Source organism: Allobacillus salarius, assembly GCF_007559425.1.
Classification (GTDB): domain Bacteria; phylum Bacillota; class Bacilli; order Bacillales; family Alkalibacillaceae; genus Allobacillus; species Allobacillus salarius.
The window spans coordinates 1-44140 of sequence record NZ_VMHE01000020.1; the positions used below are offsets into that span (position 1 = coordinate 1).

Below are 44140 nucleotides of genomic sequence, written 5' to 3' on the forward strand. Positions count from 1 at the left end.
GCTTCTCGACGACATTTCCTATGCAACCACTACACTTTTGTGTAACGAGAGTGCTTCTCGATGACATTTCCTATGCAGTTACAACACTTTTGCGTAACGAGAGCGCTTCTCGATGACATTTCCTATGCATCCACTACACTTTTGCGTTACGAGAGCGCTTCTCGATGACATTTATTCTAACCAAAGATGTACTTTATCTATTTCAATCCTATTCTCACGAATTGAACTATAATCGCTTCCCAAATAACAAAATACTATTTCTATTCCCGAAATATTATTTATTCGGAATACTTTTTTTGCTACAATAGAAATGTGTTTAGAAAATTTAGAAGTTTCGGAGGGAAGTTTATGTCCTATTCACAGGTTTGGGATTTGGATGTCTTTTTTGAAGGGGGAAGTGATTCGCCTCAATTAAGAACTCATTTGGATGAAACGAAAATAAAGGTCGATCAATTCGCCGGTAAGTTACGAACGTTTGAAACACCTGCAACTCAGAGTGCTGCTGGCTCAGTCGCTCAATTGCTTGAGGAAGGTTCATCGATTCAATTGCAAATTGGCCAGGCGAGTGGATTTATCAGTTGTTTGGAAGCACAAGATATGAATGATACGAAAGCGAACACGCTTCGTAGTGAAGTCACTCAAATTGTCGCTACCTTCCGTTCAGCTTTTAATTCGTTGGAACAAAAACTAGCGAACACTGAGCAAACCGTTTGGGATCAACTCATTCAGGACGAGCAGTTGTCTGATTTTCGGTTTGTTTTGGAAGAGTGGCGAGCAAAAGCGAAGGACCAACTTTCCGAAGAGGAAGAGTCGCTCATCTCTGCTCTATCTGTTGACGGGTACCACGCTTGGGGCCAGATGTACAATACAATTGTTGGACAAATGACTATTCGCGTGACGGTTGACGGGGAAGAAAAAGAGCTTTCTGTCGGACAGGCAAACAACCTGTTATCTCATGAGGATTCGTCTGTGCGAAAAGAGGTCTATGAAAAATTAGAAGAAGCATGGAAAAGTAAAGAAGCACTATTCGCACGTACGCTCAACCATTTAGCTGGTTTCCGGTTGAATGTCTATCAAAAACGTGGTTGGGAAAACGTATTGAAAGAGCCACTTGATTATAACCGGATGCAGCAGGAAACACTCGACGCGATGTGGGGTGCCATTACGAAACATAAAGCTACGTTCGTTAAATTTCTTGAACGTAAAGCTCAATTAATGGGCAAAGAGCAGCTCGATTGGTATGATTTGAATGCTTCAACACAAGACAATAACCAAAAGCTTTCTTATGATGAAGGTGCTGACTTTATTTTAAAGCATTTTCAAACCTTCAGCCCGAAAATGGCCGACTTTGCGAAGATGGCTTTTGAAGACCGGTGGATCGAAGCTGAGGACCGTTCAGGTAAACGACCAGGTGGATTTTGTACAGGTCTGCCACTTAGTAACCAATCGCGTATCTTTATGACTTATAGTGGTTCGATGTCGAATGTGGCGACACTCGCACACGAACTTGGACACGCTTATCATAGTTACGTCCTCCGTGATGTCCATCCGTTAAATCGTCGTTACGCCATGAACGTCGCGGAAACTGCATCAACGTTTGCGGAAATGATTGTCGCGGATGCTTCTGTGAAAGAAGCTCAATCAGAAGAGAATAAAATTGCTTTATTGGAAGATAAAATTCAACGGAGTGTCGCTTTCTTCATGAATATCCATTCCCGCTTTCTATTTGAAACTCGTTTTTATGAAGAGCGAAAAAATGGCTTCGTTACGGCCGATCGTCTGAACGCTTTAACAGATGAAGCTCAACGTGAAGCTTATGTCGATACGATTGCAACGACGAGTCCAAGTTATTGGTCCAATAAGCTTCATTTCCATATTACCGGCGTGCCGTTTTATAACTTCCCTTACACGTTCGGTTATCTCTTCTCGCTTGCGATTTATGCGAAAGCATTGGAAGAAGGAACGGATTACGAAGACCAGTACATTGCATTGCTTCAAGATACAGCACGGATGACGACAGAAGATTTGGCTAAAAAACATTTAGACGCAGACATTACGAAAGAATCTTTCTGGGAAAAAGGCATTGAATTATGTGAAAGAGATGTAGAAGAATATTTGCGAATGACTGAATAAAAAATAATCCTAGTTGGACCTATGATCCGACTAGGATTATTTATAAATTGATTTTCTTTTCATAATATCTAAAAGGATATGGCTCTCCTTCTTGGTATTTTTCGATGACAAATTGATAGTTTGCTCGGTTAAATAACCTTAAAGCCGCTTCATTGATTGCATTTGTATCGGCGCATATATAATGGATGCCCTTCTCTTTACCCAATTCCTCTGTAAAATGAAAAAAGGACTGAGCGATGCTTTTCCCTTGATAGTCCGGATCAACCGCCAGCCGCTTCATGCATAAATATGGTTCCTTATATGTCCAAGGAATCTCAGCATATTCTTCATGTCCTTCTGTACTGATGCAGACGGCACCTGCAATCGTTCCATCTATTTCATATACGTATAACTGCCTGTTATGTATGTCATCTTCATAAAATGACTCGGGATATGTGCCATTCCATTGTGGGTTTCCCTCATCATTCATTTTTCTCTTTGAACGCTCAGCTACAGCTTTAATCCGTTCTAAATCTTCTGCCTTCGCTTGTCGAATCATATCTACCTCACCCCTCATTTCTTTATCCATTTAAAGGGTTAACTGTCCATACGTCAAGAGTTTTATTAAAAAAATCCTTAAGAAAAACAGTCCACGCTAACTTGGGATGAACTGTTTTAAATTTAAATGTAGGATTATTTTTTACTCCTCTGTCAATTCCAATTTCCCTAAACCATAGGCTGCAATCAACCCACCAATTAAGCAAATCACACTGACGATGTTTCGCATCGTATCCGATTCAAATCCGGGGTAAATCACGACCAATGCACCAATGACCAAGCCTATGATCAACGCATACATATGGAAATAGAATCGATTAAACAACGCACGAATGATTCTACTCATGATCAATAAGCCAAGCACAATCCCTAAACCTAATGGGATTAACGCTTCAATCACGAGATTTTCGATCGAATGAGTAAAGGTGGTGTACATACCAATGAGCAACAATAAGAACGAGCCACTAATTCCAGGGAGAATCATTGCTGAACTCGCTAACCATCCGGATAGAAATAACATGAGATAATCCATGCCTTCAAACTCTGTCATCGGGGTAATTGAGTCATCGCCACGGAAAACGGCCATCGAACCTACAAAAATCGCTGCTAGTAATAGGGTCAAATAATGTGAGCCTTGAAACTGACGATTCCCATCTGCCTGACGCCATAAAAATGGAATTACACCCGCAATCAATCCTAGAAAAGCAAATTGCAACTGATGCGGATAGTTATTAAATAACCAGTTAATAATTCCACTGAAAAAATAGACAGCAACTAACACACCAACGCCTAAAGGTGCTAAGAATGCCAAATGTTTTTTCCATTCACGCGTGAATATGCCATTAATGCCTTCAATCAGGCGTTGATAAATCCCTAAAACAACAGCAATCGTGCCTCCGCTCACACCTGGAACGATATCACTCGCTCCCATAAGCGCACCACGATATAGATTTTTCCATTCAATCATATGTAAATCCCCATTTCTCTTCTTCATACACTTTCAATATTATACTAGATAAGACTAGCATATGCCCATGTTTTTTAAAAATGTCCTAAGAGAATTTGGGGTACATTTGATTTTGGATGACGAATAATTTCAGGGGTTGTATGATAAACATTTTCCAATAAATCGGAGTCAATGATTTCTTCATTACTCCCTGAGCGAACGACTTTACCTTCACTCATTAAAATCAGCTCTTCACAAAATTGAGAAGCTAAGTTTAAGTCATGCATGACCATGATTACCGTTAAATTATCTTTTTGCTGCCATTCTTTAACTAACTTTAGTATGTTCAATTGATGACCAATATCCAAGAATGTCGTTGGTTCATCCAATAACAGTAATTCCGGTTGCTGCACCATCGCCTTGGCAATTGCAACGCGCTGTCTTTCTCCTCCACTCAGCGTATCGAGAAATTGATCTTTTAAATCGGTCAGTGAAGTGAACGCCAATACATCCTCGACTAATTGATAATCTTTTTTGCTCTCTCTTTGGAAAAAACCCAAATGCGGATATCTTCCGAGCAAGACAGCATCAAACACTTTAATAGGGTAGGCTGCTAACCCTTCTTGTGTCAAAACAGCAATTCGTTGCGCTAATTTTTTCACATTCCATTGTTGAACATCTTTATTATGAAAAGTAATGCTCCCACTCGTTGGCTTTTCATAAGCAGAAATCAGTTTCATCAAGGTCGACTTGCCTGCACCATTTGGACCGATTAGTCCAATCGAACTGCCTTTTGGCACATTAAAAGACACGTTATCCAGCAAACTTTTTCCTTCTATTTTCTTAGTCACTTGATGGATGGATAACATGATGTTCATCATCCTTTTTTGTTAAGTTAAGATCCGTTAAAGACTGTTGCTTAATTTAAAAATCAGCCGTCAGGTGCTAAATGTTCAAAGGAAGCGTCTGAACGTTCAAATGATGATGCTAACCGTTCAAAAAGGCGTTCTAATCGTTCAATCGAGGCCTCTGAACGTGCAAAGCACAACGCTGAACGTCCAAAGAAGCATTCTAACCGTTCATAGATTCACGCTAACCGCTCAAACAGACATTTTTCCAGCTAGATCTCTAGAAAAAACCACGACGCGCTCTTCGCAATAAGTAAGCGAAAAATGGTGCACCTAAGAACGCTGTAATGATGCCCAATGGTAGCTCTCTCGGTGCCATGATCGTCCGAGCAAAGGCGTCAGCTCCGACGAGAAAAATGGCTCCACCAATCACACTCAATGGAATGATCATGCGGTAGTCTGCCCCGAAAATCAAACGGATAATATGCGGAATGACTAAACCGACAAACCCAATCGCTCCTGATACAGATACGGCAGCCCCAGTAATTAATGAAGCTAAAACTAACATAATAATTCGTGACCGCTGTACAGAAACACCGCTATGATGCGCCACTTCTTCTCCCAAGCCAAACATATTTAAATCTCTCGAGAAAAAATAAGCAATGATGACAGCAATTGAAATGACTGGGAAGACGATTTGATTATAGCTCCAGTCCGTTAACGATAAACTTCCCATCATCCAAAAAACAATTGTCTGCAACTGCTCATTCGATAACGCCATGATTAAAGATAAACAAGCGCCTAAAAAAGCTTGAATAACAACACCAGATAAAATCAACGTCTCTACCCGCATTTTCCGTTCCACAGTTGCTAAGTAATAGACAATCATTAGAGATGCAAGTCCGGCTAAAAATGCAACGAATGGTAAGGTGAACTTCCCTAACCAAGCGATTTGCCAACCGAAAACCATCACCAATGCAGCTCCAAATGAAGCACCGGACGAGACACCTAAAATAAACGGGTCGGCAAGGGGATTGCGCAATACACCTTGATAGATTGCTCCAGCCAGTGATAATGCCGCTCCCACCAGCGCCCCTAAAATGACTCTTGGAAGCCGGATATCCCAAATAATTGTTTCTGTCGATTCCTTCCAATCAACTGTTATCCAGTTTTGAAGGAATGGTATTTTCGATAGAACGACTTTCCAAACAACGATAAAATCAATACTTGCTGCGCCCAACGTAATGGATAGGCTCATTACGATCAGTAAAAGGATCGATAATAGAATTGACCAAAAAGCAACCTTCCCAAACGAATGGGTCAATGTTGGACGTTTCATTGGTTACTCCATTAAATCGGGATAAAGAATGTTTACTAATTGTTCAAGCCCTTCGACCAATCGTGGACCAGGACGTGATAGAAGATCATTATCGATATTATGAACTGCTTCATTTTGAATCGCTGTTACGTCTTTCCAGCTATCACGCGCCAATACTTGCTCTTCGACATCTTCCATATAGTAGCCGTACGTCGTGATAATGACATCCGGATTCGATTCAATAACCACTTCTTCACTTACTTGTGGCCAGCCTTCTTCCCCAGCCATAATATTTTTACCACCTGCAATTTGTAGCAGCTCATTCATGAATGTACCTTCTGCAGCTGTGAATAATTCTTGATCAATTTCAAACCAGACGGATTTCTTTTCATCTTCAGATAGCTCCGCCGTCTTCTCTTCAATTTCTTCTATTTTATTTTGCATATTTTCAACAATCTCAGTTGCTTTCTCTTCTGTTCCAACAGCTTGACCAGCTAAACGTAAGTCTTCATAAGTTTCTTCTAACGTCTGTGCACCAAGCACGACAACTTTCAAACCTTTATCCCGTAATGCTTGAATGTCCTCTCCGTTATTTAAGTCTGCCACAACTAAATCTGGTTCTAGTTCGACAATTTTCTCAATATTTAAGTTCATATCACCGACTTTTTCAATATCGGTTACCTCTTCTGGGTAGTTGGACCATTCATCGACTCCAACGACTTTATCGCCACCACCAACTGCGTAAACAATTTCCGTTGCACTTGGAATGACTGTTACTACTCGCTCTGGCTCTTCTTCAATGGTCACTTCTTCGCCTGATTTATCGGTTAAAGTTACAGATTCGGAATCTCCATCTTCTTCCGCTGTTTCCTCACTTGTTTCATTTTCTTCTACTCCTGAATCTTCTTCACTTGACGTGTCGTCTCCACCTTGGCATGCCGCTAATGCAATCACAAATGCCATGACTAGCAAGATTAAAAGCTTTTTCCAACTTCCCATCTTCATGTTATACTTCCTTTCTCATATGTAATGGTATACTTTCGCACAAAAAAGCTCTGAATCCTTTGTCATTAGGAGCCAGAGCATACATAACAGTAACGATGCGCAGGCTATCCTTTGACCCGAAGGATTGAAGCCAAACAAATAGGCAGGTCTCCTGGCTTAGAGTCATTGCATTCCATCCCTTCCCATTTTTGAAAACAGTGGCTCGATGGTTTGCTTCTCATTACAGTGGCGGGACCGCGTCGGATTTACACCGATCTTCCCTATTATGTGAGCTGTAATACTCACACCTACTCGTTTCGATTATACGATTGTATAATCATCATAAGTCGAGCGATTATTTTCGTCAAGATATTCTCTAACCTTTTATCAATATTCAAAAAAGTATGGTAATATATAGTTAATTGGGAAAAAGCAAGGTGAAGAAATATGGATATTGGTGCCATCATACAATACTATCGTACAAAAAAAGGTTACACCCAAAAGCAGATGGCGGATGGAATTTGTTCAGTTTCTTATCTTAGCAAGATTGAAAATGAAATGATTAAACCAAAAGAAGATGTCGCTAGATTGTTATTTGACCGATTGGATATCAGCTACGATGACATCACTCATAGTAATAACAAACAAATTGTCCGAAAAGTTTTCAAACTCTATAAACGGATAAAAGAAAAAGATTACGAGGCTGCGAGAGAATCGATTGAAGAATTAAACCGCATTCTCACACCATTTCATGCACCGAAAGCATTGAGCATCTTTCAATTGGTCCATTTTTATTTCATCATTCAAACAAGGGAAAATGACAAAGTTGAACAAATGTACCGAGAAGTCATTCGTTTAGAGGATCGGTTTAAAGACGAAAATTTATATCTTTTCCACAAAGTTATTGGACTTTATTTCAATTACAAAGCACAACCAAACAAAGCACTCAGTCACTTTGAAACAGCTAAAACCATGTCAGTACAGTTATCGATCAACGATACAGAAATCTATTATTTATTAGCTCTATCCCTAACTAGAATCCGTAAACCTGCCCAATCAAATTATTATTGCCAGATTGCTAAGGATCAATTTGAGGCGGACTTCTTATATACCAATGTAACGGATTGTTATATTTTATTTGGTGTTAATTATATGTTATTAGAGGCTTATGAGGTTTCTGAAAAATACTTTTTACAAGTTTTGAATTCGAAGCCTATGGGAGATTCACCCGACATCCAGCGACGTGTGAAACATAACTTAGCAATCCTTTATTTTTATATGGAAGAATATGACCGCTCCATTTCTTATATGGAAGAGTTAAATGAATATGATTATAACTTGTATGACAAGATTCAATCGTATTATATGCAAGCGAAAATCCATTATTTAAACAACAAAAACGAACAAGCGATTGAGTTTCTTGAAATTGGCGAGAAAGCTCTTAGAGAAGTGAAATACTTAAAATATCAGTACCAATTTTATGTTTTAAGACACCAAATCTACGAAAAAACAACAGACCCTGATTTTTTGAAAAAAGCTAAAAATGTGTTATTGCCTTATTTTAAAAACTCAGGCGAGAAAAAGACAGTGAAAGAACTCTCTTTAATGCTAGGAAATCAATCCTATGATACTGGCGATTATAAGCAAGCAGCTAATTTTTATAAATTTTTGATTGATCAATTTAACCAAGTAAAGGATGAGGTGTAATGAGTAACAGGGTAACTGTACAGTATGAAGGAAAAGTAGCAAAAATCACGTTGAATCGACCTGACAAGATGAACTCGATGAACCAAGAAATGCTTGAAGAGATGGCTGAAAAGATGGAAGAAGTCAGTCAGAGCGAAGCACAAATCGTTGTCTTATCTGGAGAAGGTCGTGCTTTTTCAGCGGGCGGCGACATTAATATGATGCTTGAGAATGATGATCCGAATGAATTCAAAAAGATTATGGACACAATTGAAAAGGCAGTCAAATCCTTTTATAGCATGCCGAAAATCACTATTTCCAAGCTGAATGGTGCAACAGCAGGCCTTGGGTTAAGCTTGGCATTGGCCGCTGACTATGTTATTGCTCAAAAAGAAGCCAAAATTGCTATGAATTTTATTGGCATAGGATTAATTCCTGATGGCGGCGGTCACTTTTTCATGGAACAGCGACTTGGCACGCATTTAGCTAAACAGATGATTTGGGAAGGTAAAATGATGCAAGCTGAAGAAGCAGCAAAATTAGGCCTTGTCGACTTTGCAACGGAAAACGTAGAAGAAGCAACACAGAAATATGTAGGAAAACTTCAACATGCACCATTACGTGCCATGATTCAAACAAAAACGATTTATCATAAAGAAAATCTTAAAAAACTTGAGTCTTATTTTGCAGGTGAAGCTGAAGGTCAAGTTGCCATGCGGCAAACAAAAGATCACCAAGAAGGGATTAAAGCATTTATGGAGAAACGAAAGCCAGAATTTCGCGGTGAGTAGTTCATTGATGTTATCTGAGGTAAAGCGTCACGATTAAGAACTCTAATTCTTAATGTGACGCTTTTTTGATTGGGCAAAAACATTTATCTGGTGCCATGATTGGCTATTGTTAAAGATGTTCGGCTCTTAAACGCTCCATGTTTGTATCCAAGTATGATTCTCAAATACGGAAAGATACTTGGATTCTTTTGTTCCGTCGTTGAAAACGCCTGTCGAGGACGGAAGAAAGCATTTTCCTTCTCCTTCCGTTGTTGAGAGCACTTATCGAACACGAAAGAAAGCATTTTCGTTTACCCTTCACGGCTTAAAAGTGATTTTCGAACAATGATTGTTACATTTGTTCCATACATGCATAATCCTCGCGTTCCCCTCTCATAATAATGAGCGAGATTAATGGAGGTGATGAAAATGGCGAGAGTTGCTGTAGAAGATACATTGACTAACGTAAAGCAAGCATTACAGAAGGACGGACACGAAGTTGTGAGTCTCGAATCCGATCAGTCACAGAATTGTGATTGCTACTGCATTTCTGGACAAGATCAAAATGTCATGGGAATGAGTGATACAACTACACAGGCAACTGTTATTAACTGTGACGGTAAAAATGCCAATGAAGTTGTCCAAGAAGTGAATGAATTATTTCGTACTTAACAAAAAATCAGTTCCTTAAACATAAAAAAGCCAGTCCAGCCGACTGGCTTTTTTATTGATTAAATTGACGATTGTTTGATCAAAATTTAATAAAATTCATTTCCAAAGTTATTGCCTTCTCTAGCTTCCACACTCATTTTCATATAAAGATTAAAAATACGAAGCATTTCTTTGAGACGACTGATTACATCTTCATTGATTAATTCATTTGTTGAAGAAAAGTGCTCGCTATGTGCATAAACGTAATTCGGCGTTATCAATGAACGAAAATAACTTAAAATGGGCTTCAATTGATTTTCAATTACCAAGTGATGCTGAAAAGTTCCTCCATTTGCTATAACTGAAACAGGCTTGTATCGCATCGTCTTCGGTGAAATTAAATCCAACAAATTTTTAAAAGATCCAGGGATTGACCCTTGGAAAATAGACGTCGCAATAATATAGCCATCTGCAGCTTCCATTTTAGCGATGGCTTCTTGTGTATCTTCATTATAACTTTCCTTTGAGCGCCCATCTGCAAGCTCAAGAGTTAATTGGTCCAATGATAGTTGATTTACTTCATACGAATAACTTCCTTCGTTTAAGTATTGTTCAATCTCTCTTAATAGAACTTTTGGTTTCTCGCCAGTTACCGTTCCATTGATTAGCAATATATTCAAAGAACAAACTCCTCTCTATCCTAACTTCCGATTAATTCTAATTCGTTTTCTATCACACTATCTCTCATATGAAAACGATTTTTATTGAAATAGTTAACGCTTTGACTTATAAACATTGATTGAGTTGGAAATGATAGGATTACGCACATGCAATCCTATCTATCTACAAAATATTCATATCTATCTTATCAGATTTCAGACTATTATGTTTCATTACATGCTTTGTTAAGAGATTGTTTTCATTCTGTGGTTATTCTGAAACTAGGCTGTAGTCATTGTCTGATAGAATCCTACTTGTGATTAAAGAATCAGTGGATGGCATTTGCGTGCAAGGTAGAATCCTTGGCCTAAGAAGCCAACCATTAAAATATTCGGAGGGATTTTCATGCATCAATCTATTAAAAGAAACATCGGATTGATTGGTCTCATCTTAATCTGTTTGACGATGTTAACGGTTGCTGTTGTATCTGGTCAAAGCGATGTTGCAGATCAGAAATCTAGCGCACAAACTGAAACGACTGATAATCAACAAACGGTCGGCCAATTGACAACTGCGCAACTAAACTTGGGTGAAAAGGCAGATATTCGAATGAACCAAGCAGCAATGAAAGAAGCTGTAAAAAAACAACCGACCTCTATAAAGAAAGAGCCAGTACAAGAAACAACAAATAAACAGACGGCACAATCGAATCAGAAGAAATCAAAAGGTAAAATTGTCCAAGCAAGCCAACAACAATCAAGCAATCAAACACTCTATGTTACTGCAACTGCTTATACAGCCTATTGTGATGGATGTAGTGGTGTCACAAGAACTGGGATTGACTTACGCGCAAATCCGAATCAAAAAGTAATTGCCGTTGATCCAAACGTGATCCCTCTCGGATCAAAAGTATGGGTCGAAGGATACGGAACTGCTATTGCGGGTGATACGGGCTCAGCGATTAAAGGCAATCGGATTGACTTATTTATCCCTTCTCATGATGAAGCAGTGCGATATGGTGTCCGTGAAGTAAAAATAGAAATCATTAAATAACTTATTCTTGTTCCACGCCAATTGTTTATTACAATTGGTTTCTTTTTTTGTTTCGATCAACTTCCTCAAGGGAATGGAATAAAAATTGCCATACACAAAAAATTAAACGGCAATAAGGAGGCATCACACATGTTTTCTTTCTTAAAAAGTAGAGATGAACAGACAATCGCTTTAGGAATAGAAGGTAAAGTAAGCGAAGAAGACGCCGAAAGACTTAACAAGTACGTTGAAGAAAATTTCGGCGATGACGAGCCATTTAATATCGTCGCATATATGGATGAAGTGGAAAGTACATCTCTTAAAGGAGCTCTTGAAGGTTTGAAGTTTGACACAAAGCGTTGGGACCAACTGAAACGCTTTGCGATGATCAGTGATAAAAGCTGGGTAAAAGCTGTTTCAAATATCGGCACAATATTCCCTGGTGTCGCAACGAAACATTTTCAAAAAGATGAAGTCGATGCTGCTTGGGGTTGGATTATGGAAGACAAATAGTTCAAAAATAAGGAAGAGGTTGTTTGATAGAACCTCTTCCTTTTTTAATGGGAAAAACGAAGCGGCCATAATAATGCCCTTTTTTGATAAGTATAAAAACAATACGGTTCCTCGAGAATTGATCCACCAGGCAATTGGGGTAGCATGCCGTTTCGTTGAATTGTTACATTGGCATCAGCCACTTTCCAAGGTCGATGATGAATAGGTCCTTCTATAATCCGGTCTCCGAAAGTAGAATACAAATGGTATCGGTTCACTAGCCATTCCGTCAGGCCACCTTCTCGTACGGAATGAGTCTTTTTGGATGGGCTACATTGCGCAACAAATGAGCGTTGACGGTTCATGATTCTTTCACTTTGAAAATTATACATACGATCTTTCGGCCTTCTTTCTATAGACATTTTTGCCAAATAATAAGGTAGCGACAAAAAACGCGCACCTAATACTGTTATAGGATGGTCAGCTTCCAAGCTGAAGAAATAGACACCTGGTTTACCGTTACGGATGACATATGTCCGAACATTTAGTTCCAGGAAATTATTTAATCCTTTCAAAGAATGATCCCTCAATGTAAAATCAGTAATGCTAAATGGCAAAACGGTTATCCATGCTTGCCCATCATACGTATCCAACTGTAAGCCATTCGGAATGAGTGTCCGAATAGCTTCAAGATCCACAGGATAATTGATAAATAAAAGATCCTTCCATAATTGACTCGCTAGCCAAGGGCTGTCTGGCAAAGACGAATTGCGGTGAGCAGTCTGTTTTAACATTTCTTCATACATTGACGTCACCCTTTTGATTGTCAAAAATTATATACAAATAGACTGCCCACTTTAAGTAGCGGACAGTCTTATTTGAATTATTTTCTTAAGATTCATTTGATTTTGCTTCTAATTCAACGTCGACATTCCCTCTTGTCGCTTTGGAATATGGACATACTTGATGTGCTTCTTTCATTAACTCTTCTGCCTCGTCCTGAGCGACACCATTGAATTCAGAAACTAATTTAACAGCAATTTTAAAACCACCTTCTCCTTCTTGTAAGAAAGTTACTTCTGCTGTTGTGGTCGTATCGATTTTTTTATTCTTTTGCTTGGCGACTAAATTTAACGCACCATCATAGCAAGCCGAATAAGCTGCCGCAAAAAGTTGTTCAGGGTTTGTACCTGTTTCATTTGAATTTTCCGTCGGCATGACAATGTTTAAATCAATGACACCGTCTTCAGATTTTACGTGACCAGCTCTTCCACCTTTTGCGGTTGCTTTTGTTGTAAACAATTCGTTACTCATCATCAACACTCCTTTTAGGTTGGATTATTGGTTTCTCTGAACTGTTCCCTTTTGCTGTTTAATTCAACCATAAATGAACTTTCAATATACTTCAAATAAAATGTCAGAAATCTTACGTATGAACTCGGTTAAATTCTTGTAAGTTGGGAAAATATACATATAGCTCTTCTATATCAAGAATAGAGGAGAAATAATATTATAGGAGGATTTCATGTCAGACCAATCCAGCCGTAAGAAACATGAGATGAATAAAGAAAGGCTGACAAACCGACAAGGTCATCCAGTAACGCAAAACCAAAATATTCGAACTGTCGGTAATCGCGGCCCAGGAACATTGGAAAACTATGATTACATCGAGAAGATCAGTCATTTTGATCGTGAGCGAGTCCCTGAACGTGTCGTACATGGAAGAGGCGCCGGCGCACACGGTTATTTCGAGACGTATGGAAAAATCGGCGATGAACCTTCATCAAAGTATACGAGGGCAAAACTTTTCCAAGAGAAAGGCAAACGAACCCCTGTGTTTGTTCGTTTTTCAACTGTCATTCATGGTACACATTCACCAGAGACATTACGGGACCCACGTGGCTTTGCAGTGAAGTTTTATACAGAAGACGGAAATTGGGACTTAGTTGGCAATAACATAAAAATCTTTTTCATCCGCGATGCAATGAAGTTCCCAGATATGATTCATGCATTCAAACCAGATCCAGTGACAAATATTCAAGACCCTGAACGTTTTTTTGATTTCTGTGCAAGTTCTCCAGAATCTTTTCATATGGTTACATTCATTTATTCCCCGTGGGGAATCCCTGCAAATTATCGTCAAATGCAAGGTTCTGGCGTGAACACGTACAAAATGGTAAACGATGAAGGTGAAGCTGTATTGGTGAAATACCACTGGGAACCGAAACAAGGTATTAAAAACTTGACGCAAAAAGAAGCCGAAGGAATTCAAGGACAAAACTTTAATCATGCGACACAAGATTTATATGAAGCCATTGAAGAAGGAAATTATCCAGAATGGGAACTATATGTTCAGATCATGGCGGACGGAGAGCATCCGGAACTCGACTTTGATCCACTGGATGATACAAAACTGTGGCCAGAAGATCAATTTCCTTGGCTTCCGGTCGGGAAAATGGTGCTAGACAGAAATCCGGATGATTACTTTGCAGAGGTTGAACAATCTGCTTTCGGTACTGGTGTATTGGTTGATGGACTTGATTTTTCAGACGATAAAATGCTTCAAGGACGCACATTCTCCTATTCCGATACTCAACGTCATCGGATAGGGGCGAATTATTTACAGTTACCAATCAACCGGGCAAATAAAGAAGTGAATACGAACCAAGAAGGCGGTAATATGCGTTATGAAGTTGATCGTCATTCAAGTAAAAACCCGGCTATCAATTATGAGCCATCCATTTTAGGTGGCTATGAAGAAGCTGAACCGTATGGTAAAGATCACGAGCCATATGTTGAAGGTAATTTAACACGCGAATCCATTGAACGAACAAGTAATACTAAGCAAGCAGGAGAGACATTCAGACAGTTTGAGGAATGGGAAAAAGCAGAATTGATTTCCAATCTCGTCAATGACTTATCAGTATGCGATCAACGAATCCAAGATCGATGGATGGAACTCGCAGAAGAAGCTGATGATGAATATGGACGACGATTACGTGAAGGGCTTGAAAAAGCGAAAAATGGAATGGACGACTCAAGTAGAGGCCCTCTAGGAAATACATCATCATCAGAGGCAACCGAAAAAGCCGAACGTGAAGGACATGACGCAGACCCTTATTAAAAGAAAAGATCTCCAGCCTTTTAAAAGCTGGAGATCTTGTTTCGTTTATGCGTAAACACACAAAAAAGATGCACGCCCGTAAGCGTGCATCTTGTATAGTCATTATTGAGCAACAACGTTAGCTGCTTGTGGTCCGCGATCGCCTTCAACGATTTCGAACTCTACTGTTTGACCTTCTTCTAAAGTTTTGAAACCTTCAGCTTGGATTGCTGAGAAGTGTACGAATACATCGTCGCCATCTTCGCGCTCGATGAAGCCAAAACCTTTTTCTGAGTTAAACCATTTTACTGTACCTGTCATATGAATGACCTCCTTTAAAATACTACAAAACAATTGGATCTTGTTACTTTGACTTCCTAAAGAGAGGCCACCCAAGTAAACAATGAATCGAATCATTTCGTACAATTACTACTTTAACTCGATTCCAAAAAAAAAGCAAGTGAAAAGAAATATATTACAATTTAATTTCAATTACTGTTAAAGCTTGTATATTGTTTAAACCGTGTGCTAAAATTCAGGTCGTACCTAATTTAATTCACTCAAAAGGAAGGGTTATTCTATATGAAAAAATTATTTCTCATCAGCGTATTGTTACTTTTATCGATTGTAGCGGTTGCATGCGGTGGTGATGATGGGGATAGCGAGAATGGCGAAAAGGCCAATGAAAACGAGAATACGGAACAAAATGAAGGTGCTGAAGGCGAGAACGCTGAAGGCCAACAAGAAGTTGAAGAAGTGAAAGCAGAAGATTTCCCTGATGTCGTTGCAACAGTTAACGGAGAAGAAATCACGAATGAACAACTTGCACTAAACGTAAATGCAATTCAGCAACAATATCAAATGTACGGTATGAATGTCGAAGAAAATAAAGATGGCATTCAACAAACGGCGTTAGACCAGTTAATCAATACAGAAGTCATCGAGCAATCCGCAAAGGAAAACGGCATTGAAGCATCTGAAGAAGAGGTTAAAAGTAATTACGATGAACTCGTTTCCCAGTTGAAAGAACAGTATGAAACAGATGATGTCAAAGAAGTTTTTGAAGAAAATGACGTTACAGAAGAAGAAATCAAAAATGACATTAAAAGAAACATTGTGATCAATAAATTCATGGAAGAAAACATTGAAGATGCTGAAGTGACAGAGGAAGAGCTGCAAGAAGCTTATGATAATTACAAGAAACAAGCTAAAGAAATGGACCAAGAAGCAGAAGACTTTGAAGCTATGAAGCCTAAATTAGAACAACAGCTTCAGTCACAGAAAGCTCAAGAGCAGGAACAAAAGTACATTGACGAGCTACGTGAACAACAAGAGATTGAAATATTAATCTAATGTAATCAAAAGCATGGAGTGTCTTACACTTCATGCTTTTATCGTTTACATATTAAAAAATCTGCATGCTATTTTGATTAGCAGTGCAGATTTTTTATGGATTATAATTCATTTTCAGCCAACACAAGTTCCTTCGGTTCAACAAACCATTCATTCCTTTCCTGGATTATCGGGATATATAAACCTCCCTCGTTGACTAACCGGTCTATTCCTTCGTCGTAAATATATTTGTACTCCACTAAGTGGGCTTGAACATTAAGCTCATTCAACACATCCGGATGGAATACACCACCTTCATTCATCATCCGATCAATTCCTTCATCATACTGATATTGTCTATCCAAAAACATATGGACCCCTCCTATTTTTTGAAGAGTAAAATGTCGTTACAAAGCTTGTTGGATATAGAGCGGAATACCTTCCCTCTCTAGTTCTATTATATCATGGAACTCCTCCATATTTATCATTGTTTATCAATATTGTGTGAATATTTACACTTGGAAAACAGTTACAATTTGTGTTTCTTGATTTACATCAAGGAAATGAGCGCCAAACGTTGATACGATCATATTGAAGGTAGAAGTGAGGAGGGTATCCGATGATATGGACAATGTATCAAACAGTGCTTTGGTTGCATATTGTCATAGCAATCTTATGGGTCGGAGGGGTTATGTTTGTCGGGTGGGCAGTCTATCCCGCTTCCAACAAGTTAGATCGGGCCCAACAACGTACGTTTTTAACTGCTTTGATGAAACATACGCATTGGTTATTTATCATTGAAGGAATCGGTGTCATTTTCACAGGCATTCTACTCGGTACCGTCCTCGGCCCAATTGACCAATGGAGTGATTTATATACAACGATGTATGGGCGTAAATTCATTGCTGCCTTCTTCTTAGCGGTTTTTGTATTACTTTGGGGGTCTTTGATTGGGTTCCGAAAAACAATGAATGTTTTAGAAGATAATACGATATGGAACTTAGCCAAGAAAGATATGTGCACTCCATTGAACCGCGCTTTTCGATTCACTGCATTGGTCGCGGGTGTTGAAGTCATCGGTTTTCTAGGTATCATCGCGTTGATGCTTCAAATCTAGTAATGTGGGTTATATAAACGATAAGGCATGTTAGAGAGGATGATGCAGATGAGTGTAGCGATTAAACATCCGGCCGAGCTATATCATTACCGACATTCTTGGTTTCATCTTTTTCGGCCACTAACGTTTACCGGAACGATTGCTCCTGCCTCTGCAGGAGCTGTTTTGTCGATACAACATCATACTTTTCAGGTAGAAATTTTCATTTTGTTCCTATTTGCCATATTACTCGTTCAGGGTTCGATTAACATGCTGAACGACTATTATGATTTCAAGCGAGGTCAGGATCAGGAGAAATGGATTCAACCTATTGAAGACTCCGGGATCATTCACGGACCGAGCCACGCTTCTTTACCGAAAGTTGCAGCATTGATGCTGGCGATCGCCTCATTGATTGGACTTTGGCTTGCAATACTGACAACTTTTTGGATCATTTTGGTAGGAGTCGCAGGAATTATGGCAGGCTGGCTATATTCTGGTGGTCCCCGCCCATTATCTTCAATGGCACTTGGTGAAGTGACGGCATTTATTTTTATGGGCCCAGCCCCTCTGTTCGTCTCTTTATGGATTCAAGGCGAGCACCTTGGTTTTCACGCTTTTTTAATCGCTCTGCCTTTCGCCTGGATGATTTCCACGATGATTCTGACAAATAATATTCGTGATATTCAAAAAGACACCAATCACCGTATGACGATCCCCATTTTACTTGGAAAAAGAAATGCGGTTAAGTTACTTACGGTTATCCTCATGTTAGGCTATCTAACCATGTTTTTATTAGTCTTGGGGGATTACCTCCCATTGACGGTTGTTTTATCCATTTTAGCGATACCATTCGCAATCAGACTTGTGACATCTTACCGAAAGGATGCCACAAGAGCTGAAGAGTTAGCTGGTATGAAACATGCCGCCGTGCATCATTGGGCATTTAGCCTATTGTTTATCGCTGGATTCTTAATTGGAATTACGTTTCTATAACCATTCTTCCTTTTTGACTCATCGACATGACGTTGATGAGTTTTATTTTTGATAAATATTTAGATCAACAACAACCCATCCATATCGATAATTTCAATATTCGTTCTTGAAAGTTGCTTAACCAATCCACGGTCCTCTAAATCCGCCAGGCGTCGACTAATCGTTTCCGGTGAGGTTCCTAAGTAAGATGCTAGGTCATGACGGCTCATTGGCAGTTTGATGGTTTCACTTCCACTTTTATTCGCTAAATCGGCTAGGTATAATGCGATTCTGGTTTCCACTCTTTCAGTTGCGAAGTTTGTTGTTTGCGATTCTGATTCTTCCAGTCGTTTAGAGAACTCTGTCAACATTTTTAGCGATATGGTTGGATACTTCGTTAAGAAACTTTGCAGATCTTCCTTTTTGATCATACAGATATTCGTTTTTTCCATCGCCTCAGCGTAGTCATGGTGCGTCGATTCGTTGAATAATGCATATTCCCCTGTAAAGTCACCTGGGTATAGAACTGTTAAAATCTGTTCTTTCCCAGACTCAGCCAACCGATAGATCTTTACCTTACCTTGGTGAATGATATACAACGTATCCGACCAGTCCCCAGCTCCAAAGATTATCTCTCCTTTCTTGAATGAAACGTGTCGGACCACATTCATTATCTCATTCATCTGCTCATGTCCAAGATGGTTGAAGATCGGCACTTGAGAAACACAGGCTTTCCGTGACCCGCTTGGATGGCATGTATGTCCTGTGCCTTGTTCTTGTGTATGTTCCTCTGTCATTTTCATCCCCCATTCTTGAGTGGATCTGTTGATTCTATCATCGGTGAAAATCTCAATAGCGTCAATTCATTCACTCTGTTGTGACGGCTTACTGGATTCTGGCATGTCCCAGGAGAGATTCGAACGCCCGATCTACAGCTTAGAAGGCTGTTGGTCTATCCTACTGAACTGCTGGACGGAAACGATATGCGCCCAATTCGGTGAAATATGAAACCGATCTATGTCGATATAAATCCTAATTGAAAATATTTGATACCACTCACTGAATATATGCGGCCATGAATGATTTTTTTGAGCCAAACTTAGAAAAATATGTGCCAAAGAACTTACGATAAAGAAAAAACCAATGCGGAGGCATTGGTTTCCGAATAAAAGGGAGTGTTTAGATGATTAAGCGTGTGCAGGTACTGTTTTGATCTTTTTCTCTGATGGTTCACGGTTGAATCGAATCAACCGCATACCATTCAAGATGACGACCAGGATGCTTGCCTCGTGGATGAACATGCCTGATGCTAAGTGAATGCTTCCTGCTAGCACTCCGAGTAGTAATAAGAATACTGTTCCGACAGCAAAAGCCATGTTTTGTTTCATGTTCCGAACCGTCACTTTCGCTAATGCGTAAGCATGGGAGAATTGCTTTAATTTATCAGCCATCAAGACAACATCAGCTGTTTCCATGGAGACATCTGTTCCGCCTTCGCCCATCGCCAAGCCAATATCCGCTTTTGCAATGGATGGCGCATCATTGATTCCATCACCGATCATCGCGACTTTATGTCCTTCGTTTTGTAGTTTTTCTACGAATTTCACTTTATCTACTGGCAATTGTTCCGCATGATATCCATCCAAGCCAAGTTGATCCGCCACTCGCTTCGCTGTGTGCGCATTATCACCAGTAAGCATGATCATCTGCTTGATTCCGTGTTCACGAAGTTCTTTCAAAGCGTCAATGGCATCTTCACGGATTTGGTCAGCAATTGAAATGATGGCTACTAATTGACCGTTTTTTGCTGCGAAAATTGCTGTGTTGCCTTTCTTTTCTTGCTCGATTGCATAGTTATTGACTTCATCTGTTAGTTTGACGCCATCCATTTCCATTAACATACGGTTGCCAATACTGAATTGGTGGCCAGCAACGCGGTTTCTGAGGCCATTTCCTTTTACGACTTCAGCGTATTCATAATCATTTTGTAATGATAACCCTTTTGCTCTTGCATGTTTGACAATCGTTTTTCCTAAGTGATGCTCAGAAGCCATCTCTGCTTGCGCAATCATTTGTAGCAAGTCGTTAGGATTGTCATCGCTGATAACATGAAAATCAGTCACTTCCGGCTTTCCTCTTGTTAACGTTCCTGTTTTATCAAAGACAATGGTATCAATTTTCGATAACCGGTCCATCACGTCGCCGCCTTTGATCAAGACGCCACGCTTAGCCCCATTCCCTATACCCGCCACGTTTGACACAGGTGCACCGATAACTAACGCGCCAGGACAAGCAATAACTAAAAAGATAATGGCTAAATGAAGATCTCTCGTTATTAAATAAACGAGAACCGATAATACAACGACAGATGGGGTGTAAATATTCGCGAACTTATCCAAAAAACGCTGTGTTTTTGATTTGGATTCTTGCGCTTCTTCCACTAACTCAATAATTTTTGCGAATGTCGTGTCTTCTCCAACTTTTTCAGCCACCATTTCGATATAACCTGAATCAATGATTGACCCGCTGAAAACGTCATCATCGTTTGTTTTTCCTACTGGAACAGACTCACCTGTAATGGCTGCTTCATTAATCGTTGCTTCACCGGTTAAAATTTTTCCATCGACTGGAATTTTTCCACCTGAGCGAACGACGACTCTCTCTCCTTCTTCAACTTCATCTACCGATACGGACACCCAATCTCCATTCCTGAAAACAGATGCTTCATCAGGTGCCAATTCCGTCAATTCTCTTAATGATGCTCTTGTTTTATTGAGTGTACGCGCTTCAAGATATGCTCCAAATAAGAATAGAAATGTGACCGCTGCCGATTCAACATATTCTCCTATAAACAACGCAGCTGTTACTGCAATAGTCACCAACAACTCGATGCTAAAAGCCTTCATTCGCAATGCTTGGAACGCTTTAATGGCAATCGGAACGCCCGCAACAATTGTCGCGACAATCAAGGCACCTTGCTTGACCGCTACAATTCCTATCCAATGAGCAATGAAAGCAATAATCAGTAATGCTCCTGCCGTAAACGTCAGTTGATTTGTCTGCCTTTGTATCCAACGAACCATCCTAAACACTCCCTCTCTTTTTTACCTGACTGTTGCATCAATTTGTTGTATCCAATGTTCTACCGTGTCCGAATCGATCTTTTCCTCATCATACCGGCATAAAACCTTGCCGAGCTGGTGAAATACCTTTCCAAGTTCAATACCTTCTTTTTCAAGAATCATTGATTCCATCTCACTTGCACATCCCGGGCAAGTGAGTGGGTCAATGGTGAGGAGTATCTTTTTCAATGTGTTCTCCTCCAATCAAGAAGCTGACAATACTGGGTAACCAAGCTTCGTGACCGTATTTTCAAGTTGATCCTTATTCACTTTTGCTTCATCGTATTGGACCTTGACTTTACTTGAGTTAAAGAGAACCTTCACTTCATCCACACCATCCATTTTTCCTAAGTTGCTTTCAATTTTTTTTATGCAAGATGGACATGTTAACGTTTCTAACTGAAATTTAGTTGTTTTCATCTTCATCTCTCCTTTGTTTTTTGGTTCATCTTAAGTATAGAAGGGATTGTGGTTCTATTCCTTGACCTATATCAAGATATACAAATTTTGTGGAAATCTTTCTGAATAGTGGTCAACCGTTTCATAAAACCTGCACAAAAGAACATTGGACGGCTGGTGATATGCTACCTTTTCGCGTAAATATGCACCCAGATTAAAAATATATGGTCCCTAACAATTAAATTGAACACAAAAAAACACCCAATCAAGTAGATCAGGTGTTTAACCGATTATGTAGATTATTCTTCAGTGTCCTCGTTCGGTATGGAAATACAGCCTCGTTCATCGTAACTCATAGCTTCACGCACAAGCTGATTCCCTTTCGGTAGTGCGACTTCTTTTTCACAGTATTGAACGATGTCACCAAAGTACTTTTCTTTTCCATATATGTAATAGACATCGGGATCATCGACGAAGCTGACAAAAACATGCGCTTTATAATAGTCTTCGCTCGTATCATAATTCGGACGGACAACTTTTGAATCTGCAATCTCATCCTCTGAAAGACCAACCGATTCTAAATGATCGATTGTTGCCGCTTCCAATCGATTGTCAAAAATGGGCAAGCCATTATTGACATAATAAATATAGAAAAAAGGTGATATTACTAACATCAAGAGTGCCGTATAGAATAATGTAAACATAGCATGTTTCCAGCTAATTTTACGTAAATACTTTCTCATCACCGTTCCCCTCCCCTTTTTATTTTACAGAAAATTTATAAGAATACAATAACAAAAAAGGGATTTAGTCCTATGAAAACAAAAAAATGATGACAGCATGCCATCATCATTTTTCTGCTAGTGAGAGTTGTATTTAATTTTCGGCAAGTGATTTAATTCGTGTTTCAATTTCATCGCGAACATTACGAAATTCACGTAATATTTCTTCTTCCGTTCCCACTGCTTTCGCTGGGTCTGGCAAATCCCAATGTGTTGTTTGTACATTTGCTGGGATTGTTGGACAACGGTCCTTTGCATCCCCGCAGAGCGTTATGACAAGGTCCGAACGATTTAAAATTTCTTTATCAATTATGGAAGAGGATTGATTCGTAATATCAATTCCTTTTTCGTTCATCATTTGAATTGCTTTTGGGTTCAATCCGTGGGCCTCCACTCCTGCGCTATAAACATCCCACGTCTCTCCTAAAATTTCTTTTCCAAATCCTTCTGCCATTTGGCTGCGGCAAGAATTTCCGGTGCAAAGAAAATAAACAATTTTTTTATCCATTAGACTCACTCCTTAAAATAATATCAATGAAAGGTACAGTCCAAATAACGTAATCACCAACACAGGAACCGTTAACATAATACCCACTTTAAAGTAATAGCCCCAGGAAATATGAATTCCTTTTTTGGATAGGACGTGCAACCATAATAGAGTTGCTAGTGAACCAATCGGCGTTATTTTCGGACCGAGATCACTACCGATTACGTTTGCATAAATCAGTGCCTCTTTCGCAATTCCGGTTGCATTCGTATCCGCAATCGCCAACGCATCAATCATCACGGTCGGCATATTATTCATCACAGAGGACAAGATTGCAGCGATGAATCCCATGGCCATCGTCGCAGCAAGTAATCCGCCATCGACGGTGTAATTAATAATCTCTGCCAGCAAATCAGTCAGGCCGACGTTTCGCAAGCCGAAGACGACGACATACATGCCGATTGAGAAAAATACAATATCCCACGGTGCACCTGTAATCACTTCTTTTGCAGAAACAGCTGGACTTCGTCTACCAATGATAAAAAAGATAATAGCGGTAACTCCAGCTACGACAGACACGGGAATAGCGATAAATTCACTGGCAAAATAGCCAATTAATAAAACACTTAGAACAATCCATGACAATCGGAACATCGTATGATCCTTTATCGCCTCACTCGGTTTCCGTAACGCTGTCACATCATAATTTCCAGGAATGGATTTACGGAAAAATAAATACAACACAACCATGCTTGCGACTAACGAGAACATGTTAGGCAAAATCATTCGAAGCATATATTCGATAAAGCCAATCGAAAAAAAGTCTGCTGATACAATGTTGACAAGGTTGCTTACAACGAATGGCAAAGATGTCGTGTCCGCGATGAACCCACTCGCCATAATGAACGGCAAAATCATAGCTTCTTTGAAGTTCAAAGCGCGAACCATCGACAAAACAATTGGCGTCAGAATTAATGCAGCACCATCATTCGCGAATAACGCCGCAACACCTGCACCGAGTAATGTAACGTAAAAAAACATTTTTACGCCATTTCCTTTAGCCAGCCGCGCCATATGTAAAGCGGCCCATTCAAAAAATCCTATTTCATCGAGAATTAATGATATGAGAATAATGGCGACAAAAGCAAGTGTGGCATTCCAGACAAGCTCTGTGACGGTAACAACATCATCAAACGTAACGACACCAAATAATAAGGCAATGATTGCACCCGCACAAGCAGACCAACCAATTCCTAGGTTTTTTGGCTGCCAAATAACAAAAAGTAATGTTAGTAAAAAGATTGCAATGGCGATTGTTGTTTCCACGTTGTCATACTCCTTTTTCTGCTAGATTTCTTCCCAAGTAAATGTTACTTCACCCTCTATATTGACCCCATGAAAAAAGAACAGCAATTCTCCTGTTTCAGCTGCCTCATAAGAAATGGATTCATTTTCTTCAATGGCCAATTCACCCATGTCATGAACTTCTGGCGAGACACGAAGTCCATGCTGTGCATCATTTTTTACCTTCCAATCAATCGTAATTTCATATTCTTGTCCTTCTTCTACTGGAATCCACACAGGCTCTTCTCCATTGAAATTATCGAATTCAGCATGATATGTATTCGCTTCATACGTACTTGAAAATCCCGATTTGATCGCCGGGTTTGTGAAAACGATAAAAAGAATTGCTATTAATGATGGAATTCCAATCATCAAGATCTTTTTCACATTCATACGAAAAACTTTTAAAAACAAATAAAATACGATGAACCCTAACACAGTATAAATACTTGAATAAATCACCACAAAGAAATACCATGAAAAGGAATCAAACAACACAGTAATAAACAGTACAGCCCATATGACAATTCCGGCTAATGTATAGGCGGAAACATAAGACCAAGTAGATGTTTCATTTATTTTTCGGAAAATCCAATCGATCAAGAAAGATACACCTATTAAATAGAATGTAAAGACGATCCAATGTAAAGGGTTGGATAAATAGTCATTCGCAGCTTGTAAACTCATATCAGAAAATAATAAATTTGCGATATATGTAAATAGGAAAGCTGCTAATGCTATCGAAAGCCTAGATAAGATGTTAAAGGTCATTTTCTTTCCTCCAATCTTCTCTATCTTACAATAAGAATAGATGTAATAAAATATTCAAAGCATACTTCTTACTTTTTGGTGTTTTTCATACTATAATTTTGTTGTACCTATAGGAGACTAATTATGACAAAACGAACTGAAAATTTCGCTATAATCGGATGGATTATCTCTTTAATCGCAACACTGGGATCACTTTATTTTTCGGAAGTTCGACAGTACCCACCTTGTGAGCTATGTTGGGTCCAACGAATTTTTATGTATCCCCTTGTACTCATACTGTTGATTGGAACGATATTAAAAGACAAAAAAGTATTCATTTATTCTATCGTTTTTTCTAGTATCGGTCTGTCCATCTCGATTTATCACTATGGGATACAAAAGTTAGAGTTTCTACAATCAACTGCACCGAGCTGTGGACAAGTTTCTTGTATCGGCAGCTATATTGACTGGCTCGGCTTTATTTCCATACCGTTTCTAGCCGGAATCGCATTTGTACTCATATTAGTCATCAGCATCCTTGGCTTGAAACAAACAAAAGGAGTGTAACCATGAAAAAAATTCTAATTTTCGGTAGTTTAGTGATCATCTTATTTATTGGGATCGTCTTACTAACGAATATGGCAACATCTGAGAAAGTCGAAGGAAACCCTTATGGAAAAGATTCCTTACATCCAGAAACGGTTAAATTATTGGATAATGAGCATTATCAAAATGTTATTACTCCAAATGAATTAGAAGAAGACTTATCTTCTGGTGAAACGATGACTGTCTATTTCTTCAGTCCGACCTGTGAGCACTGTAGGGAAGCAACTCCAAGATTGTCCCCATTAGCAAAAGACAAAGGTGTTGAATTAAAGAAGTTCAACCTTTTAGAATTTGAAGATGGTTGGAGTGAGTATAACATCGAAGCAACACCAACATTAGTTTACTATGAAAATGGCGAAGAAGTGCACCGAATCATGGGTGCAGCGCCAACAGATAAATATGAGGAATTTTTAGAGGAATATTCATTGAGCAATAAATAGAATTTAAATTTGGTTGAGTAAACATTTGCACTGACTTCGGTCGGTGCTTTTTTGTGAGTAATTATTAATGTTGAAGCTCTGCTTTTTAATGTTGAAGAAGCTCAAATTAATGTAGATGCTTTGCTTTTACATGCTGAAAAATTCCTTTATGTCATCCTCCAAATGTAAAAAAGCTGTTCGATTTAAGTAATTCATAACGAAAATCGAACAGCTTTCCTTTATTCAACTTCTTTCATTTCTGTTTGCGTCTGGAAGCGGATCTACTTCATGCTTATAATTATATCCTTTTGAAATAGCCTTTAATGTAACTGCCAACACGGCAATGAAAATAACTAATCCGATCGCCATTGTATAGATGATTGTCATTTGGTTACCCCCTATTGCTTCTTCACTTCAATCAAATATTACACCAATTGCTCAATGCGTTTAAATTCCAGCTCATTAAACTTTTCAATGATCCGCTCTCTATTCGGTTGAAATACCGCATCTACCAAATCACAGAACGCTTCCGTTTCACAGTTAATTTCAGCCAGTTGACGTGATAAGTGCACCATGTCCAAATCCGTTTCAAATTTCGTTCGCTGGGCTTTTGTCAATGAATCTAAGTTTTCTAAAATAGCCTCTAATGACCCGTGTGTATGCAATAACTTTAATGCTGTTTTTTCGCCAATTCCTCTAACTCCAGGATAGTTATCACTTGAATCTCCCATCATTGCTTTCAGTTCAATCATTTGGAGCGGTTGAATTCCATGCTCTTCTACGAATCGTTCCGTGTGATAGATATCGTAGTTGCCGACACCCTTTTTCATCAGAACTACTTTTACTCGTTCATCCAATAATTGTAAGATATCTCTATCACCAGTCAAAATCAACACTTCCGAATCTTCTTGGTAAGCTCTCGCCAGTGTGCCTATACAGTCATCCGCTTCAAACCCTTTAATTCCTATGTTCGGAATGTCCATAGCCTCTGTGACTTCTTTAACGAGGTCAAACTGAGGAATCAATTCTTCTGGTGGTGCCGAGCGGTTTGCTTTATAGCCGTCGAACAGATCATTTCGGAAAGTATGTGAACCCATATCCCAGCAACAAACGACGTGTGTCGGTTGAAAATGATTCGTTGCAGTCAGTAGATGCCTCGTAAATCCGTGTACGGCATTCGTCGGTATACCTTTTGAGTTCACCATGAAATAACCTGACATCGCCGTTGCATAAAAAGCCCTGAATAAAAGTGCCATGCCATCGACGAGTAATACTCTTTTCTCCATTGTTAAGTCCTCCCCCTTCTATTTTTGTTCCACTTCACGGAACTTTTTTATAAATTCTATTGGTTCATCTTTTACATTTAACGTCATTACGCCCATTGTCGTATGCAAATAAAAAAATCCGTATTCTTCCGATAACATGCGATACGATAAATCATGTACTTTATGAATCTCATATTCTTTTTCATCGGTTACAATTTTATCTTCATATAAGTACACATAACTGACGTCTTCAATATGCTTTTGTTCCAGATTGATGGGATCCATCTCTCTTCTGAATTTTACATACTGATGTTTTTCTAATTCCATTCCGTCTCTCCTTAAATCTTTCAGTTTGTGTCGCTATTATATCATGCAAAGGAGGAAAAATCGCTATTACCGTTTTCCAAACAATCCTTATGAACGGAATAAATTGATTCATTATAGTAATATAACGCAAAGTGGATATGTTAGAATAATCACAATGATTTAAAATTAATTACTGTTTGCATAGATGGAGTTGAACACCTTGAAGAAAATTTTATCGCACCTAAAACCTTATCGTTTACATATGATTGTCGCTTGGTCCTTGATGTTAATTGAGTTGGCAGTTGAATTGATGCTCCCTTTCTTTCTTGGAAAAATGATTGATGAAGGCATTGTGACTCAAAATATGGACATCGTCGTTAAATGGGGCGTCTTAATGCTCGCGCTTGCTTTGTTTTCATTTATTGCCGGAATGCTCAATTCGTTTTATTCATCGTATGTCACTTTCCATTATGGCTACGATATTCGCCAACGGCTATTTGAAAAGATACAATCGTTTTCCTTTAAGAATTTACACCACTTTCCGACATCCGGCTTGATTACCCGGTTCACGAATGATGTTCGCATGGTACAAAACGGTATTTTCATGGGTCTCCGAATTATGCTCCGTGCACCCCTTTTAGTCATTGGCGGTGTAATCATGGCATTTCTCGTCAATTGGCGAATCTCTATCGTCTTCTTAATTTCTGTTCCTGCACTTGTGTTATTAATTTTGTGGGTGATCAAAAAAGCGAGTCCCCTTTTCACAAAAGTGCAAGTTCGGTTGGACCGCGTCAATCGTGTCATGCAAGAAAATTTATCCGGCATTCGATTAATTAAAGCGTTTTTACGAAAGAATTTTGAAGAAAGTCGTTTCAAAGAAGTGAATACAGAGCTTATGAACCGAACGAAATCAGCTTTACGTCTCATCGAATCATCTATGCCTGTTCTTTTGTTTGGCATGAATATGAGCTTGTTGGTCATCTTATGGTATGGATCGAATGAAGTTCAAGCAGGACAAGCACAAGTCGGTGAAGTCGTCGCAATCATTAATTATGCGTTACGCGTATCGATGGCTATTACGATGTTTGGGTTTTTGACGATGGCTTTATCACGTATGAAAGCATCTGCTGACAGGCTTCAAATCGTCATGGATGAAGAAGTTGATCTACTAGAAAAGTCCGATGCTTCGAAAGATTTGAAAGTGACGGCTGGAAAGGTTGAATTTTCTCAAGTTGATTTTTATTATCCAGAAACTACTAATCAAGTGCTCGATCAGTTATCGTTTACTGTCCAACCAGAAGAGCGGATAGCTATTATTGGGGCAACAGGCTCAGGGAAATCAACACTATTTCAATTAATACCGAGACTTTATGATACAACGGGGGGGCAAGTAAAAATTGATGATGTCGATGTCCGGGATTATCCGTTAGACATACTGCGAATGGCCATAGGTTTCGTTCCACAGGCACCGTTATTGTTTACCGGAAGTATTGAAGAAAATATTCGTTGGGGAAAAAATGATGCATCTAAAGAAGAAATCATCCAAGCAGCGAAAGACGCACAAATTCATGAAACGATTATGGAACAGCCTAGAGGATATGAAACGAAAATTGGTCAAAAAGGCGTCAATCTATCAGGTGGTCAGAAGCAACGTGTCTCTATCGCCCGTGCTTTAATCCGCAATCCTAAAATCCTTCTATTGGATGACAGTACAAGCTCATTAGATTTGAAGACAGAATCAAAGCTTCTGCAGGCGATACAGACATACGGATGTACAACATTTATCGTCACGCAAAAAATTGACACCGCGAAAAGCTGTGATCGAATTATCTTAATGGATGATGGCCAAATTTTAGCACAAGGATCTCACGAAGAACTCGTCGAAACATCTGAGCTTTACCGAAAAATTGTTGCATCACAAGTTGGAGATGAGAATTTATATGCTTAAACAACTACTGGAACCCTTTCGACAGCAAAAAATAGACTTAGCAGAAGCAGACCACGTCACGGATGAACGTGCAAAGCCTAAAGTGCGAAATTGGAAAAAGACAGTACGCCAAATTTTTTCTTATTTATTTGCAGAAAAATGGATGCTTTTCTTTGTAGCGATCATGGTTGCTTTAAGCTCGGGCTTTGCCATTCTCGGACCGTATATGATCGGTATGACGGTTGATGAGTACATTGCGGTTCAAGAGATGTCAGGGATTAACCGCATGCTCTTTTGGTTGTTTCTCGTCTATTTAGGTTACTCCATCGCAATGTTTTGCCAACATTTTTTCATGATTGGCATTGCTCAAAATACGGTTTACACCATTCGCTCGGAGTTATTCGAAAAATTACACACATTACCGATTCCCTTCTTTGATCGAAGACAGCAAGGTGAAATTATGAGTCGTGTCACTAATGATATCGATAATGTAAGCAACACTTTAAATACGTCCATCATTCAAATTTTGTCCAGCGTTCTAACGCTGATTGGAACAGTCAGTGTGATGATCTATCTTAGTCCGTTATTGGCTTTGATTACAATGAGTATTATCCCAATTATGGTGTTTGGCATGAAGTGGATTACAAGTAGAACCGGCCCTTTGTATAAAATTCAACAACAACGACTTGGGCAGTTAAACGGCTATGTAGAAGAAACGATATCTGGGCAGCGGATTATTAAAACATTCTCTCAAGAAGACCGAGTAACGAATGAATTCGAACAAAAAAACGATGCCGTACGCAATTCAGGCTATTGGGCAGGTACAATCTCTGGATTCATTCCGAAATTAATGAACATGCTGAATGTGCTTAGTTTTGCCTTGATTGCTTTTATCGGTGGTGTATTTGTATTAAACGACATGATCACCGTCGGAACCATTGTTGTGTTTACTGAATTGGCAAGACAGTTCACTCGGCCGTTAAACGAGCTATCCAACCAATTTAATCAACTATTGGCAGCTGTAGCTGGGGCCGAACGAGTTTTTAACATTATGGATGAGGATGGCGAAGAACTTGACGAAATAAATGCTGAATCCATCAATGAACCTCACGGAAAGATTGAATTCAACGATGTCACCTTTTCTTATAATCCCGACGAACCAATTTTGAAGGGCGTTAGCTTCACTGCAGAACCAGGTAGCACAACTGCGTTTGTCGGACATACAGGTGCCGGAAAAACGACAATCATCAACCTCATTGCAAGATTTTACAATTATGACGATGGGAAACTATTGCTTGACGGAAAAGATATCAAAGGAATTAAACGGAATAGCTTACGTAAACATATGGCTTTCGTTTTACAAGATGCCTTTTTATTTGAAGGTTCAATTCGAGAAAATATTCGCTATGGAAAATTGAATGCAACCGATGAAGAAGTAATTGAAGCTGCAAAAAATGCCAACGCGCACGGCTTTATATCGAAGCTTCCAGATCAATACGATACGCCAATTGATGCGGATGGCATGAGTATTAGTCAAGGACAAAAGCAGCTGATTACCATTGCACGTGCACTTCTGGCGGATCCAAAGATACTTGTTCTAGATGAGGCAACAAGTAGCATTGATACGGTTACAGAAATTAAGATTCAGGAAGCGTTAAAACGGTTGATGGAAGGTCGGACTAGTTTTGTTATAGCTCACCGACTAAACACGATTAAGTCGGCCGATCAAATCATTATGCTTGAGCACGGAGAAATTATTGAGAAAGGAAGCCACGATGAGCTGATTACACTCGGCGGCCGATATGCTGAGCTTTATGAAACTCGGTTGGAGGAATCAGGATAATTTCTTTGTTAAAAAAATGAGGATGGAACAATTTTCGTTGTGCTAGTTAAGCACTTTTGGTCCACCCTCATTTTTATTATAAGTAATACTCATCCGTCGTTTCATCAATCGCTTCAATACGCTCCAGCCAATCTTCATTCATAAACTCTTTCATTTCATCTATAGGAACTTCAATCTCTGGCATACCTGCGACACCTGCTGTTACTTCATATTTATCAAATTTAACGACTAAGTTATTATCTCGAATAAAAACATTGGAAAAATCATACTCATCTTGATTTAACCATTCCTGCAATTGGTCTTCCAGAATGTAATTTGAATAATATTCGGAAGCTCTCAAATTCTTTTCGACCAACTCGAAAAATTTATCTTGTGCCGCAAATGGTTGGTCGAATAAATCAAGTGGATCAACAAAATCTTCGTTTAACAGGTCAACCAAATATACAGAGGCTTTTTGGTCAAAATTGGCACCGCCTGTATAGGTCTCTTCAGACATGACGACAGAAAAGAGGTCTTTTCCACTTTTATAAAGGTCTGTCGTTACATAAAAAGCACCTTGATGGGATGGCGATACATTCCCGCTATGTTCGAGCAATGCAATGAAATGCTCAATCCGCTGTTCGGCATCCTCTTCAAAAAAACGGTCGATTTTCTTTACTTGAAATATCGGAAACTCAACCTGAAGTTCATACGTTTCAGCTTTTTCGATTAATCGTTTAATTTTTACCTCTTCATAATCTGTATCGATAATCTCCTCTTCTAGCTTTTCTTCACCCATTACAGGAATGGCTTTTTCATATGCTGTAGGCTCAGACTCGTTCCAGCCAAATACATGTGCCGCTGCCATACTAATGAGCAACGCTGTCACAAAATACGGTAATGTTTTATCTGTCATGGTGTATTCATCCTCATTTGTTCATTTATCATTAGTTAGCCCAACAAATACGAGGATTATACACTGAATAAATAGGTGATAATGTTATGTATCCAAAAATAAAAGACAGTGGTTTGAGCACCACTGCCTTGGTATTTTTACTTATTAGCCATCATTTTTAACGTCAGAATCTAAATCGTCGCCATCAGCGTCTCCAGATCCTGCGTCGGATTCAGCGCCTTCTGACTCCATGTCTGAATCTGTGCCAGCACCTGTGTCAGAGTTAGAATCTTCAGAGCCCATATCGGAATCTCCTTCAGTTCCAGTTGAACCAGTGTCTGTAGAGCCTGTATCCTCTGATTCACTAGAGCCTGGATCTTGTTCAGTTGGTGTTCCAGTATCTTCGTTCGTTGCTGGATCTTCTTCACCAGAATCTCCACCACAAGCTGCTAAAGTAAGAATTAGCGCAAAAAATGAAGTCATAAATAGTTTTTTCATGAAGTAACACTCCTTAAATGATTTTTTATTCTTAGTGTTGCGCCGTGCTAATAGACTAATTACCGTTTTGAACACTAGCTAAACCCATGTTAATGAATTGTAATGTGTACTTTTTTAACTCGAACAAAAGTCCTTTTGGCATATATAAATTTGAATGTTTTTCCCTTTTTCATAGGTAGTTGTTCTCCGTTTATTTTGCACTCATATTTCATCAACGGCTGGGGCACGATGTATTTCATCAACATTTTAAAAATCTTTTTATAAAAAGTTGTTTAAGAAAGTTGTTCTTGGACTGTGCATGAAAAATATTGGTATGATTAAAAGACAAACATAAAAAGAGGTTTTTCTATGAACACTCGTTTTCAAAAAGCCCAATTTGCTTCGATTGTTGGGATGGTCGCCAATTTAATTCTAGCTATCATCAAAGGAATTGGTGGTGTCATTGGCGATAGTCGCGCACTCATCGCAGATGCCCTCCACTCTGCTTCTGATGTAATTAGTTCAATTGCCGTATTAGTCGGAATTCGTGCTGCACAGAAGCCACCCGATTCTGAACATCCATATGGACACGGTAAGGCTGAAAACATTGCTACCTTAATCGTTTCCATGTTGCTAATCGTTGTCGGGTTCGAGATTCTTGTCGATGCTATTTCAGCCGTTTGGGCTAATACTGCGCAATCTACAAGTCCATTGGCGCTATATATTGTCGTTTTTTCTATTGTCGTCAAGGAAGTCTTGTTTCAATATAAAAACCGTTTAGGGAAAAAGATCAGAAGCCAAGCGATAATTGCCGATGCCTGGCATCACCGGTCAGATGCGATTTCTTCGATTGTTGCGCTGATCGGTATTGGACTAGCGATTTTCGGTGAACGTTTCCAAATTCCTTATTTAACTTATTTCGACCCAATAGCAGGAGCAATCATTGCGGGGATTATTATGTGGATGGGGTTCAGTTTAGGGAAAGAAGCTGTGAGAATTTCACTTGAGATTGTCCTAGACGAGGTAGAAACAGAGAAATTCAACCGAGCAGTGAATGAAGTAAATGGAGTGCAACGAATTGATTCTTTACATGCGAGGTCACACGGGTCTTATGTTATAATTGATACTAAAATCAGCGTAGATCCAACCATCACAGTCGATGAAGGACACTCCATTGCGGCACGAGTGAAAGAAGTATTAATAGATGATTTTGAGGAAGTTCATGATGTACATGTTCACGTCAATCCTTATCATCAATGAAACTTGAATTAATTTACGAGAGGAGAATGAACGTTGAAGAAAGCATACTCCACCAAAGAAGCTCCAGAAGCAATTGGACCCTATTCTCAAGCAGTTGAAGTAGGTGATCTCGTCTTTATATCAGGACAAATTCCACTTGATCCAAATTCAATGGAAATTGTCAGTGAAGATGTTGCAGATCAAACACACCAAGTCATGAAAAATTTAGAAGCAATCCTAAAAGAAGCTAATTTACAGTTTAAAGATGTCGCTAAAATGACGATCTTATTGAACTCCATGGATGACTTTGCGACAGTCAATGAAATTTATGCGAGTTATTTAGAGGAACCTTACCCAGCTCGTGCTGCTTTTGAAGTGAGCCGCCTTCCAAAAGATGTGAAAGTAGAAATTGAAGCAATCGCAAGTAAATAACCTAAAAAGCACCTTAGATTTGTATTCTAAGGTGCTTTTTTCTCAAGGACACCCACTTAATTGATAATATTCGACAAAAGGTTGATCGTTTAGACAAACAACAAAAGTCCACAAGCCTCACCCTTTCACCTTTTTGCGACTATTCATTTAAATAAATTCTAATAAATAAAACTTCTTTATTTATAATCATTATTATTTACAAATCTATTTAAATGCATTATGATAAATATACAATTTATTTAAGGAGGATTTTAAATAATGGATAAAAACAAAAAACGCTTGACAACTTCCAGTGGCGCTCCAGTAGGGGACAACCAAAACTCAATCACTGCTGGTAATCGTGGACCTGTTCTATTGCAAGACGTTCATTTATTAGAAAAGCTTGCACACTTTGATCGCGAACGTATTCCAGAGCGTGTCGTTCACGCAAAAGGTGCCGGAGCTTACGGTTACTTCGAAGTAACAAACGATGAAATATCAAAATACACAAAAGCTGACTTTCTAAACGAAAAAGGCAAACGTACACCGATGTTTATCCGCTTCTCAACAGTTGCTGGTGAACTAGGTTCGGCTGACACTGTTCGTGACCCACGTGGTTTTGCAGTGAAATTTTACACGCAAGAAGGAAACTATGATTTAGTCGGTAACAATACACCGATTTTCTTTATACGTGACGCGATTAAATTCCCTGATTTCATTCATACTCAAAAACGAAATCCACAAACAAACTTGAAGGATAAAAATGCTGTATGGGATTTTTGGTCTCAATCACCAGAATCCATGCACCAGATCACTTACCTTCACGGTGACCGCGGTATTCCGGCGACTTACCGTCATATGAATGGTTATGGAAGCCATACGTACAAATGGGTGAATGAAGAAGGAGAAGCGTTTTGGGTTAAATATCACTTCATCAGTGACCAAGGCGTCAAAGGATTGGACGTTGATCTCGCAGACGAACTTGCAGGAACAAACCCTGATTATCATACAGAAGATTTGTTCAATGCAATTGAAGCCGGTGACTACCCTTCTTGGACTTTATATGTACAAATCATTCCATTTGAAGATTATAAAACGTACAAGTGGGATTTGTTTGATGTTACCAAAACGGTTAGCCAAAAAGATTATCCGAGAATCGAAGTAGGTAAGATGGTATTGAACCGCAATCCACAAAACTACTTTGCAGAAGTGGAACAAGCTGCTCTCTCTCCAGCCCATTTCGTACCTGGAATTGAGGCATCTCCAGACAAAATGCTTCAAGGCCGCTTGTTCTCTTATTCCGATACACAGCGTTACCGTTTAGGCGTCAACCATGAACAACTACCTGTTAACCGCCCGATTGTTGAAACAAACAATTATCAACGTGCTGGTGCCATGCAATATGGCCAACAGGTGAGTCCGATCAACTATGAACCTAATCGCTATGACGAAGAGCCAAAAGAAGATTCATCTGTAGACATCAATCCATTTGAAGTGGAAGGTCAAGCAGACAGTGTGCCATATGATTCAAGCGATCATTACACACAAGCGGGCGATCTTTATCGTTTAATGAGTCATGATGAACAAGACCGCTTAGTTCAAAATTTCGTTGATCATATGAAACCTGTGACGATTGACGAAATTAAACTTCGTCAAATCGGTCACTTTTACAAAGCAGATCCAGATCTAGGTACACGGGTAGCTGAAGGTTTAGGCTTGGAAGTACCTGCTGAAATCAAAAACGAAGCAACAGAATAATATTTTATTACCGATCCACTCTCTCATTTCCAGCTGCCTTGTTGCAGCTGGATTTTTTTAATTCAAATAAAAAATCAGACCGAGAGATTTCGGTCTGGAAATTACAAATTTAATATCCACTATAAGAATCTTTATGAAAATTTCCGCTCGCTTGATATAAATAATTGTCTGGAACAGCTTTTTCAATTATCGGGAACAGTTCACGTTCTTCTAAACGAACATGTTCCTCTAGTAAATATCCCAATAGATTAAGTTGTTCATGATCTGCCTGTTGATTGTTTCGGATAGCCGCGATCATGCCTCGAATCTCCGCATGTTGGTAGAGTACTTTTTTGATTAAATCGATGTCGGGTTCATTTTCAAAGCGTAAGTACAACGGAATTAATACTTCCTCTTCATCTCGGAAATGTTCGTTCCCGTCTTTTTCCCAAAAATCAATAAGTTCCCGTAAGATTACCTTGTACGTTTTATCACTTTTCCCAGTTCCTATTTCTTTAAGACTTTTTGATACCACTAACGCATGGTGATGATGATGCGATAGAGGTATGAGTCCTTCGTGTCTTTTCAATCAATACACCTCCTCATTGTTCTATACCCGTGAATCCTATTGTTTATGTTAGACTCTCATAAGAGTAAGACAAAATATTTTGAATACATTCACTCCCGACTGAGCAAACAACGGAGCAGAAAGGTAGGATTTAAATGAATCAAGCAGCCGTTTTACGGAATGTCATGTTTGAAGAAATTGAACTGTGTGTTCGGACGACTCAAAGTTTATTGTTACAGATCAAGGATACCGATTGGGCTTTCCGTCCAGCTGAAAACATGCGCACATTGAGAGAGCTCGCTATTCACCTCGTTTCTATTCCAGAGACAGACCTATATATCTTAAAAGAAGAACCTTTAGAGAAGGTTCAGGAACTTGAAAACAAATATAGCCAACTACACACGGCAACGGACATGGGTGTCGTATTTGAAGAAGGCTATCATGCACTTTGTGAATATATGAGCTCGCTATCCGAAGAAGAGTTTTTCAACAAAAAAACGAAAGCATTTTATATGGAAGATGGTCATACACAAGCTCAGTGGCTAGCTGAGATTCAGTCCCACGTCTTTCACCATCGTGGTCAATTCTACAATTATTTAAAACAATTACAGTATGATGTGACCATGGCTGATTTATACACCTAATGTTTTAACAAAAGCAGACACCGATATCGGTATCTGCTTTTTTGTTTTTACCAGTATTTGAATCCGCTAGAGCCTGGTGGTGAATTATTGATGATGTCGATGATCGGTAACGTATAAGCGATGAAAATCAATGCGAACACGATTCCGATCCAAAGTTTCCAGTTTTCCAGCCAATTTGGCGTTTGCTGCGTTGGATTTAACTCCTCAGCAATTGGAAATTCCTCATTGCCTTTCGGCGCGAAGAAAGCTAGATTGATCAAAACGATGACAAAGAGTACTAACGAGATGACCAACAAGCTTCCACCTACTGCGTGTGCCATTTCATAAGCTCCCCATGAAGAGGCGACTTCATGACCGTTGTAACTTGTCACTTGCGTACGTCTTGGGTTACCGAGTAGCCCGGAAATATGCATGGCAGAAGACATGATCCCCATACCGACAGCCCAAAGCACTGTTTGATAGATTCCAATCTTATTCATTTTCTTCGTTAATATACGACCTTTCAAATGAGGAATGATCCAGTAACTGATTCCGAAAAAGGTTACAGCAACCGTTCCACCGACAGTGATATGAAAGTGGCCCGTGACCCAAACCGTGTTATGGACAATTTGGTTCAATTGGTGGGAAGCATTAATGATCCCGCCTGCACCCGCAGGAATGAAAATTAACATTCCCAAGAAAGGTGCCAAGAATCGGACATCACCCCAAGGTAATTTTTTAAACCAACCGAACAGTCCTTTTCCACCTTTTTGACGACCGGCAATTTCGAAGGTTGAAAACAGTGCGAATGCAGTCATTAGTGATGGTAATATGACGGCAAAGGTTAAGATGACCTGGAAAAATTTCCATCCTTCACTAATTCCTGATTCAAGCAATTGGTGATGAAAACCGACCGGGATAGAGAACAAAATGAATAGTACGAATGAGAACCTTGCCAATTGATCACTGAATATTTTTCCGCCAATAATTTTCGGAACCATGACATACCAAGCCATATAAGCTGGCAGTAACCAAAAATAAACGAGTGGATGACCAAAATACCAAAATAATGTTCTTGTTAAAGCGACGTTGATTGTATCCGTCCAGCCGAAAGCCCAAGGAAGGAACTGAAATAGAACAGCTGCGACGACACCAATTGTAGCGATTAACCATAGCACTAATGTTGCGACTGCCATATAGGCAAGTAACGGTGTTTTCTCGCCAGGATGTTCTTTTTTCCATAATCGATACCTGCTGATTACCGCATATGCGCCAAAGTACGTTCCGATAATGATAAGTGCAAGTGCAATATAGAAAAACGGTGAAGCTTGTAGTGGAGCATAAAACGTATATAGTACAGTTGCTTCATTTAAAGCGATCATTACCGCGGCCAATACGAGACCAATCGTCAATAACCAAAAACCGATCCAACCAGCTTTTCGTTGTCTATTGGTGAATTCCCCCGCCGACTTTGCAACACTTGCGTAGAAGAATCCAAAGATGAAGTAGGTTGTAAATACCAAGGCCATAACGACTCCGTGACCGGTTAATATTTGATAATAGTTGATCCATGAGGGCAAGGTGATTAGTTCACTTCTTACAAGCGTTTGCACAAGTCCAAGTAACCCGGCAAATAATATGGATCCAAAAGCAACATAGAAATGGACTAGACTAAGCCGTGCATCCAATTGATTGATTTTCATTTAAATCACCTCCAGATTTGTGCTCATAAAGTGGTGACCTGTACCGCAATATTCATTACATAATATTAGAAAAGATCCTTTTTTATCGAATGTATAAGTCATTGAATTCACATGTCCTGGGGTGACCATCATATTTGCTGACGTTCCAGCAATTTCAAATCCGTGAACAACATCAATGGAAGTAGCTTTTATATGAACCGTTGCTCCTTGAGGAATTTCTATATCTCCAGGTGTAAAGCCGTATGATTGCAATACCATGACTAATTCATATTCATTTTCTCCAATTTGCTTTAATCCTGGCTCATTAAAAGGAGCCGTTTCCGTAACCGTTTCAGGATCAACTAACGTCATATCACTCGGCGCACCGTGGTGGCCTTCCCCTTCTGCTTTTGAAAAAGCTTGAACGCCAACAATCGTCAAAAAAGAAATTAATGTGATCACTCCAACAATCATCCAGATTTTTTCGAACTTATGCATGTGTAACATCGTTCGTCCCCCTCATTTTTAGAAGTTAACTAGCCTGGTAAAGCGCGTAAACAGCTACCCACATAACGATAATGATGGCTCCTACGATTAGCGAAGAAACAAAAGCCCCTTTCAACTTCGGTTCTTCATCTTGGAACTCGTTTTCAACAGCCTGGGTAGATTGGACATTTAACTCCTCTTTCTCCATTGCCTCTACATTGCTTTTTGACTTGGCACCCATCATCTCTCTCCTCCCTTTTGTGTGGTTACTTTTATTATAGGATTTATAAAAATTAAGATTGTGATATAAGTCACAATTTCGAGCAATTCGATGGAGATTCTGTGAAGATAAAATGTCTAATTTGTGAAAACGGTTACATTAGGGTGTTAAGCACAAAAAAAGAAACCCAGCAACTGCTGGATTTCCTCTACTTATTTTTTGATCGAATTAATTCTAACCAATTCAATCGACTAGGTAATTCCCATTTTCGGATGATGGATAATATACGCATCGTGACGATTGCTGCAAGCAAAATATATATTTCTGTTTGTGTATCGATTACACCAAGCCCTACGATAAATGCACCGAGAACTGCCCACATGGCATAAATTTCTTGATGCAAGACCATTGGTTTCCTGCCAGCCAACAGATCACGAATAATACCTCCACCACATCCGGTTAACACACCCGCAACGATAACTGCACTGAGCGAATATCCTGCCGCCAAAGCCAGCAATCCGCCCTGCACCGCGAAAGAAGCCAACCCGATTGCATCGAAGAAGGCTCCCCATCGATTCCATGTCATTAACCAATGAAATGGAATAAAAAACATGATTGTCATCGTAATGAAAGCTACAGTAAACAAAGTTCCCTGAGCCCATATATCTGAAATTGGTAGCCCCACGAGTAAGTTACGGAACGCTCCGCCACCAAATGCCGTCACATAACCAAGCAAATAAACACCAAAAATATCATATCGCTCTTCCATTGCAACGATTGCTCCACTAATCGCAAAAGCCATCGTCCCAATAATATTTAAAACTTCCCAAGTCATGCTGATCACCTATTTGTATACTAGTCATATTAATTCTAAACCAGGCGGCAAGCAAAAGAAACAGTAATGGTTGTTATTGATAGGAATGAGAGCTTTTTTGGGTGGGGTTTCTTAGTATATTGTTATTAGTTGGACTTGAGGATGTGCTTGTCTTTCTCTCGAACACGGAAGAAGCTTCTTTTTCTCCCCTTCCGTTGTTGAGAGCACTTATCGAGCACGGAAGGTCCCACTTTTTCTTTCCTTCCGTTGTTGAGAGCACTTATCGAACACGGAAGGTCCTACTTTTTCTCTTCTTCCGTTGTTGAGAGCACTTATCGAACACGGAAGGTTCCGCTTTTTCTCTTCTTCCGTTGTTGAGAGCAGATAAAGTCCATATAATTGTGTAAAAAGAATAGGCCATCTTTCTCTCCTGTGTTAAAGTGATTTCAACCACAAAATACTTTAGGAGGATGAGAAAGATGACCCAAGTTAATTTTAGCCTAAATATCGATGAATTAAAAGAAAAGGTAATGGATTCAAAGCTGGATGACGTACTAAAGTCCGCTCTTGTGATGGTGTTAAATGAAATAATGTTGAAAGAGCAGGAAGAGTATTTAAAAGCTAGCCAGTACGAAAGGAATGACCTAAGAACCGATTACCGTAATGGCTTTTATGAGCGTGGCTATATGATCGGCTCATTTGAACTGAGACTATTAGTTCCCCGCACGCGCAATGGAGAGTTCGAACCAAGTGTATTCGAGCGCTACGAAAGAAGAGATCAGGCTCTCGTCTTAAGTATGTTAGAGATGGTTATTAATGGTGTTTCAACACGGAAAGTAGGCAAGATTGTAGAAGAGCTGTGTGGTAAATCAGTCTCTAAATCCTTTGTCTCCAATCTAACTAAAAAGTTAGATCCGATTGTGAAGGAATGGCTGAATCGCCCTTTAAATGTCACGTACTACCCTTATATTTACGCAGACGCTATGTATATCAAGGTAAGAGAAGATAATAAAGTCGTATCCAAAGCTGTCTATATCGTGGTAGGCGTCAATAAACAAAATAAACGTGAAATCATTGGCATGGAAATCAGTCATGTCGAGTCGAAAGACGCGTGGTTGAAGGTTTTTGAAAACCTCAAAAGCAGAGGGCTACAGTCACCCAAACTACTTATTTCCGATGCTCACGCTGGATTGAAAGCCTCTGTACCGGAAGCATTTATCGGGACAAGTTGGCAGCGATGTACCTTTCACTTAAAAAAAGATTTAATTGAGAAAATGCCCAAGAAAAACGTAAAAGAAATCAAACATGAAATGAATTTAATCTATGAAACCGTCGATCCAGATGTCGCCAGAAAACGTAAAGACCAATTCATTGAGAAATATGAAGATAAACATCCAAAAGTCTGTAGATGTCTCGAGGATGGTTTCGAAGATTCCATTCAATATATGAGCGAACCTACAAACTATCATGTACACTTACGAACCACCAACAATCTCGAACGGATTAATCAAGAAGTCCGAAGAAGAGAACAGGTGATACGAATCTTTCCGAACACACAAAGTGCTGTTCGATTAATTGGCGCCGTGTTAATGGATGTAGATGAAAACTTGGATTTGAAAAGAAGGTATTTACCTAAGAAGAAAATCTCTAATTAACGAGGATTGCGATTGAGGCTCCTGGCGAGTGTGATTTCTACGCCTGGCCGCCAGCTCTTTAAAAAAGAACCGGCGTGCCCGCCAGGCTATCACACCCGCCCTCTCAATCCAATCCAGATGTCAAAGTTGAATAGGCTGTTTTACCCGTTGAAATCACTTGAGAGAATTTACACATAATAATGGACTTGACTTTGAGAGCACTTATCGAGCACGGAAGGTTTCATTTTTTCTCTTCTTCCGTTGTTGAGAGCAATTATCGAGCACGGAAGAAATCACTTTTTCTTTCCTTCCGTTGTTGAGAGCAATTATCGAGCACGGAAAGAATCACTTTTTCTTTCCTTCCGTTGTTGAGGTGTTCTTAAAGAATTCAATGGGGATCTTCTCGTTGATTAACCAGCTATTTCTTATGAAATACGTAATAAGTCCAACGATTGCTACCTGACTTCTTAAAATTTTTATTTAATATATAGGAAATACTTTTTTTAGATACTAATCCCCCGCACCATTCAAATACTCGTGAAACTGTGATTTTCATTTCAGGAAACAGCAACACAAAATCATTCACTGTCCGGACTACTGAATCAGCAAATGGTTCATTCCATCCACAGTCATCACAGTAAACCGTTCTTCCTTCCAACTTAACGATGGGAGAACTGCATTTTCTACAAAGCATCCTTTTTTTACTTGATCATAAGAGTACGATGACTTTTTTTGAAATGGTGATTCATCTAAATGTCGTTCTATAAGTTTTTCCGCCAATCGCTTATGTACACGATTAAGATGTGATGGGATTGTTTGGAGATATTCTAAATGAGAACCAATTTGAGTGGGTAGGATCATTGAGGTATTTGGTGGCGCATTGAAAAGTGTGAAGTTCTTGTTTACAAAAATGACATATGACTGAATCGGCCAGTTAAATCCTAGTTTTCGGATGAGCTGAGTTAATAGAGAAGTTGACCTTGCGATTTGATGGAGAGGGTTTTGAATTTCTTGTTGGGGATATTTAAAGTATTTTTCTTGTTCGTAAATGAATTCACCATCAAAATTCTTTACCTCATAAACAAAGATTTTGTCTTGAGTAATCAGTAAGGTATCGATTTGAAACACCGTTCCATTAAACGTCAATAATAAATCGTTCACTTGTAGATGTTGCTTACTCAAACCTTCAAGCATGAAATCAAATAACCTTTCTCCCTCAAAACCCTTTTTAAGTTTAACTAAATCACTTTGCTCTTTCGGTGATAATGTTGTACGGTGAGCTAAAACTTCAAGCTGCAGAAGTTCCAAAGGTTTTGACCTTTCATTATAGATCATTAATTATACACCCGTTTCTTTTTTTAAAATCATTATAGCTAAACGGAAGTCAGTTATGAAATTAGCTTAATTTCATCTTCTTTTAAAAAATTAATGAATTCAGCAGCAGACCTTGCTAAATTCCGTTAAATAAGTAAAGTAATTAAAATTCAATCGAGTAGGAGGAGGTAGTTAACCTCCGACCTCTCACACCACCGTACGTACGGTTCCGTATACGGCGGTTCAAT

The 44140-nt window shown here is 39.2% G+C and carries 48 protein-coding genes and 1 riboswitch; of the genes, 19 read left to right on the top strand and 29 right to left on the bottom strand.

The features are described 5' to 3' along the window. The first annotated feature begins 348 nt into the window (after positions 1–348). Complete coding sequence (locus tag FPQ13_RS10075; protein ID WP_144089203.1) at positions 349–2133, top strand: M3 family oligoendopeptidase; 1785 nt, start codon at positions 349–351, stop codon at positions 2131–2133. 40 nt (positions 2134–2173) lie between these two features. On the opposite strand, the gene FPQ13_RS10080 is transcribed toward FPQ13_RS10075, so the two are convergent. The 5 genes from FPQ13_RS10080 to FPQ13_RS10100 all read right to left on the bottom strand — a co-directional run bounded on the left by FPQ13_RS10080 (position 2174) and on the right by FPQ13_RS10100 (position 6787). Next, positions 2174–2671, bottom strand: a complete 498-nt coding sequence (locus tag FPQ13_RS10080; protein WP_186279647.1) for a GNAT family N-acetyltransferase — start codon at positions 2669–2671, stop codon at positions 2174–2176. A gap of 141 nt (positions 2672–2812) precedes the next feature. Beyond that, a complete protein-coding gene (locus FPQ13_RS10085) occupies positions 2813–3637 on the bottom strand; it encodes a DUF368 domain-containing protein (RefSeq protein ID WP_144089205.1) in 825 nt (274 codons plus the stop codon). Positions 3638–3711: 74 nt separating this feature from the next. Further along, positions 3712–4485, bottom strand: a complete 774-nt coding sequence (locus FPQ13_RS10090; RefSeq protein ID WP_186279648.1) for an ABC transporter ATP-binding protein — start codon at positions 4483–4485, stop codon at positions 3712–3714. Positions 4486–4744: 259 nt separating this feature from the next. Next, positions 4745–5803, bottom strand: a complete 1059-nt coding sequence (locus FPQ13_RS10095) for a FecCD family ABC transporter permease (protein ID WP_144089207.1) — start codon at positions 5801–5803, stop codon at positions 4745–4747. A 3-nt stretch (positions 5804–5806) separates the two neighbouring features. Continuing rightward, positions 5807–6787, bottom strand: a complete 981-nt coding sequence (locus FPQ13_RS10100; protein ID WP_144089208.1) for an ABC transporter substrate-binding protein — start codon at positions 6785–6787, stop codon at positions 5807–5809. Positions 6788–6911: 124 nt separating this feature from the next. Continuing rightward, positions 6912–7093: riboswitch (cobalamin riboswitch) on the bottom strand. 120 nt (positions 7094–7213) lie between these two features. Between FPQ13_RS10100 and FPQ13_RS10105 the strand changes: the two genes are divergently transcribed. From FPQ13_RS10105 to FPQ13_RS10115, 3 genes are all read left to right on the top strand, one after another. Continuing rightward, the gene (locus FPQ13_RS10105; protein ID WP_144089209.1) at positions 7214–8473 is read left to right on the top strand and encodes a helix-turn-helix domain-containing protein; all 1260 of its coding nucleotides are present in this window, start codon (positions 7214–7216) and stop codon (positions 8471–8473) included. After that, the gene (locus tag FPQ13_RS10110; protein ID WP_144089210.1) at positions 8473–9243 is read left to right on the top strand and encodes an enoyl-CoA hydratase; all 771 of its coding nucleotides are present in this window, start codon (positions 8473–8475) and stop codon (positions 9241–9243) included. Before FPQ13_RS10105 ends, FPQ13_RS10110 begins: the two co-directional genes overlap by 1 nt. 408 nt (positions 9244–9651) lie before the next feature. Further along, positions 9652–9894 carry a YkuS family protein gene (locus FPQ13_RS10115; protein ID WP_144089211.1) on the top strand — a complete coding sequence of 81 codons (243 nt, stop codon included), beginning with the start codon at positions 9652–9654 and terminating at the stop codon, positions 9892–9894. Between the two features lie 86 nt (positions 9895–9980). Here the strand turns inward: FPQ13_RS10115 and FPQ13_RS10120 are convergent, their stop codons facing one another. Then, positions 9981–10553, bottom strand: coding sequence for an NADPH-dependent FMN reductase (locus tag FPQ13_RS10120; RefSeq protein ID WP_144089212.1), 573 nt, complete (start codon positions 10551–10553; stop codon positions 9981–9983). Positions 10554–10938: 385 nt separating this feature from the next. On the opposite strand from FPQ13_RS10120, the gene FPQ13_RS13910 reads away from it, so the two are divergent. Continuing rightward, on the top strand, positions 10939–11586 hold the full coding sequence (locus tag FPQ13_RS13910) for a 3D domain-containing protein (RefSeq protein ID WP_144089213.1): 648 nt from the start codon (positions 10939–10941) through the stop codon (positions 11584–11586). Positions 11587–11715: 129 nt separating this feature from the next. Further along, positions 11716–12078, top strand: coding sequence for a SpoIIAA family protein (locus FPQ13_RS10130; RefSeq protein WP_144089214.1), 363 nt, complete (start codon positions 11716–11718; stop codon positions 12076–12078). A gap of 44 nt (positions 12079–12122) precedes the next feature. Here the strand turns inward: FPQ13_RS10130 and FPQ13_RS10135 are convergent, their stop codons facing one another. Next, on the bottom strand, positions 12123–12863 hold the full coding sequence (locus FPQ13_RS10135) for a YqjF family protein (RefSeq protein ID WP_144089215.1): 741 nt from the start codon (positions 12861–12863) through the stop codon (positions 12123–12125). Between the two features lie 85 nt (positions 12864–12948). Then, positions 12949–13371 carry an organic hydroperoxide resistance protein gene (locus tag FPQ13_RS10140; RefSeq protein WP_144089216.1) on the bottom strand — a complete coding sequence of 141 codons (423 nt, stop codon included), beginning with the start codon at positions 13369–13371 and terminating at the stop codon, positions 12949–12951. 211 nt (positions 13372–13582) lie between these two features. Here FPQ13_RS10140 and FPQ13_RS10145 point away from each other — a divergent pair, with 211 nt between their 5' ends. Continuing rightward, positions 13583–15181, top strand: a complete 1599-nt coding sequence (locus tag FPQ13_RS10145) for a catalase (RefSeq protein WP_144089217.1) — start codon at positions 13583–13585, stop codon at positions 15179–15181. Between the two features lie 102 nt (positions 15182–15283). On the opposite strand, the gene FPQ13_RS10150 is transcribed toward FPQ13_RS10145, so the two are convergent. Then, entirely contained in the window at positions 15284–15481 is a 198-nt protein-coding gene (locus tag FPQ13_RS10150) for a cold-shock protein (protein ID WP_144089218.1), read from the bottom strand. A gap of 261 nt (positions 15482–15742) precedes the next feature. On the opposite strand from FPQ13_RS10150, the gene FPQ13_RS10155 reads away from it, so the two are divergent. Then, positions 15743–16513: a SurA N-terminal domain-containing protein gene (locus FPQ13_RS10155; RefSeq protein ID WP_144089219.1), complete on the top strand. Its 771-nt coding sequence runs from the start codon at positions 15743–15745 to the stop codon at positions 16511–16513. Positions 16514–16614: 101 nt separating this feature from the next. On the opposite strand, the gene FPQ13_RS10160 is transcribed toward FPQ13_RS10155, so the two are convergent. Then, entirely contained in the window at positions 16615–16863 is a 249-nt protein-coding gene (locus tag FPQ13_RS10160; protein WP_144089220.1) for a hypothetical protein, read from the bottom strand. A 248-nt stretch (positions 16864–17111) separates the two neighbouring features. Between FPQ13_RS10160 and FPQ13_RS10165 the strand changes: the two genes are divergently transcribed. Then, positions 17112–17609, top strand: a complete 498-nt coding sequence (locus FPQ13_RS10165; RefSeq protein ID WP_144089221.1) for a hypothetical protein — start codon at positions 17112–17114, stop codon at positions 17607–17609. Positions 17610–17657: 48 nt separating this feature from the next. Further along, positions 17658–18584 (top strand): 1,4-dihydroxy-2-naphthoate octaprenyltransferase, encoded by a 927-nt coding sequence (gene menA, locus FPQ13_RS10170; protein ID WP_186279649.1) that lies wholly within the window; start codon positions 17658–17660, stop codon positions 18582–18584. Between the two features lie 59 nt (positions 18585–18643). On the opposite strand, the gene FPQ13_RS10175 is transcribed toward menA, so the two are convergent. The 8 genes from FPQ13_RS10175 to FPQ13_RS10215 all read right to left on the bottom strand — a co-directional run bounded on the left by FPQ13_RS10175 (position 18644) and on the right by FPQ13_RS10215 (position 25468). Continuing rightward, on the bottom strand, positions 18644–19360 hold the full coding sequence (locus tag FPQ13_RS10175) for a Crp/Fnr family transcriptional regulator (protein ID WP_222103154.1): 717 nt from the start codon (positions 19358–19360) through the stop codon (positions 18644–18646). Positions 19361–19750: 390 nt separating this feature from the next. After that, complete coding sequence (locus tag FPQ13_RS10185) at positions 19751–21646, bottom strand: heavy metal translocating P-type ATPase (protein WP_144089224.1); 1896 nt, start codon at positions 21644–21646, stop codon at positions 19751–19753. A gap of 21 nt (positions 21647–21667) precedes the next feature. After that, positions 21668–21874, bottom strand: a complete 207-nt coding sequence (locus FPQ13_RS10190) for a heavy-metal-associated domain-containing protein (RefSeq protein WP_144089225.1) — start codon at positions 21872–21874, stop codon at positions 21668–21670. A gap of 15 nt (positions 21875–21889) precedes the next feature. Beyond that, entirely contained in the window at positions 21890–22105 is a 216-nt protein-coding gene (locus tag FPQ13_RS10195) for a heavy-metal-associated domain-containing protein (protein WP_144089226.1), read from the bottom strand. A 278-nt stretch (positions 22106–22383) separates the two neighbouring features. Next, positions 22384–22827: a hypothetical protein gene (locus FPQ13_RS10200; RefSeq protein ID WP_144089227.1), complete on the bottom strand. Its 444-nt coding sequence runs from the start codon at positions 22825–22827 to the stop codon at positions 22384–22386. Between the two features lie 133 nt (positions 22828–22960). Continuing rightward, positions 22961–23374 (bottom strand): arsenate reductase (thioredoxin), encoded by a 414-nt coding sequence (gene arsC / locus FPQ13_RS10205; RefSeq protein WP_144089228.1) that lies wholly within the window; start codon positions 23372–23374, stop codon positions 22961–22963. A gap of 12 nt (positions 23375–23386) precedes the next feature. Beyond that, positions 23387–24679, bottom strand: a complete 1293-nt coding sequence (locus FPQ13_RS10210; RefSeq protein WP_144089229.1) for an arsenic transporter — start codon at positions 24677–24679, stop codon at positions 23387–23389. 21 nt (positions 24680–24700) lie between these two features. After that, positions 24701–25468, bottom strand: coding sequence for a hypothetical protein (locus tag FPQ13_RS10215; RefSeq protein ID WP_144089230.1), 768 nt, complete (start codon positions 25466–25468; stop codon positions 24701–24703). Between the two features lie 123 nt (positions 25469–25591). On the opposite strand from FPQ13_RS10215, the gene FPQ13_RS10220 reads away from it, so the two are divergent. Both FPQ13_RS10220 and FPQ13_RS10225 read left to right on the top strand, forming a co-directional pair. Beyond that, positions 25592–26014 (top strand): disulfide oxidoreductase, encoded by a 423-nt coding sequence (locus FPQ13_RS10220; RefSeq protein ID WP_144089231.1) that lies wholly within the window; start codon positions 25592–25594, stop codon positions 26012–26014. Positions 26015–26016: 2 nt separating this feature from the next. After that, positions 26017–26493: a thioredoxin family protein gene (locus tag FPQ13_RS10225; protein ID WP_144089232.1), complete on the top strand. Its 477-nt coding sequence runs from the start codon at positions 26017–26019 to the stop codon at positions 26491–26493. Between the two features lie 222 nt (positions 26494–26715). On the opposite strand, the gene ytzI is transcribed toward FPQ13_RS10225, so the two are convergent. From ytzI to FPQ13_RS10240, 3 genes are read right to left on the bottom strand one after another with little or no spacing between them, the layout of a single operon-like run. Further along, positions 26716–26859 carry a YtzI protein gene (gene ytzI, locus FPQ13_RS10230; protein ID WP_144089233.1) on the bottom strand — a complete coding sequence of 48 codons (144 nt, stop codon included), beginning with the start codon at positions 26857–26859 and terminating at the stop codon, positions 26716–26718. 38 nt (positions 26860–26897) lie between these two features. After that, positions 26898–27758: a 5'-3' exonuclease gene (locus FPQ13_RS10235; protein WP_144089234.1), complete on the bottom strand. Its 861-nt coding sequence runs from the start codon at positions 27756–27758 to the stop codon at positions 26898–26900. Positions 27759–27776: 18 nt separating this feature from the next. Beyond that, entirely contained in the window at positions 27777–28064 is a 288-nt protein-coding gene (locus FPQ13_RS10240; protein ID WP_144089235.1) for a hypothetical protein, read from the bottom strand. A 199-nt stretch (positions 28065–28263) separates the two neighbouring features. Between FPQ13_RS10240 and FPQ13_RS10245 the strand changes: the two genes are divergently transcribed. Then, positions 28264–29991: an ABC transporter ATP-binding protein gene (locus FPQ13_RS10245; protein WP_144089236.1), complete on the top strand. Its 1728-nt coding sequence runs from the start codon at positions 28264–28266 to the stop codon at positions 29989–29991. After that, entirely contained in the window at positions 29984–31813 is a 1830-nt protein-coding gene (locus tag FPQ13_RS10250; RefSeq protein ID WP_144089237.1) for an ABC transporter ATP-binding protein, read from the top strand. Before FPQ13_RS10245 ends, FPQ13_RS10250 begins: the two co-directional genes overlap by 8 nt. 76 nt (positions 31814–31889) lie before the next feature. Here FPQ13_RS10250 and FPQ13_RS10255 read toward each other — a convergent pair whose 3' ends face one another. Further along, on the bottom strand, positions 31890–32708 hold the full coding sequence (locus tag FPQ13_RS10255) for a DUF3298 and DUF4163 domain-containing protein (protein ID WP_144089238.1): 819 nt from the start codon (positions 32706–32708) through the stop codon (positions 31890–31892). 144 nt (positions 32709–32852) lie between these two features. Next, positions 32853–33185 (bottom strand): hypothetical protein, encoded by a 333-nt coding sequence (locus tag FPQ13_RS10260; RefSeq protein ID WP_144089239.1) that lies wholly within the window; start codon positions 33183–33185, stop codon positions 32853–32855. A 348-nt stretch (positions 33186–33533) separates the two neighbouring features. Between FPQ13_RS10260 and FPQ13_RS10265 the strand changes: the two genes are divergently transcribed. From FPQ13_RS10265 to FPQ13_RS10275, 3 genes are all read left to right on the top strand, one after another. Then, positions 33534–34424, top strand: a complete 891-nt coding sequence (locus tag FPQ13_RS10265) for a cation diffusion facilitator family transporter (RefSeq protein ID WP_144089240.1) — start codon at positions 33534–33536, stop codon at positions 34422–34424. Between the two features lie 33 nt (positions 34425–34457). After that, positions 34458–34835 (top strand): RidA family protein, encoded by a 378-nt coding sequence (locus tag FPQ13_RS10270; RefSeq protein ID WP_144089241.1) that lies wholly within the window; start codon positions 34458–34460, stop codon positions 34833–34835. A 258-nt stretch (positions 34836–35093) separates the two neighbouring features. Next, complete coding sequence (locus tag FPQ13_RS10275) at positions 35094–36572, top strand: catalase (RefSeq protein ID WP_144089242.1); 1479 nt, start codon at positions 35094–35096, stop codon at positions 36570–36572. A gap of 109 nt (positions 36573–36681) precedes the next feature. Here the strand turns inward: FPQ13_RS10275 and FPQ13_RS10280 are convergent, their stop codons facing one another. Continuing rightward, complete coding sequence (locus tag FPQ13_RS10280) at positions 36682–37140, bottom strand: hemerythrin domain-containing protein (protein ID WP_144089243.1); 459 nt, start codon at positions 37138–37140, stop codon at positions 36682–36684. 134 nt (positions 37141–37274) lie between these two features. Between FPQ13_RS10280 and FPQ13_RS10285 the strand changes: the two genes are divergently transcribed. Continuing rightward, positions 37275–37763 (top strand): DinB family protein, encoded by a 489-nt coding sequence (locus FPQ13_RS10285; protein ID WP_144089244.1) that lies wholly within the window; start codon positions 37275–37277, stop codon positions 37761–37763. A 47-nt stretch (positions 37764–37810) separates the two neighbouring features. On the opposite strand, the gene FPQ13_RS10290 is transcribed toward FPQ13_RS10285, so the two are convergent. From FPQ13_RS10290 to FPQ13_RS10300, 4 genes are all read right to left on the bottom strand, one after another. After that, positions 37811–39445, bottom strand: coding sequence for a b(o/a)3-type cytochrome-c oxidase subunit 1 (locus tag FPQ13_RS10290; RefSeq protein WP_186279650.1), 1635 nt, complete (start codon positions 39443–39445; stop codon positions 37811–37813). Continuing rightward, positions 39446–39931, bottom strand: a complete 486-nt coding sequence (locus FPQ13_RS13525) for a cytochrome c oxidase subunit II (protein ID WP_186279651.1) — start codon at positions 39929–39931, stop codon at positions 39446–39448. 25 nt (positions 39932–39956) lie between these two features. After that, the gene (locus FPQ13_RS13660; RefSeq protein WP_144089245.1) at positions 39957–40151 is read right to left on the bottom strand and encodes a cytochrome c oxidase subunit 2A; all 195 of its coding nucleotides are present in this window, start codon (positions 40149–40151) and stop codon (positions 39957–39959) included. 187 nt (positions 40152–40338) lie between these two features. After that, complete coding sequence (locus FPQ13_RS10300; protein ID WP_144089246.1) at positions 40339–40965, bottom strand: trimeric intracellular cation channel family protein; 627 nt, start codon at positions 40963–40965, stop codon at positions 40339–40341. Positions 40966–41423: 458 nt separating this feature from the next. Between FPQ13_RS10300 and FPQ13_RS10305 the strand changes: the two genes are divergently transcribed. Further along, positions 41424–42599, top strand: a complete 1176-nt coding sequence (locus FPQ13_RS10305; protein WP_144089247.1) for an IS256 family transposase — start codon at positions 41424–41426, stop codon at positions 42597–42599. Between the two features lie 573 nt (positions 42600–43172). On the opposite strand, the gene FPQ13_RS10310 is transcribed toward FPQ13_RS10305, so the two are convergent. Continuing rightward, a complete protein-coding gene (locus tag FPQ13_RS10310; protein ID WP_144089248.1) occupies positions 43173–43913 on the bottom strand; it encodes a nuclease-related domain-containing protein in 741 nt (246 codons plus the stop codon). Between the last annotated feature and the right edge of the window lie 227 nt (positions 43914–44140).

Excerpts from the sequence above, each read along its gene's own strand:
- FPQ13_RS10075 (WP_144089203.1), top strand. The coding sequence starts at position 349 with ATGTCCTATTCACAGGTTTGGGATTTGGATGTCTTTTTTGAAGGGGGA.
- FPQ13_RS10080 (WP_186279647.1), bottom strand. The coding sequence starts at position 2,671 with ATGATTCGACAAGCGAAGGCAGAAGATTTAGAACGGATTAAAGCTGTA.
- FPQ13_RS10085 (WP_144089205.1), bottom strand. The coding sequence starts at position 3,637 with ATGATTGAATGGAAAAATCTATATCGTGGTGCGCTTATGGGAGCGAGT.
- FPQ13_RS10090 (WP_186279648.1), bottom strand. The coding sequence starts at position 4,485 with ATGTTATCCATCCATCAAGTGACTAAGAAAATAGAAGGAAAAAGTTTG.
- FPQ13_RS10095 (WP_144089207.1), bottom strand. The coding sequence starts at position 5,803 with ATGAAACGTCCAACATTGACCCATTCGTTTGGGAAGGTTGCTTTTTGG.
- FPQ13_RS10100 (WP_144089208.1), bottom strand. The coding sequence starts at position 6,787 with ATGAAGATGGGAAGTTGGAAAAAGCTTTTAATCTTGCTAGTCATGGCA.
- FPQ13_RS10105 (WP_144089209.1), top strand. The coding sequence starts at position 7,214 with ATGGATATTGGTGCCATCATACAATACTATCGTACAAAAAAAGGTTAC.
- FPQ13_RS10110 (WP_144089210.1), top strand. The coding sequence starts at position 8,473 with ATGAGTAACAGGGTAACTGTACAGTATGAAGGAAAAGTAGCAAAAATC.
- FPQ13_RS10115 (WP_144089211.1), top strand. The coding sequence starts at position 9,652 with ATGGCGAGAGTTGCTGTAGAAGATACATTGACTAACGTAAAGCAAGCA.
- FPQ13_RS13910 (WP_144089213.1), top strand. The coding sequence starts at position 10,939 with ATGCATCAATCTATTAAAAGAAACATCGGATTGATTGGTCTCATCTTA.
- FPQ13_RS10130 (WP_144089214.1), top strand. The coding sequence starts at position 11,716 with ATGTTTTCTTTCTTAAAAAGTAGAGATGAACAGACAATCGCTTTAGGA.
- FPQ13_RS10135 (WP_144089215.1), bottom strand. The coding sequence starts at position 12,863 with ATGTATGAAGAAATGTTAAAACAGACTGCTCACCGCAATTCGTCTTTG.
- FPQ13_RS10140 (WP_144089216.1), bottom strand. The coding sequence starts at position 13,371 with ATGAGTAACGAATTGTTTACAACAAAAGCAACCGCAAAAGGTGGAAGA.
- FPQ13_RS10145 (WP_144089217.1), top strand. The coding sequence starts at position 13,583 with ATGTCAGACCAATCCAGCCGTAAGAAACATGAGATGAATAAAGAAAGG.
- FPQ13_RS10150 (WP_144089218.1), bottom strand. The coding sequence starts at position 15,481 with ATGACAGGTACAGTAAAATGGTTTAACTCAGAAAAAGGTTTTGGCTTC.
- FPQ13_RS10155 (WP_144089219.1), top strand. The coding sequence starts at position 15,743 with ATGAAAAAATTATTTCTCATCAGCGTATTGTTACTTTTATCGATTGTA.
- FPQ13_RS10160 (WP_144089220.1), bottom strand. The coding sequence starts at position 16,863 with ATGTTTTTGGATAGACAATATCAGTATGATGAAGGAATTGATCGGATG.
- FPQ13_RS10165 (WP_144089221.1), top strand. The coding sequence starts at position 17,112 with ATGATATGGACAATGTATCAAACAGTGCTTTGGTTGCATATTGTCATA.
- menA (WP_186279649.1), top strand. The coding sequence starts at position 17,658 with ATGAGTGTAGCGATTAAACATCCGGCCGAGCTATATCATTACCGACAT.
- FPQ13_RS10175 (WP_222103154.1), bottom strand. The coding sequence starts at position 19,360 with ATGACAGAGGAACATACACAAGAACAAGGCACAGGACATACATGCCAT.
- FPQ13_RS10185 (WP_144089224.1), bottom strand. The coding sequence starts at position 21,646 with ATGGTTCGTTGGATACAAAGGCAGACAAATCAACTGACGTTTACGGCA.
- FPQ13_RS10195 (WP_144089226.1), bottom strand. The coding sequence starts at position 22,105 with ATGAAAACAACTAAATTTCAGTTAGAAACGTTAACATGTCCATCTTGC.
- FPQ13_RS10200 (WP_144089227.1), bottom strand. The coding sequence starts at position 22,827 with ATGAGAAAGTATTTACGTAAAATTAGCTGGAAACATGCTATGTTTACA.
- arsC (WP_144089228.1), bottom strand. The coding sequence starts at position 23,374 with ATGGATAAAAAAATTGTTTATTTTCTTTGCACCGGAAATTCTTGCCGC.
- FPQ13_RS10215 (WP_144089230.1), bottom strand. The coding sequence starts at position 25,468 with ATGACCTTTAACATCTTATCTAGGCTTTCGATAGCATTAGCAGCTTTC.
- FPQ13_RS10220 (WP_144089231.1), top strand. The coding sequence starts at position 25,592 with ATGACAAAACGAACTGAAAATTTCGCTATAATCGGATGGATTATCTCT.
- FPQ13_RS10225 (WP_144089232.1), top strand. The coding sequence starts at position 26,017 with ATGAAAAAAATTCTAATTTTCGGTAGTTTAGTGATCATCTTATTTATT.
- ytzI (WP_144089233.1), bottom strand. The coding sequence starts at position 26,859 with ATGACAATCATCTATACAATGGCGATCGGATTAGTTATTTTCATTGCC.
- FPQ13_RS10235 (WP_144089234.1), bottom strand. The coding sequence starts at position 27,758 with ATGGAGAAAAGAGTATTACTCGTCGATGGCATGGCACTTTTATTCAGG.
- FPQ13_RS10240 (WP_144089235.1), bottom strand. The coding sequence starts at position 28,064 with ATGGAATTAGAAAAACATCAGTATGTAAAATTCAGAAGAGAGATGGAT.
- FPQ13_RS10250 (WP_144089237.1), top strand. The coding sequence starts at position 29,984 with ATGCTTAAACAACTACTGGAACCCTTTCGACAGCAAAAAATAGACTTA.
- FPQ13_RS10255 (WP_144089238.1), bottom strand. The coding sequence starts at position 32,708 with ATGACAGATAAAACATTACCGTATTTTGTGACAGCGTTGCTCATTAGT.
- FPQ13_RS10260 (WP_144089239.1), bottom strand. The coding sequence starts at position 33,185 with ATGAAAAAACTATTTATGACTTCATTTTTTGCGCTAATTCTTACTTTA.
- FPQ13_RS10265 (WP_144089240.1), top strand. The coding sequence starts at position 33,534 with ATGAACACTCGTTTTCAAAAAGCCCAATTTGCTTCGATTGTTGGGATG.
- FPQ13_RS10275 (WP_144089242.1), top strand. The coding sequence starts at position 35,094 with ATGGATAAAAACAAAAAACGCTTGACAACTTCCAGTGGCGCTCCAGTA.
- FPQ13_RS10285 (WP_144089244.1), top strand. The coding sequence starts at position 37,275 with ATGAATCAAGCAGCCGTTTTACGGAATGTCATGTTTGAAGAAATTGAA.
- FPQ13_RS10290 (WP_186279650.1), bottom strand. The coding sequence starts at position 39,445 with ATGAAAATCAATCAATTGGATGCACGGCTTAGTCTAGTCCATTTCTAT.
- FPQ13_RS13525 (WP_186279651.1), bottom strand. The coding sequence starts at position 39,931 with ATGTTACACATGCATAAGTTCGAAAAAATCTGGATGATTGTTGGAGTG.
- FPQ13_RS13660 (WP_144089245.1), bottom strand. The coding sequence starts at position 40,151 with ATGGGTGCCAAGTCAAAAAGCAATGTAGAGGCAATGGAGAAAGAGGAG.
- FPQ13_RS10300 (WP_144089246.1), bottom strand. The coding sequence starts at position 40,965 with ATGACTTGGGAAGTTTTAAATATTATTGGGACGATGGCTTTTGCGATT.
- FPQ13_RS10305 (WP_144089247.1), top strand. The coding sequence starts at position 41,424 with ATGACCCAAGTTAATTTTAGCCTAAATATCGATGAATTAAAAGAAAAG.
- FPQ13_RS10310 (WP_144089248.1), bottom strand. The coding sequence starts at position 43,913 with ATGATCTATAATGAAAGGTCAAAACCTTTGGAACTTCTGCAGCTTGAA.